Here is a 57,671-nt window from a genome sequence, read left to right as displayed (position 1 = left end):
TGGGTCTGGTAAATGGTATATAAACCTAATAATGTAATATCCCCAATACCTTCTATCGTTTGTTTTCCTGTAGACGGCGTACGACTGTTAAAATGATAGGGAACCAATGCAGACACCTGAAAATTTTTAAACACGGGTATCCTGGCCCAGGCCTGAATGGTATTAAAATTCTCATCGATCCACGGAGAATTATTAAATATTCCCTCACGGCTGGTATAACTTTGATACATATAACGCAGACCTACAAAATTTTGGTTGAGCATAGAACTAAAACCCATACCCCCGCCACTCGCCGAGCAACCACAAGCATCACAAAAATCCTCAAATTCATAAGCTGGGACATACCTACTATAATTTAAGTCTAAACTATCTTTAGCAGTACCCGCGAGTGTAGCCTGGCATATTAAAAGAACAATTATTATATATTTTTTCATTCGTTATGTTTTATAATAGAACAAAGGATTATTTATATATTCCTCGTCTGTTAAGGTTTTAAGAAAGTCTATAATAGCATCTTTTTCTTCCTGGGTCATTGAGATTCCCAATACCCCATTTTGATTAAGTATCGGATCAAGCGTTTCATTCTGCCTTACTCCGTTTGAATAATGATTCAGTACCGACTCCAATGACCCAAAGCGCCCATCATGCATGTAAGGTGCCGTAAGCGCAACATTTCGTAAGCTTGGCACTTTAAATTTATATCTGTCTGTTTCAAAACCGGTCACCACTTCCCTGCCCTTATCATTTAAGTTAGGATTGGGCGGCAATCCATTATTACGAAACGCACTATCGGTGAATAAATCAGTTTTATGGCATGAAGCACACTTTTGCTGAAAAAGCTGCATCCCCAGTAATTCCTGCTGAGAAAGAACACCGCCTTCATTTCGCACATATTTATCGTATCTTGAATTGGCTGAAACCATCATTGTCATAAACTGAGCCAGTGCTTTAAGCACATTACCCGAAGAAACCTGCTGATCTTCAAAAGCCTGCTTAAAGAGCCTTACATACTCCTTGTCCTGTTTCAGTTTAACTACAATCCCCTCAAGCGTTTCATTCATTTCTACCGGATTGTGAATTGGTGCAATTGACAGCATTTCAATACTATTAGAAGCACCATCATAAAAATATTCACTCTGAAAAGCCATATTTTGTACGGCAGGAGCATTACGAATCCCTTCAAGATTATTAATACCATGACTTAGCTGATGTCCGTGATGTGTAAAGGCTGTAGCCTGCTCATGACAAAACGAACAGGAAATGGTATTATCTGCCGAAAGCCTGCCATCGTAAAACAGCTTTCGCCCAAGTTCAAACCCCTTCTGGGTAGGATAATTATAGGATATATCCTGTGCCATTGGTGGAAAATTAGCCGGAACATTCAACTCCAGCTGTTCATTTATTTCCTCATAAAGATCAGCATCATCATTCCCGCACGATAAAAGCAACGGGAATGACAATACTGCTAATAATACATTTTTCATGAGAGTTTATTCATGATGACTACCTACCCCATTGTGCACGTGATCTACCGTAAACATTTTCAATGAATTTGCCGCAATATCAATCAGGTTCTGACCTCCCATAATAGCAGCAGCAGTACCGGCGCCGTTAAGGTTATTTTGCAATAATATTTTAGTATCGCCGTCAAGCAAAACATTTATATCTGTTTTAATATGGATGCTCGGCTGCTCGTTTTCACGAACACGAGCAGTAGTAGGCAAATCAAGCGTTACCTCTCTGTAGTTATCAGTTGCTGTATTACTGCCCTGATGCACCTGGAATGGTTTGGCTTCTGCATCAGCAGTTGAAGTAAATACCCCTTCAAAGTTTATAAAACGGTATCCTGTAGACCACGTCCAGGTAAGGTCGTTAGCCGCAGCAAGATCCCAAAAGCTTTGTTGTGCTGTTTCTCCCTGAAGGTAACGCTGCTGATCTACACCTATACCAAAACGTATCTTTTTATAATCTCCGGCAGCTACCCCTTCAAGATGAACTGTTTGCAACTCATCAGCATGGTTGATAACAAAATAGCTTTCTTCTTTTGGATAAACGTACTCTGTACCATCTTCCCTGATCAGGACAACATTACTAATGATGTAATTAAAACGATTAATGGTTAGCGATTCACCATTAGAATTAGTGTATGTATTACCTATTATAAGAGCATCTCCGGCAACACCGTTATCAAAGAAAAGTTCGGCATCACCGTGTGTACCTTCTACAATTGCAGAATCATCATCGTTATTACATGACACAAAAAGGCTTGCTGCAGCCAATACAGCTGCAAAATATTTTATTTGGAATTTCATTTGGTTTAATTTTTTAAAGTATACGATTAGAAACCCCGAAAGCCATGGCTATCAGGATAATTAAGGATATGCAGGCCACAAAAGCAGCACAACATATTTCAGGACAAATAACTTTAAGAAATAAACACGGGGGGATGAAAAAAAGAAACAGTATTACTATGCGAATACAAGTTGCAATAAACTGTTTCATTTTTAGAATAAGGAATCACTATTACCGGAGAGAAAGCAAATTCAACCGGAGCCTGAAAAAAAAGCACCTCAGCATTTTCCTGGGCCGATTTTCTGTCTGACTCCTGCTTTTGCTCTTCTGCAGCTTTGGCAAGCTCTTTCATAAGATGACACTTACCGTTACAGTGCATTTGAGGTTTTGTCTTGTTCTCACAAAGCTCTTTAGCGATATAATCGTAATTGATGACGTAATCCAAAACCGGCATTACAGGCTTTAGTAACATCATTACAATTACTATTAATATTGCTTTTTTCACGCCGCAAAGATAAATCCCATTTGTTAAATAAAAAGTTTAACAGTTAAAAAAATTAAACCTTTATTCCACTTAAAATGTCTAATGGGTATAACTTTAAAAATTATAATTATGAAAATGTGGATTTTAGCAATGGCAATGACAATGACTGTAGGCGCTAATGCACAACAAAAAAATGACAAACCGGAACCTCTAAAACCGGAACAAAGAGCAGAATTGCAATCTAAAAAAATGACGTTGGCACTAAACCTGAACGAAAAGCAGCAAAAAGATGTTAAGGAGCTTCTTGTTGAACAAGGCAAACAACGTGCAGAATTCAGAAGGCAGCACATGGCGGAAAGACAGGCAGGGAAAAAATTGACAGCAGATGAGCGATTCGCTCTTAAAAACAAAATGCTTGATAACAGAATCGCGATGAATCGCGAAATGAAAAAAATTCTTTCTGAAGATCAATTCACGAAGTTTGAACAACTTAGAAAAGAAAAACATCATGAATTGAGAAAAAATGAAAGAAAACACAAAATTCATAACAGAAGGTAATTTTTTTGTGTAAAGTTTTGTGTTAATAATCAAATTAATTAGATTTGATGTTATATAAACATAAACTTTCTACCAAAAACTTTAAAATTATGAAAAAAATAGTTGCACTTTTCGTTGTGATGCTTGCTTTCGGGCTTAATGCAAATGCACAACAAAAAAAAGCAGTTGCTACCAAGCCTGCTGCTAACCAGGAAGCATTAAGCAAAAAGGCTGCTTTCAGCGAAGCTGCTATTAAAGATGTTAATACGCTTTCTGAGTTTGTAAAACTTAATGCAGATCAAAAAGTAAAACTAAAAGGGCTTTTTGAGCAAAAACACATGGATTTAGCTCAAGACCTAAGCAGTGAGCGTAAAGCTGTTCTTGCAGACTACGTAGAAGCGCAAATGAAATCATACCTTGAGCCGGCTCAGGTTGCTAAAGTTGAAGGTAATGCTCAGTTAATGAACATCCTTACCCACTAAAAGCGGGATTATATTATAAAAAAAGCTTCTGCAATGCAGAAGCTTTTTTTATAGCTATTTGTGTATTTACAAAGTTTGAGCAACCCTGCCAATCGCTGCTATTGTAGCATCTAAATCTTCATAAGTCAATGCATCGGTAATAAACCACGTTTCGTAAGCCGAAGGAGCAATATAAACCCCTTCTTTTAGTAATCCGTGGAAGAATTTTTTAAAGGTTTCATTATCGCCGTTAGCCGCCGATTTAAAATCGGTTACCGGAGTAGCATCAAAATGAACCGATATCATAGAACCTCTTCTGTTTATGGTATAAACAACATTAGCACCATCTAATTGTTTGCGAATTCCCGCTTCAAGATAAGCCGTCTTTTCCTCAAGCCTTTTAAACACATCAGTATCATTGTTCAGTGCTTTAAGCATTTCAAGACCTGCTGCCATTGCTAATGGATTTCCCGACAATGTACCCGCCTGATATACCGGGCCTAGTGGCGCAAGGTAATTCATGATTTCATTACGGGCTGCAAACGCACCAACAGGCAATCCTCCACCTATTACTTTACCAAAAGCAACAATATCGGCTTTAATATTAAAAAGTTCCTGCGCACCACCTTTTGCAAGCCTGAATCCGGTCATAACCTCATCGAATATAAGTAACGTGCCGTTTTCATCGCAAAGCTGCCTTAAACCTTCTAAAAAGCCCTCTGCCGGCGGAACACAGCCCATGTTTCCTGCAACAGGTTCAATGATTATGGCTGCTATCTCATTTTTATTGGCAGCAAAAAGATCTGCAACATTTTTAAGATCGTTGTAAGTAGCAAGCAAAGTATCTTTTGCAGTTCCCTGCGTTACACCCGGACTGTTTGGTGTACCAAAAGTAACAGCACCACTACCTGCCTGGATAAGGAATGAATCCGAATGACCATGATAGCATCCTGCAAATTTGATGATCTTATCGCGTTTTGTACACCCTCTGGCAAGACGTATGGCACTCATACATGCTTCTGTACCTGAGTTTACGAAACGAATTTTATCGATATTAGGCACCATAGATACTGCAAGTGCAGCGATCTCAGTTTCAAGTGCCGTAGGAGTTCCGAAAGACGTCCCTTTTTTAGCCCTTTCAATTACAGCATTCACTACCGGCTCATAGGCGTGTCCTAAAATCATCGGACCCCATGAGTTAATATAATCTATAAGCTTATTGCCATCCTCATCATAAATATAAGGCCCTTTAGCTTCTTTAATAAAAATTGGAGTTCCTCCTACTGCTTTAAAAGCACGTACGGGAGAGTTCACGCCGCCCGGAATAACCTGTTCTGCCTCAGCGAACAGCTGGCTGCTTCTTTGATATAACATATTTATTTAACTTTTAATACCTGACCTATTGATAATGCATTGCTCGACATATCATTAAGCTGCATTAGCTGATCTACAGTAAGATTGTGTTTTTTCGAAATAGAGTAAAGTGTATCTCCTTTTTGAACAGTATAGGTACCATATTTAGGTGCCGTTGACGAAGGTTGTGGTGTACTAGCCACAGGAGATGTAGTTTTTGGCTTTGCTTCATACTTTTTGTTAAGTACTTCTGCATCATATTGTGCAAGTCCATAGTTTTCAATCAGGCCGATAAGCTTTGCAGGATATTTAGGATCAGTTGCATAACCGGCTGCCTTTAAACCGTGTGCCCAGCCTTCATAATCATCTTTATCTAGCTTGAATAATGATGCATACCTGCTTCTTGAAGTAAGAAAAAGGGCATGATCCTCATAAGAACCCGCAGGATCTTTATACTTGCGAAAACATTCCTGTTCAGAATCATCATCATGATATACTTTTTCACCTGTCCAGTCAGTATGGCACTTTATTCCAAAATGATTATTAGCTGAAATACAAAGCGTACCCCTTCCTGCACCAGATTCAAGAATACCCTGCGCTAAAATAATACTTGCCGGAATGCCATGACTGCGCATATTTCCTTTTGCCACTTCTTTAAAATCCTGAATATAAGCCTTTACAACCTCTGAATACACAACAGTTTTTGAAGTAGACTCCAGGGTTTCTGTCTTTTTTGTTGAAGACGAAGCCGTGCCAGTTGTAGTTTTTATTACAGGTTTGGTATTTCTTGCAGTTCTTGTTTTGGCTGTACCGTTTTTGGTAGTCTGCACTCGTGATTTAGACGATCCGCAGCTTAACAAAAAACAACTTAGTACAGTTAAAGCCAGAATTCTTTTTAACATATATCAGGTTTTAATTATAGGTAGTTTCTTTCTTAGTAATTCCTTGTTCATTCCGGCAATTCCCTGCAATCCTCCCGTATGGATAAGTAAAATATCCGAGTTCTCAGGAAAATAACCTTTATGAATTAAATCTATAACGCCAAAAAACAGCTTTCCTGTATAAACAGGATCTAACGGTATGCCGGTTTTATCAAAAAAATCATTTATAAAAACGATAAGCTCCTCTGTCACTTTACCATAGCCTCCAAAATGATACTCCGTTATCAATTGCCAGTTTCTTTGCGGGACAAATTTACAAATATCATCTGACAAACCTTCACCCTTAAGTGCCGGAAAGCCCAGTACTTTCTGTCCGGGAAATGCTGACCGGATTAGTCCCGAAATAGTACCTCCGGTACCTACAGCGCAAGCAACATGCGTAAATCGTTGATCTTCCGGCAACAACATCTCCTCACATCCCTTTACAGCAAGCTCGTTTGTTCCTCCCTCAGGAACAAGATAAAAATCACCAAACTCAGCCTCCAGCCTTTTAATAAACTCAGTCTCAGTCTTAAGGCGATACTCTTCCCTTGTTACAAATTTAAGCTGCATGCCGCATTGCTGTGCAAACTTTAATGTTGGGTTATCCCCAATTTTATTAACCAATTCTTCACCCCTTATCACTCCTACTGTAGCAAAGCCATATTCTTTTCCTGCGGCGGCAGTAGCCGCTATATGATTAGAAAAAGCACCTCCAAATGTTAGTAAAGCCTTCTTTTGGAGTTTCTTTGCTTCGAGTATATTGTATTTGAGTTTTCGGAACTTATTCCCTGAAATATGAGGATGCAGCAAATCTTCCCTTTTTACGGTAAGTGAAATTTTGTCAGGAAAAGATAAGTTTACAGGCTGATTCATGCAAATGGTATGATATATGCAAAATAAGCATAAAATAACAATCCCTCAAAATGCCGTCATAAGGTTCTGACAATTAATCTTGAACTATGACAAGAAATACCGCATTTTAATTATTGAATGTTAAAATTACCTACCTTTACATTAAATAAATTTTCTACAATGAAAATGGATGATGAAAATGAAATTATAAGTCCGCTGGTTGCACGCATTTCCTTCCACAAAGTACTGGAAGCTCTTGAGAAAATAGCCGAATCGGATGTAGACTACCGCTCAGACTATGCAAAGGCACTGTTGAGGCACACCTCCCCTTTTCCGGAGCTACGTGATGGAATTTCGGACCTTTCGCAACTCGAAAAACATAAAGACCTTATAAAAAACCTGCTTGCCGACCTTTTCCCAACAGCACTTCAAAAAAATGAGATAAAGGCCGCGGCAATACCTTTTTTTAATTTTACCTTCAACCGTACTGAACGTTTTGAAGATATTCTTGCCAATGCAGGTGACGATTTTGGCATGGCTATACGTAATTTTGAGCAGCATGAATTTTATGTTTTCTGCTGTTGCCTTGTGTTAAATGGTTATTACGGCCAGCATTTTGATTTCAGCAGGCCTTTGTTTTATGATATTCCCGATCAGGACGGTATCATGAAACATTATCGTATTTTATATAATGCCGATTTTTTAGAGATAATCCCTACTGAAAAGGCCATAGCAATTACTCCCGAGGACATAACACTCCTTATGAATAATTTTGATGACCTCGAGCTCTGGAAACAAAAATTCCCTCCTGAAAGCTGGGTAGTAAAAGGATTTGGTATCATTTCGCTATTTGATGCTACAAGCGAAATTGCTATTTCTAACTTAAAAACAAATTTATTATTAGCCAACAGTAGTCATCATGACAAAGCTGCTATAAAAGAGAGATTTGAGGATATTTTCAGGTCAATCTATCGTATACCTGATTTACACATTGGTTTTACCGAGATAAACATGGAAGACAACATGTTTAAGATCGCGCCTTTTAAACCCCTAAAAAGTTATATATTATCCGGATGTGACGAGATGAGCTGTAATGAAGTTTTCTGTCATGAAACACTTCAGACAATGCTCGACGAAAAAAAGAGCTACATCATATCTGATGTAGAAGCTTATCTCGAAAACAATGCTGTTGATAAAGACTTTGCGGAGCATTTACTGTCGCAAAACATTAAGAGCTGTATTCTTGCTCCCATCATAAAAAATGAAAAGCTATTGGGCTTTTTTGAAGTAGTCTCAGCAAGACCACGTGAACTAAACAGTATAAATGCTGTTAAGCTCGATTATGTACTGCCATTCCTTACCGATACCATTGACCGTAACTATTCTGAACTGCAAAACGAAATTGATGCTATAATCCAGAATGAATATACTGCCATACACCATAGTGTTTACTGGAAATTCAAGGAAGAAGCACTTAAGCATATTGTTAGCCCGGATAAAGAGAACCTGGCGTATAAAGAAATCGTTTTTAAGGAAGTATATCCGCTTTACGGACAAATTGACATAAAAGGATCTTCTACAGCACGAAACGAATCAATAGAAAAAGACCTGATTCGCCAGATTGAAAAACTTTTATCAGTATTCCGTTTTATACACAAACAGGAAAAGCTTCCTCTTATTGAGCAGCATATCTATGAGTTGGAGAACATGGAGAGCGAACTTAAAAACTCGCTAAAAGCCGATACCGAATCTATAGTTCAAAGTTATATTGCTAATGAAATACATCCGGTTCTTCAGCATTTTGACACTACAAACGATGAAGTGCACGAAAAAATAAAGGCTTACTTTGACACACTCGACAGTAAAGTAAAAATGGTTTACGAAAGCCGTAAGGATTTTGACGATACTCTATCGATGATCAACAAACAAATGGCTGAAGTGCTTGACAAGAAACAGTCCGAAGCGCAAGCCTTTTTCCCTCATTATTATGAGCGTTTTAAAACCGATGGCGTAGAGCATAACCTGTACATAGGAGCCTCAATATCACCTAACCAAAACTATAGCCCGCTATACCTAAGTAATCTTAGGTTGTGGCAGTTACAGGCCATGTGTGAAATGGAAAATGAGTATTACAGGATTCGCCCTACCCTGCCTTATGACCTTGACGTAACTTCTTTGATACTGGTATTCAGTTCGCCTATTTCAATACGTTTCAGGATGGACGAAAAACGTTTTGACGTAGACGGCACCTACAATGCCCGCTATGAAGTTGTAAAAAAACGTATTGACAAAGCTTATATAAAAGGTACTACACAGCGTATTACCGAAAAAGGTAAAATTACAATCGTTTATTCGCACCGTCAGGAAGAAATCGAGTATAAAAGATACATACAGTACCTTCAGCATAACAATATGCTCGACAATAAAATTGAGAGTTTTGAAGTAGAAGATCTTCAGGGTGTAACAGGATTAAAAGCACTCCGCGTGGGCATTCTTTACAGCAACAACCTCAACTCAACTGAGATGATGAGCTACGAAAATCTTTTAAAGGAAATATCAAACAAATAAAAAATGCCACTTTATCAGTGGCATTTTTAGTATTACATTGCTTTGAAAGCATATACAAATGCTATTACGGAACTTATTATACCAATCATGAATATGGTATAGGTAATACGCAGTAATTTATATTTTCGGTTCAGGACCAATCCCAAGTAATACAAATCTTTTATCATGGAGTTGTACAGGTAATCCCTGTCTTTCATCATCTCATTCATTGCCCACTCATACTCAGTTATAGGCATTTTATAAAAGTTTCCAAAGAAAAGCAGGTTTACCTTTTTATCTTCGATATCCTTTCGGGTAAAGGTCCCGCTGGTTACCTTGGGCCTTGTTGACATTATCGCAAATATGATAGACACTACACTAAAAAACACCATAATGAATGTTGGTATTATTAAATGGGCATTACTTGCACTATCAAGCTTTGGTATAAGCGTACTAAGCGACACCGAAATAATAATAGCATTTACAGAAAGCAAGATATTGGCTTTACTGTCGGCAATATCACTAAGACGGGTATGATTACTTAAAGTTACACGAAACATGGTATCAATACCCCTCTCCGACTTGCCTTCCTTTTCTTTCTTATCTTTTTCCTTCTTCTCTTTCTTTTCCTTGTCTTTAGAATCGTCTTTCTGCTTCTGTTCTATTTCAGATATTACATTTTGCAGTCTGGCAATATTTGCTTCTTTAAGCGGCTGCAGCTTTTCTTTACCATAATCTGAATAAAAACGGTGCTCATGTATCAGTACATTTCTGTTAATAAGCGCCCATTCCATATCGCTAAATTCTTTGCCCTGTGTTATTTTCCATTCTTCTCTCAACAGTTGTGAAAGATCACAGTAATTAGGGTCCGAAAAATGGGAACAATCTGCATCTCTCATAATCTTTTCATCGCGAGTTTCCGGACTGGTACCCAGCTTAGTTACCTTTATAAGCGACGCTACTTTGGCAACTGCATCGTCTCCGTATCCTTTTTCACGCAAAAACTCTCCGGCTATAACGCCACTACGCTCTTCGTGGTTAACAGGACCGTCGATATAAGCCGAATCATGAAACCAGGCAGCAAGCAGTAGTAATTCGGCATCTTCCTTACTAACACCTTCAGCAGCTGCAATAATCCGTACATTATTAACCACACGCAAAGTATGGTTAAAATTGTGGTATATATAATCAGGAGATAGTTTATCTTTGAATAAACCAAAAACAAAATTTTCGGCTTCTTGAACAATATTCATAAGCAGGAATTTAACACCACCAAATTATGAAATTCTTTTGGCGTAACATAATAGTAAAAGCAAATATAAAACTCTTAGTTTTTCTTTTTATTGCATTAGTATTAAATTCTTGCGCTACACATAAGCCGCAGTACGGAAAAGCAGTTCTTACTCCTGTAAAAGACAGTACCGAAACTACTGCTTCAGAGAGTATGCAAAGCATTTTCCTTGTTGGAGATGCCGGCTATGCTACACATCCTAATTCGCAACAGTTGCTTGCTAAGGTTGCCGAAAGACTTAAGACTTCAGGAAAGAATACCACTTTACTTTACCTTGGCGACAACATATACCCTCTTGGAATGCCACCAAAAAATGCCGGTGAGGAAAGAAAAGAAGCAGAAGCATCTTTAAACAGCCAGATGGCTCTTGCATCAGTTTTTGATGGCAAAACCTACTTTATTCCCGGCAACCACGACTGGTATTATGGTTTAAAAGGCCTTGAAGAAGAAGAAGCTTTCATAAAATTAGGATTGAAAGAAAAAAAGGCCTTCCTTCCCGGCAAGGGATGCGGCATTAATGATGTCAAATTAGGCGATAGCACCCTGCTTATAACCATAGACAGCCAATGGTATATTGAGGACTGGGACAAATACCCCACAATTAATGATGATTGTACCCTTAAAACCCGTGAAGATCTTTTTGAAGAACTTGAAGGACTGCTTAATAAGAATTCAGACAAAACAATACTGTTAGCGATACATCATCCATTATTGAGCAATGGTACGCATGGCGGGCAATTTTCACTTGAAAAAAACTTATTTCCCTTCCAGAGCAAAATCCCATTACCTGTACTGGGCTCTGTTATCAATTTATTGCGCAAAACTTCAGGTGCAAGCACACAGGATCAGCAAAGCCCCATATATGCGACACTTTCAAAAAGGATAAAAACATTAATCCAGGATAAAGACAATGTTATTGTAGTTTCAGGTCATGACCATAACCTGCAATACATTTACTTTGAAAATATCCATCAGATAATAAGCGGTTCCGGATCTAAAGAAGAAGCTGCAAGAGCCATATATGACAATGACTTTTCTTATGGCGGGAACGGTTATGCTGTAGTTGACATTTTAAAAAATGGCAACTCTAAGGTAACCTACTACGGAGTAAAAGACAATGTAGAAACAAAACTATTTGAAACTCCTTTACTTAAAAAACCGGAACCATTTACAACAACATACCCTAACACTTTTCCGGCTACCGTAACAACATCGGTGTATACTCCTGAAATGACCAAAAGAAGCGGCGTATACAGCTTTTTAATGGGTACACATTATCGACAGTATTTCAGCTTACCGATTACAGTTCCTTCAGCATCATTAGATACACTTTACGGAGGACTTACCCCCGGGAGAGCCGGAGGTGGGCATCAGTCGATGTCAGTCAGGCTATTGGATAAAAACGGAAAAGAATATGTAATGCGTGGCGTAAAGAAAAGCGCTACCCGTTTCCTTCAGGCCGTTGCTTTTAAAACACGATACATAGGCGATTCATACGAAGGAACTTATGTAGAAGATTTTCTTTTGGATTTTTACACTACAAATCATCCTTATACGCCTTTTATTATGGATGATCTTGCCGAAGCTGCCGGCATATACCATACTAATCCTGAATTGTATTATATTCCCAAACAAAATGCACTGAAAGAATTCAATATAGAGTATGGCGATCAACTGTACATGGTCGAAGAACGCCCTTCGGATGAACATAAAGACCTTGGAAGTTTTGGTAAACCTGATGCCATTGAAAGTACAGATGATGTATTGCTTAATCTTCAAAAGGACAAAAAATATGTCATCGATGAGCCGACCTATATCAAAGCACGTCTTTTTGATATGCTTACCGGCGATTGGGACAGGCATTCTGACCAATGGCGCTGGTCGAGATTCAATACTAAAGACAGTATTTATTACAGACCCATTCCTCGCGATCGCGATCAGGCATTTGCTAAATATGGCGGAGTTGCCTTAACCCTAATTATGACGGCTCCTCCGTTACGACACATGAGAAGCTTTAAAGAGCGTATTCCTAGCATAAAATGGTTCAATATGGAAGCTTATCCGCAGGATTTGGCATTCATAACAAAATCAGGGGAAAGCGTATGGATAAAAGCAACTCAGGAACTACAAAACGAACTTAACGATGAGGCTATAGAAAAAGCTTTCGCTGGCCTCCCTCAGGAAGTACAGGACGAAACTATTGCTAAAATTAAAGAAACTCTAAAAAAGCGTAGGTCAGATCTTCAAAAATATGCCCTTGAATATCGTGAGGTATTATTAAAAACTGTACTAATTGCCGGTACAGATAAAAAAGAAAGATTCAGCATTACCCGGATGCCACATGGCAACACTCAGGTAAAAATGTATTGCATTAAAAAGGATGGTACCGAAATACTGACGCTGGACAAAACATACAATAAGCGTGAAACAAAAGAAATATGGATCTATGGGTTAGATGATGACGACATTTATGAAGTAACAGGCAAGCCTGAAAAAGCCATATCCATAAGACTGCTGGGCGGACAGAACAATGACACATACAACATTCAAAACGGCAAAAAAGTTAAGGTTTATGACTTTAAAAGTAAACCAAATACTTATACTGTGGACCATAAAACCAGGCTGTTGCTGACCAATGATTACGAAACCAACAGTTACGATTACAAAAAACCTAAGTATAATGTATGGACGCTTTATCCAACGATTGGCTACAACCCCGATGACGGGGTAAAAATGGGGGCTGCCGGAGGTTACACCATCAACAACTTTAACAGAAGGCCATTTTCTCAAAAACATGAGGTAAAAGCAAACTATTATTTTGCAACCAATGGTTTTGAGCTGATATACAAAGGCAAATTCATGAACGTTGCCAGTAAGTGGAACATTGGCCTTGATGCCTTGTACACAAGTCCTAACTTCAGTATCAACTATTTTGGGAATGGAAACGAAACCCTAAACTTTGACGATGATTTGGGAATGGATTATAACAGGGTAAAACTTCAGGTATTCAGAGCTGCCCCTTCTTTGTTCAGAAATGGAAGAAATAACAGCACTGTCGAATTCCAGATACCTTTTGAATCTATTGAAGTAGATGAAACTGCAGGTCGTTTTGTAAACCAGCCGGGTGCTTTAAACGATTATTTATATGAGCATCGTCAGTTTATGGGAGCCACCGCACGCTACAGTTTCTCGAGTTACGACAATAAATCTCTACCGGCACTGGGACTTGAATTCAACCTTTTGGGAGGATGGAAAACAAGTCTTGACCAATTAGAGCGTAATTTCCCCTATCTGGAAAGTTACCTGAATATTGTACATAAAATTTCGCATGACGACGTGTTTATATTTGCCACTTCGTTTAAAACAAAGTTGTTATTCAACAATAATTATGAATTTTATCAGGCAGCCACTCTTGGTGCCGATACAGGTTTAAGAGGTTACAGGCAGCAACGTTTTACCGGAAAACAGGGATATGTACAAAGCAGTGACCTGAGACTAATGCTTGGCCGTTGGAAAAGCGCCTTCCTCCCTATGCAGTACGGTATCTTAGGCGGATTTGATTATGGACGCGTATGGCTGGAAAATGACGACTCTCGTAAGTGGCACAACAGCTACGGTGGCGGTATATGGGTAAATGCAGCAGGAGCCGCTACAGCAAGGGTAACTTACTTTCAGGGGTCAGAAGGCGGACGTGTCGCTTTTGGTTTCTCATTTGGCTTTTAAATGTGATAATTTAAGCTCATAAAGCTTACCTCCTGCATGTTTGTCTTTCTCATCAGCGATGAGCAGGGTATCATTATCTATAAAACAAAGGCCTTCCTTTTGGGAAACAAAACCTAACTCAAACATTTCAGTTTTTCCGTTAGCAAAATTACCCGATTCAAAATCGGTGATAACAACTATCTTATCGCCTGTTAGCAGTATCACCTTATTTCCATCCGGACTTATATCAGCAGCGGTTATGGCGCAGCGGTTAAAGTTTTTACAGGTAGTCATTACTCCCAGCAACTGTGCTTTATGGTTTCCGGGTATATTAGGCACTTTATAAACATAAAAACTCCCATCAAACTTTGCACTTCTGTTCTTGGTAAACAAGTAAAAATTACCTTTGAATTCGAAGAATGCTTCACAATCAAACATCATTTTCGATTTCTTAGGAGGAAACTCCATTTGTTCGGGATATGAAAATGAAACCTTATCTCTAGCTTCAGCTGTCTTTTGACTTAACTGGCTATTATCGATTTTATAAATAGCCAGATCTGTTCTTGTATTATCGTTATTTCCAAAATCACCAATATACAGATTCTCCTGCTCGTCAGAAGCCATTTCCTCCCAATCGATATTCTTAAGATTTGATATGGTTACTGCGCTAAGCGTTTTACCATTTCTATCCAGCTTGTAAAGCTTATTTTTATTTCCGCTATCCTCCAGACTCCATAAAGTTTTTGACTGTGGAAGATATTCCAACGCAGATATTTCTTTAAGGTCGGTTTTTCCTAATTCCTTTAAATGCTGGCCGTTTCCGGAACACGACATTATAAAAACAGATAAAACTGAGGCCAGTACACGAAATGGTTTCATAGTGATGTTTTGTGTAAATGTAAGAAGCATTTGCCCAAAAACAAAAAACCACCACATAAGGTGATGGTTCTTCTACTATTAAAAATCAAAAATTAGAACAATGGCGATTCATACCAAATAGAAGCCGAAATACAAAAGGGCAATTTCTGGCCAGTAGATATTCCTTCGAAAACAAACCTCCATTTATAGCACAGAGGCATACTGCCAGGCAAGACAGAGATTGAGGGCGGTAGCGCAATAACGTTTTGCACGGTTCCTGAAGGCCCAAAAGTAAGCAGGGATCCCGTGTTGCTATTCATGTCGTCGCAATCAGATAATGGCTGTACCTCTACCCTTACTCTGTAGGTTGTGGTTGCCGGAACCGAACCTGAAATAACCGGTGTAAAAACAACCACCGGATTTCCCAATCCATTCGACAAATTCACACTTACCTGAGCTGAAAGATTTGTAAAACATGATCTTGTTGCTAATGTCACCGACTCAGAAACATTTGCTTTTTGAGTAGCCGAATTACCGTACTGCACATCATTTTCTTCCATATCTGCAGAACAGCTTCCTACTCCTATGGCGACCAAAATTATCAGCAAAATCTTTTTCATATTCTCCCTACATTATTTGATATACACAAACATAAATCTGAAGATAAAACTGATAAAACAAAAAAAGATAAAAACGTTCAAAGGTTCTTTTTCTTCGATAAACAACATTATCAAATCACTGTTAATCAAGCGTTAATTATAGAACCCTTAAGATATTATGGCTAAATAACTCCTTAACTTTAATAAGCTTTAAACCGTTTTATAATTTATACATCATGGAAAATCTAAAAAACAAATCTGATAGATCTAAAAAAGAGTTCAACCTGCCTTATGAAGACCCGGCAATTACAAATCCTCAGGAATTGGCATCATTTCCAAAACCTTCACAAATAATGGACGCAAAAGAAGTTGAACACGAAAGTGAAAACCATTTGGTTAATAAAAGAACGCCCGTCAGAGAAGGACGTAATATTATACGAACTGACAACAACCCTGAAAATGACGGATTCATGTAATAAAAAAGCCTTAAAAAGGCTTTTTTTTATTATACAGGCATTTTTATTACCAAAATACTAATGTCCGCAAAAAATATTAATCTAAAAAAGGCTGTTCTTAGCAATATAATTTGTATCTTTAATCTATAAATCAAACGATTATGGCAAATTATTTATCTAACCGCCACGATCTGGGAGACCTTGGCGGAAACCCGAACCTTATGAAAAATTCATACGATAATTTTACTTTTCCGTATGAAGACCCGGCAATCATCAATCCGGACGAACTAGCGTCCTTCCCTAAAACAACATGCCCTTCGCACAATGGTAATTTTCCTCATCACGAAAGCCATTTGGTTAACCGAAGAAATCCTTTGAGGGATGGAAAGAACATCACTATAACAGATAATCATCTTGATTAAGATGGCTATATGATTAATCAACTTTACTTTAAAATGGACTAAGGAGCTTTTAGCTCCTTTCTTTTTGGCTTAAAGACTACAATAAATCACAATTCAATGCAAATGTTATAGTATTCACAATTAGATTTTTGTTAGCAAAATCCCTTTATTATTTTAAATAATTTTAAGGTAGAAACTTACAAAACCCTAAGACATGAAAACAATAACCTTAATAAAACAATTTGCATTTAGTGTGGGAATTGTTGCCGGAATGAATGCTTTTACATCATGTAACAGTTGCGACAGAAAAACGCAGACAACTACTCAAAGCACTACTGTAACTTATGAAGATACCGTTCCAACCAATGAAACAACTACCACAGTTAGTGATGGAACAACTACATCTACTTCTATTAATGCAACAGGATCTGGCAGCGGAAGTACTAAAAAACCAACTAGCACCTCATCAGGCACCACAGGTTCAGGTTCATCAGCAACTACTGCTAAAGACGAGGCCGCTAGACAACAGGCTATTACTGACAGGATTGAAAACAGTGATGTAAATAATGCTGTAGACAAAAACGGAAACCCTTTAAGAAGCAGTGGTGCTGCAGGCAGTGGCTCCGGGACAGGCACAGGAAGTACCGGAAACAATTCAAAAGTTACAACCCGAGAAGCACAGAGAACCAATTAAATCCCAATACAATGAAAGTCGTAAAAGAAGCAATTTATACTTCTATTTTTGGAAGTACTACATTTCATAATCCGGAAATAACTCCCTTTTATGAGATCGAAGGGATAAACAGTGTTGACAGATTATCAACTCAAAGTACATAAAATGATACCCCACACCGACAAGCCTGATAAAAAGCCTTCAAAAAAAGCAAATCAGAACAAGCCTGACACTTCATCTAAGAATGTGCAGAAAAAAGATAATGAAAAATTTAGCCCCGGTGAGCCTGAAGATTATGATGCCGAGAAATTCGCCACCGACTAAATAGAATAATCAAAGACTTGTGACAAATAAAAAAGCATCAGGATAGACCTGATGCTTTTTTATATAGCTCCGAGAAAACTACTATGCTAAGATTTATGGCACTCTACCCTGATTGGTTGTATTTGATGCAGGCAACGTAGTTTGTTTATTATTTGTTCCTCCGGGATCTTCGGTTGTAATTGCTGTTCCGGGCTGTAAAGCACCCTGCGGTTTTGGATAAGCCAGTGTTCTTCCCGGATACGGAGACTCAGCTCCATTAAGGGGATTTGCCAAGGGTATCGGCTCCTGTATTGTGGAAGATGGTGTAGTAATAACCGGCGAATTTGTTTTATAAGCCTTTTCGCGGTTTATCTCCTGTGTTGCGTTTTCTGTAGGCGGTGTTCCCGGAGACGGCATAGCCGTAGGCGGATCAACCTTATTTACCTGTGCTGAGGCAATACCAAAAACCAGCATTAGCGTCAGCATAAAAATTGTTTTTCTCATGATGCGTGTTTTTGCGTTTCTATAAAGTTATAAAACACTTTTTAAGCTAACAGGTTAATTAACCAATGTTTAACCCAAATAAAAACATATTAACTTTAGCTATTGCATTTATAAATACTCTTATCATTTGACAGGATATTATTAGGTTCTGCAGATAATTATTTCGACTTTGCAGAAGAAAAAAACGATTACCAAAATGAAAAAGTACAGCCTTCTGATAGCTGCTCTGCTTATTACTTATATGTCGGCCTTTGCCAATGTATCATTGCCCTCTTTCTTTTCAGACAATATGGTTTTACAGCGTAACAGCGAAGTAAAACTTTGGGGATGGGCAAGCCCATTCGAAGAAATTACCATTAAGCCATCATGGACAGATAAGGAATATAAAGTTACACCCGGAAATGATGCCTATTGGGAAATTTTAGTAAAAACAACTGAAGCGGGCGGTCCTTATACGGTAAACATAAAAGGCTATAATGAATTTTCGCTAAAAAATGTCATGTTAGGCGAAGTGTGGTTCTGCTCCGGACAATCAAACATGGAGTGGACAGCAAGCTCCGGAATAGATAATGCAGAAGCAGAAATTGCAAAAGCTAATTATCCCAACATACGATTTTTTGCAGCTCCTAAGCTTTCTTCACCTTACCCTCAGATGAATGTCCCCGGGGAATGGAAAATATGCACACCAGAAACGATGAAGTACTTTAGTGCTATAGGTTATTTTTTTGCAGAACGCCTTCAAAAAGAACTTAAAAATATACCTATCGGTATAATAAATTCCAGTTGGGGCGGTTCTCCTGCCGAGATATGGATACCTGAAACTTACGTTAACAGCAATCCTGTAATGGCTTCAGCAGCGGCAAAACTATCAGCTATGCCCTGGAGCCCTATTGAATCCGGAAGAACTTACAATACTATGATTCATCCGTTTGTTGGCTACAAGATAGCGGGTGTATTGTGGTATCAGGGAGAATCTAACGTTGGATCTGATGTATACGATACTACGTTGGGAGGACTTATAAAATCTTGGCGCGAAGCATGGAAAGACGACTTCCCTTTTTACTATGTGCAGATAGCATCGTATAAATATGAAGGAGGAAATTATCAGGGAGTGACCATAAGAGATGCGCAACGTAAAGTACTTAACCAGGTTGCAAAAACAGGAATGGTAGTTATAAACGACATCAGTACTACGGAAGATATACATCCACGCAATAAAAAGCCGGTCGCAGAAAGGCTTGCCAATTTGGCCTTAAGTAATACATATAGCTTAAATAAGGGGTTGGTTAATGGACCTCTATTTAAAGACCTGAAAACAGACAAGACTAAAATTATCCTGAATTTTAACTATGCCGATGGATTACACTTTAAGGGAAAGACTTCAACACAATTTGAAATTGCAGGGGAAGATGGTGTTTTTTATGAAGCGCAACCCAAAATAGTAAACAATAGCATTGTATTGACTTCCAAAAAGGTTAAAAAACCTGTACATGCTCGCTATGCTTGGCTAAACAGCGCAGTTGCAGACGTGTTTAACAGCGGAGGATTGCCAATGTCTTCTTTCAAAACCGAATAACATAAGAAAAGGGCTTTTAAGGCCCTTTTCTATTAACTTAACTAACTCAAATTATTTAGCATGAAGCCATATTTCGTGCTTTTTGATTGATGCTAATTATATAATACATAATGTGTGCCAAAACTAATATTTCAATAAAAAATATTTACTTTTTCCAGCTCTCAAGCCTGTAGGCGCTATCCCAAAATAAATACTCTAAACGACTGGCGCTCAAAAAAGCTTCACTCATTAGCTGTTGCTGTTCTAAGGTAGCTTTCTCTGCTGCCAGATCACAAATAGCAATAGCCTTGTCTACGAGCTGGCCAAACTCTTCTCCGGCATAGGTCGCAATCCAGTTCTGATAAGGATTGTTGGTTATACTGGCTATTGAAAGGATATGATCACCAACCTTTTTGTATATCCAGAAACACGGCAATACTGCAGCCATACCTATAGCGTTATCAGCCATGTAAACAGTACTCTGTAAATAATGCACATAATGATGGCATGCCGGCGACATAGCTGCTCTCTCCTGCAAATTATAATCTTTAAAATAAGAATCGTGTAGTGCACGCTCCACTACGATAGCCCCTTCCGAAAAGCGAATAAAATCCAGCATTGTGTCAACATCCTGTGTCTTAGCTGCTATTACGGCCAAAGCCCTGGCGAAATACTCCAGGTAATGCGCATCCTGCTGAAGATAATACTTGAATTTTTCAACATCGAGTGTTCCGGCTGCCAGTTCGGTAATAAAAGGCATATTTATAATATCGTTGTATACAGGCAAAGTTTCTGCCCATATCTTTTCAGACCATTTCATTTTTTATCATTTTTTGAGGGTTATAGGAATGGTTTAAAGGCCCATTCCCTTTACCGATTACTACATCGGCAGCATTAAAAATTGCTCCATGAACATACTCCTGTGCTTTGGCTACAGCATCCCGAATAGTGTCACCAATTGCAAGGTAAGAAGCTATAGCTGATGAAAGGGTACATCCTGAACCATGCATGTTTTTTGTATCTATTTTATCCGAATGATACTCCTGAATCAACCCCGCAGCATTTACCAGCATTGAAGTCAGCTTTTCAGATTGCAGGTGCCCTCCCTTTAAGAGTAAGGCTTTGGGCCTCATCTGCATAATCATCGCCGCAGCTTCCTGCATATCATCAATTCCTGTCACCGGAATTCCTGTCAAAAAAGAAGCTTCATCCATATTAGGCGTAATGACCGCCGACAACGGAAATAATTTCTCTACAATTGCAGAAACAGTATCCTCTTCAATAAGGCGATGGCCGCTAGTAGCGATCATAACCGGATCAAAAACGACAGGAATATCAGGATAAGCCTCCAAAACTTCGGTAATAACATTTACAAGGCCCACACTATGTACCATGCCTATTTTTATAGCATCGGGCCTTATATCTTCAAGTACTGCTAAAAGCTGTTCCCTGACAAATTCAGGCGGCACACTATGTATTGCCCTTACACCACAGGTATTTTGGGCTACCAATGCCGTAACCACGCTCATACCATAGCAGCCCAGTGCCGCAAAAGTTTTAAGGTCGGCCTGTATGCCCGCTCCTCCTGAGGGATCAGTTCCCGCAATAGTCAGTACTGTTGGATATGTATATTTTTTCATAAGGCTCTTTCAATTTGATTTCTTAAAACCTCGGCAGCTTTTAAAGGATCTTTGGCACCACAAATAGCTGAAACCACCGCAATACAGTCAGCACCCGCTTTTATTACATCAAAAGCATTGCTTTCATTCATGTTTCCAATTGCTACAAGAGGTTTATCGGTAAGCTTCCTTATTTGAGTTATTCCTTCCAGTCCCCATTCGGTTACGGTATCCGTTTTAGTCGCGGTAGAAAACACAGGACTTACTCCCAAATAATCGGCAAATGCTATTTCAGCATTTGTAAGTTGTTCCAGATACTCAATCGAATATCCAAGCATAGAGCAATCTGCCCATTGTGTTTTTATCTGAGATGGCGGAATATCGCTATTACCTACGTGAATACCATAGGCACCTGATGCCTTAGCTACAGTAACATTATCGTTTATAATTAATGGAACATTATATCTGTCGAGCATATTTTTAAGCTGAATAGCAGTTTCTGTAAACTCCTGAACCGACAAGTTCTTTTCGCGCAACTGAACCATATCAACACCACCCATAACGGCCTGTTCGGTAACCGTAACAATATCACGCCCCCGGCAAGCCTCCCGGCTTACTACCAGATAAAGCCTGCTAAGGAACTTATTATCCATTATCTTCTTCAGCTTTAAGGTATGTAAAGAATTCCTCCTGATTGATCGTATATAATTTATCCAGAATATTTAACTGTAAACTGCCCGGTCCGGCACTTTCTTTTTGTGCCAACTCTCCCGCTATTCCTAACAATGCCATTGCAGCGGCAGTTCCAGTTAATTTATCATTGCTAACCGCAGCAAATGCACCTGTTAGGGCCGAGGCTGTACAGCCCAAACCTGTAACCAGCTGCATGAGCGGATGACCATTACTGATTAGTATTTTTTTATTTCCGGAAACGATTACATCCGTTGCTCCCGAAACACAAACTACACTGCCATAAGTATTGGATAGCCATTGCGCAGCGCCTGTAGCTTCGGTACTTTGATGCACACTGTCTACACCTTTTGATTTTGCTTCGCCCACTTTGGCCAAAGCCATTATTTCTGAAGCATTTCCACGAATAATAGTAGGCTTATAAGTTAACAAGCTTGCTACGGTTTCATTTCGATAAGCCGTTGCCCCTGCTCCAACAGGATCTAAAACCCAGGGCTTACCCAGCCCATGAGCTTTTTTAGCTGCTTTAAGCATGCTTTCAACCCAATATTCATCAAGGGTTCCGATATTTATAACCGATGCTCCGCAAATAGTTACCATATCTTCTACTTCAGGATGAGCATGAGCCATAATGGGCGATGCACCGGCAGCAAGCAGGGCATTAGCTGTGTTGTTCATTACCACATAATTGGTAAGATTGTGTACTAAAGGAGAATTTTTACGAACAGAAAGGATAGAATTCCAAAGAGACTCTTTCATATTTTTTAAAAAACTGATTAATAAAATATGGCTATAGGTCTCCTATACAGAAGTGAAGGAATAAGAATATTATTCCTGCGCTTTTCCCTACGTCGGTGTTAACCGTATCAGGTTCAAAGGGACTCTCTCAATTCTTTTCAGAATACCCCTAAAGCCAAAGTTCAAATATACTGATTGTATTTATAAAACAAAAAAGACATGTGTTAATACCTGTCTTTCATCACTTATTATTTTGGAAAGGATATTTCAAAATTCATTTCGAACTCCTCGCCTTCATTTATATGCCTTACTCCCGGATGCGAATCCCTTATTCCTTTTACCGAAAGGGTAACCTTGTTGTTAATGATTGGCCTCCATCCTTCTTTAGTTACAGTCTGACTTTTATTGTCTACACGTTCATAAAGTGTATATTTCAGGTAATTATTCTTACCTTCTTTTACGACATCAAAAGCGATAGAAAAAATATCCGACAGCCTTACCATTTTAGACCTGTAAGCATCCATAGTACCTTCTTTTACAACCGGCTCTATGGTTTTATTATGCCTGAACTGCCCTACTGTAAAACTTTTTACTTCTACTTTAAATTTGCTGTAGCCGGGTATTTCTGTTTTTCCTACGCCCTCAGCCATGTAGTTTGGCTCAGACTCAACTTCTTTCTTAGCCTTAGCAATACCATCTTTAGAAAGTGGTAAAGAAATTGTTGCCTGTAACAGATGTTCTGTAGCATTATAGAAATGGGAATCAGGACAACGTGAAAAATTATCTTTTACAAAAGTTTCGAACCCCTTCCACACTTTTACTTCTTTCTGTTCTTTTTTCCCATAGTTTGTATAATAACCTATTTTCTTTATCGCTCCGGCTTCTGTCAGATCGAGAGTCGCAGTAATCTGGTTAGTCTTTGGGGTGTAGATTTTTATAGAGTCAAGGTTTGCAAGCACAAAATCGTATGTACTAACCTGTAACTGCCTCACATCACAATTTTTTCCCTGAGCTGATCCATTAACTGAAAAGAACATAAATAATGATGCCGAAAGCAATAATTGTATTTTCATTGTTGTAGTTGTCTTTTTTATGAATGTAATAACGGGGCTGTAACCGCAATTGTTATGCCGCTTATGTAAAACAGTGCAACAAGCGTTTTCCCTACCAGCCCAGCCTATATTGCCAAATATACAAAAACAAAAAAAGGGCCAAAGCCCTTTTATAAATATTCCTTTCTAAATATTAGAATCTGTTATCACCATCAAGAAGATTACCTAGACCGCCCAATATACTTCCCTCACCTCTTTGCTGTCCGCCTCCCTGAGGTGCCGATGCATAAATCCTTCCGGCCAGCCTGCTGAATGGGAGTGATTGTATGTAAACCACACCAGGTCCCTGAAGTGTTGCATAAAATAAGCCTTCTCCACCAAAAATGGTATTTTTAATACCTCCAATAAATTCAATATCATAATCTACCGTTTGCGAAAAGCCTACTATACATCCTGTATCAACCTTAAGTACTTCGCCCGCCTGCAATTCTTTTCTGGCAAGCGTACCTCCTGCATGTACAAAAGCCAGACCATCGCCTTCCAGTTTCTGCATAATAAAACCTTCGCCACCAAAAAGGCCACGCCCAAGCTTACGTGAAAACTCTATCCCTACCGATACACCTTTTGCAGCACAAAGAAATGCATCTTTCTGGCAGATAAACTTACCGCCAAACTGCGTTAAATCCAGCGGAACGATTTTACCAGGATAAGGCGAAGCAAAACTTACTTTTCTTTTGGCATGATACTGGTTAAGAAAAACTGTCATAAACAGGCTCTCTCCTGTAAGCATTCGTTTTCCTGCAGAAAACAATTTGCCCATTATACTTTCATTCTGATTAGAGCCATCTCCAAAAATAGTTTCCATCTGAACACCACTTTCCATCATCATAAAGCTTCCTGCTTCGGCAACTACAGCCTCCTGAGGATCGAGCTCTATTTCTACATATTGCATTTCTTCACCATAAATATGGTAGTCAATTTCGTGTGCAAGCATTTTATTTACGTTTTAGATTGATTCATTTACAAAGCTATTAGACGAAAAGAACAATTATTCGTTACAAAACAAAAATAAAATCGCTATTGCTGTAACGAAAAACCATTTTTAACTACTAATGATTCAAATCATCAGATCAATCATCAATCACCGAAATTTATTTGAGTTAGTTAGAAAATAGAAAAGCCTTTCCAAACAGAAAGGCTTTTTGTTTTGAAATACTATTCACTATGGTGTTTTATTGAGTTTCCAGTATGATAATATATCAGCAATTAACTTTTTATATCCCGAAAAAGTAACCGGCTTTGCAAAATATCCCTGAACCGATCTCTGATAAGCCTTAGAAATGTAATCTGAGGTATCTGAAGTAGTCAGAAAAAGATAAGGCGAACAACGTTCGCTTAGTTCAGGATCTTTAGTAATAAGGTCACGAAGGGTAAAGCCATCAACCTTTGGCATATTGATATCTGACAGAAGTAAGAAAGGCTCGGTTCCTGTAGACTTAAGATAATTAATTACAACAGAGCTGTCTTCTATAACTACCAGTCGGTTATCATAATTATTTTCGGTCATTACCTGATCAAATGCTTCAATCAGGATTTCCCTGTCGTCAGCATCATCTTCAATGAGTATTATGTCTCCATTTGTTTTCATACTCAAATATATCTAAAAAATAAATATTACATTCATCTCGTCTTAAGTTGTAAGGAATTAGGTAAAATTTTAATACATTTTCAACCAATTTACGACAATAATAACCGTGCGGTTTTACAATTTCATTACATTCGCAGATAAATCGACAAAATGCATCCATAGAAACGCAATAGGCTAAAACCTATATTTTTGCTTATCAATTTACCGGATTAATGAAATTTGAGATACTTTTATACTTCAATAACTAAAGCTCATGAAAAAACTTATTTTTTTATTTTCAATATGTCTTATATCACTTAGCGGATTTGCACAAAAAATTACCTCAAAAGAGCTTGAGGGCAACTGGAAACTTGCAGGGTATAATCAAAATGGCATTACTGTTGATGTAGCTACAGGAGCAATAACTGTATCGCCTGAACTGAAAAACCAGATATCTCCTGAAATGATGTCTCAGATTGATCAAAGTTTTAAACAGCTGCTTGAACCGCTAAGAGCTTCAAATGTTACATTTACAAACAACAATGTGGTTCAGCACATGGCAGGCAAAACAAAAAACGGAACATTTGTTATTAAAGATAAAGATGGGCAGCAGGTAATGACTACGTCATGGAGTGATCAGACCACTTCAGAAACGTCAGTATGGATTAAAGACAAACAGCTATATATATTTAAGTATGAACAAGGCCAAAGTGCCGAATTCGTTTTTAATAAAGTTTAATTTCACAGAAAAAAAGGATTTCTAATTATGAAAAATTTTCTTTTCGCTCTTGTTGCGTTTCTTTTAACAGCACCAATGTGGGCGCAAAAATACACTACCAAAGACATTAAGGGCAACTGGAAACTGGTTACATACAATGTTCATGGTGCCAGCCTGGACGTTATGTCTGGAAAAGCTACACTAACCGAAAAAGATGATAGCCCTCTAATGGCTGCAATGGGACCTAAGCTTATTGCCGATATGGAAAGCTATACCGATAACCTTAGAATGTCTTCACTTGAAATAACTGAAGACACTTTTACGCAGGTAATTTTCGACTTCATGAGAAATGGGACATATAAATTAACCGAGGAAAAAGGGCAACAATTTATTTCGGCTAATTTTGACAATGGTACCAAAGATGAAATTGCCTTTAAATTCATCGATGGAAAGCTTTGTCTTTTCAGTGTAAAAGGCCCAAAACAATACATCTATACAAAACTTTAAAAGCAGAGGATTAATTTTTCAATAAATAAAACAGTTGATGCATTTTGAGATGTTTTTTTCCTATTTTTATGTAAATTAAACTCAAAACCAACTATTTATGAAAAACCTTTTACTCTCTGTTTTTTTATTTATTACCGCTTCGCCTATGTGGTCTCAGGCTGTAGCTGAAGTTTATAGTGAAAAAGACCTTCAGGGCAAATGGAAACTGGTTACTTACCGCGAAAAAAGTGTTAGCCTTGATTTAGCGTCCGGAAAAGCAACTATTGATGAGCCCATTGAAAAGACCATAAAGCATGACGAAGTAGCCGCAATGCTAAGGACAAATCTAGAAAGTGAGGCAGAACATTATCAGGAAGGTTATTTGGATGTATCTGGTAAAAACTTTAAAATGTTTGTACACGAAAACCTGAACAAAGGTACTTTTAGGATTACACGCGATAAAAACATTAATCAGGTAATTGTGGGCACTTTTAAAGACAAAACCAAAACAACTGTACCCGTTAAGTTTAAAGACGGCCGATTGATTATAGAACAGCCTTACACAAATCGAATTTTTACTTTCGAGAGAATAGGAGAATAAAAAAATGCCCGTTGAAAATCAACGGGCATTTTTAGTATTATTCAGCAGATGCTACTATTTTCACAGCACTTCTGTATAAGTATGTTCCGTATATGTGTCGGCGGGCAAAACGTGCAGGAGATTCGGCATTGATCATTTTTATATATACATTTTTGGGTACACCAAAATACTCATAGCTGCTGCCGTCTAAAAAATGAATATATAAAACTTGGTTATCCATATAAAACTCATGGATTCCCGAAGCAGTAGTCGTTTTAGTATATTCTGAAAAGTTTTTCTCAGCAGTTTCAGGAGCTACGCTCACTAAAAAATGATACGCCTCAATAATTTCCTTACTTTTTTCTTCTGCAGCATTACGCTCTTCATCAGTTGTACAGGTGTCCGGATGGCAATCCTTCATACTGTTCCTGTAAATGGTTTTCAGTTCTTTTAGCGTGGCTGTTTTTGTTACGTCAAGTAGCTTTCTGTACTCAACAATTTTTTTCATGTTCATATATCCTGATAATATGCGCCTTAGTTAGCGGGCGCAAAAGTAGTCATTTAGAATGACTTAGCAAGAATCGATTTGAAAATATCTGAAATTTAATATTTTACACCCGATAAAAAACAAAAAAGCTCCACATTTCTGTGAAGCTTTTATCGTTGTGGCAATTTATTATATTTAAGATTTCCATCCTAACTATAATAATATTTGAAAATAGTATATATTCGTTTAAATTCTTGTATGTTAAAAGTTTTTTTCAAATGAAATACGATTTACTATTTACAGAAATATATCAAACTCCTTGTCCTGAGTGTAAAGCAATTTCATTTCCGATTACTAATGAAAATTTATCCAATTACTTTCATGGAATAAAAATGAAATGTCCAAATTGTGAGACAAACCTTGATTGGTGGTCTCTGCTTTTAAGGCATTTTGAATGGGACGTTCCTTCGTATACTTACGCCATAGCTGGTGGTTTTACTACAAGTTTAAGAATTTTCATGAAACCATCTGAAACTTTTATTCTAGATTTAGAACAAATTGGAATTCCTAAAGAATCGAAAATTTTACAAACAAGCTATACTCCAAATGGAACTGGACTATTCCCTCTAGAACTCCATGGAAATACTCCTCCCCGACATTTTATCCCAAACATTATAAATTTGTATGGCCGCCCATTTGGGGAGCCCGCAGAAGAAACACCTGTTGCAGTAAAAATCAATTGGACGGGAAAATCAGACGATGATCAGATTTGGGAAAATATTATTAATGCCGTTGAGTCTTTTACAGCTAGAGACTACAATAAATGCGTAATTCCATCAAATGTTACAGTAGAGTCCACGTTAAGTAATATAATGACTAAGTATTTTTCAGCCTTTGCTGCTAAAGATAAAGTTGAAGATTTTTTGAGCAGTGGAGCAACCTATAGTTATCAATTGAATATCTTACTTCCATTAATTGCTCATTACAATAATTTCCCAAAAATACCCGACAACATAAGAGGAAATTTAAACACTTTAAGAAGCTACAGAAATTCTCTTGCACATACTGGAAAAACAAAAAAACAAATCGATAAGAAGATTGCTTCAGAGTTGATCTGTTCAGCTTCATTTGCATTATCATATTTAAATCTACTTGACGAAAAAATGAACTCTAATTCAAAGTTACCCTGACTTTCCCAACTTTCCAAAAAACACAAATTATAAATGAACAAAAAAAGCTCCACATTTCTGTGAAGCTTTACTTAGTAGCGGGAACAGGACTCGAACCTGTGACCTTCGGGTTATGAGCCCGACGAGCTGCCTACTGCTCTATCCCGCGATGTTCGGTGCAAATATACAACATTTTATTGATTTAAACCTACTATATCCGAATTTAGTCATTATAAATCTACAAGACCATCTATTTCAAAGGGATAGATACCATAATTTTGTATCATTTTATAATTTGCTACAAGCTTAAAGCTTACCATGTCGCTTCCACAATACCTCATATTTCTTAATAAAGTAGTCGAATATAAAATCTCATGAAAGAAAAAATATTTTTATAAATCTGATTTGAATATTCTGCAAAAAAAATAGTGCTTTAAGCAAGAAAACTACTGCATATGATTATCACACATAACAGAAACTAATTTAAATGACTGGTTTTTAATATTTTATTTAGTTTTTAAGGATTAACTTTGAGTATAACATTAAAAAATACATATATGAAAAATATTACTTTATCAGTGTTTTCAGTACTATGTTTTACATGTGTTTTTGGACAAGCCAGAAAAGAATTAAATTTTGGCCTTATAGGTGTTAATTACGAAATACCTGTCCATAGAGATATTACTATTGCTCCGGGTGTTGGAACCAGTCTGGATCTTGACTGGCTAAACTTAGGAGTAAAAGGTAATTATTATTTTGACAATCTCTTTGGGATTACAAGCGCTGCATGGGATGTATATGCCGGACCTAATGTGGGATATACTATTGACATGAGGGATAACAAAGGCCATGATGACAGCGACCTCAACTTTGGACTTCAGGTTGGAGGAAGGTGGTTTTGGAATGAGAAATGGGGAGTATATGCCGAACTTTCCGGTGGTAATGTTTCCGGTTTTTCCCCGGGAATTGGACTAACTGTGAAGCTTTAGCAATTACGATATCGAACCATAAAGCCTGATGAATATAAATTTCTCAGGCTTTAATTTTTTCCCCAACCTGTGTCCGCCGTGGCGCATAAGAGCCCACGAGATACCATAAACGAAAAAAGAGAACCATTTCTGATTCTCTTTTACTTAGTAGTTCGCCACAGCGAAGACTCGATCCTGTGTCCGCCGCGGCGGATATGAGCCCACGAGATGCCATAAACGAAAAAAAGAGAACCATTGCTGATTCTCTTTTACTTAGTAGCGGGAACAGGACTCGAACCTGTGACCTTCGGGTTATGAGCCCGACGAGCTGCCTACTGCTCTATCCCGCGATGTTTCGAGTGCAAAAGTACTACGATTTATTAGAATTGCAAGTAAAAAAGATAAAAATCTTTTATTTCCTGCTTTATTTCTACTATTCCCCTGATATGACTACCTTTGTAACTTAATTATTTTTTTATGTCACACAAAGCAGGCTTTGTAAATATCATAGGTAACCCTAACGTAGGTAAATCTACCCTTATGAACGCTTTTGTTGGGGAGCGCCTTTCAATTATTACTTCTAAGGCACAAACCACACGCCACCGTATACTTGGAATTGTAAACGGTGAGGATTTTCAGGTTGTGTTATCAGACACCCCCGGTATCATTAAACCTGCCTATGAACTTCAGGCTAACATGATGGATTTTGTAAAATCTGCTTTTGAAGATGCCGATGTTCTTATTTACATGGTAGAAACAGGTGAAAAAGAACTTAAGGACGAAGCTTTCTTTAAAAAAATAGTTAATGCTAAAATTCCGGTTTTACTATTACTGAATAAAATAGATAAATCATCTCAGGAACAACTTGAAGAACAGGTAGCGCTTTGGAAAGAAAAAGTACCTAATGCTGAACTGTATCCAATATCTGCGCTTGAAAACTTTAACGTAAAAGAGGTTTTTGACCGCATACTTGAGCTATTACCTGAATCTCCTCCATACTATCCTAAAGATGCTCTTACCGATAAACCGGAACGCTTCTTTGTGAATGAGACCATTCGCGAAAAAATCCTTTTACATTACGACAAAGAGATTCCGTATGCCGTAGAGATAGAGACTGAGCAGTTTATTGAAGATGATGACATCATCCGAATCAGTGCCCTGATAATGGTGGAACGTGAAACACAAAAAGGAATTATCATTGGTCATAAAGGTGCTGCTCTTAAAAAAGTGGGAATTGAAGCCAGAACTGATCTTGAAAAGTTCTTCGGAAAGAAAATACACCTGCAAATGTTCGTGAAAGTGAACAAAAACTGGAGAAGCAATTCTTACCAGTTGCGCAGGTTTGGATATGACCAGAAATAGTTTACAGTGGTCAGTTTACAGTTTACAGTCGCCAATGACTTTAGACTTTTAAACTTTATGCCTTTATAAACTTATAATACGTACTTTTGCAAAAAATTTAAAAACAGTAATGAATAATATAGTAGCTATAGTAGGAAGGCCAAATGTAGGTAAGTCTACTTTTTTTAACCGACTGATACAGCGAAGAGAAGCTATCGTAGACTCTGTTAGCGGTGTAACCCGTGACAGGAACTACGGTAAAAGCGAATGGAACGGAAAAGAATTTTCTGTAATCGACACAGGTGGTTACATTAAAGGTTCTGAAGATATTTTCGAAGCTGAGATTCGCCGTCAGGTAGAACTTGCCATAGATGAGTCTGACGTTATCGTGTTTGTGGTTGATGTTGAGGAAGGGATAACTCCTATGGATGAAGAGGTAGCCAAGCTACTTAGAAAAGTTACTAAGCCTGTACTTCTTGCTGTAAACAAGGTTGATAATGCCATGCGTGAAAAAGACGCCGTTGAGTTCTACAACCTTGGACTTGGTGACTATTATACGATCGCAGGTATGAACGGATCGGGTACAGGAGAGCTTCTAGATGCTCTTGTAGACCTTCTACCGGAAGCGGAAGCGCCGGATGAAAACGCCGAAGCACTTCCCCGCTTTGCTGTAGTTGGACGTCCTAATGCCGGTAAATCATCATTCATCAATGCACTAATTGGTGAAGACCGTTATATCGTTACTGACATTGCCGGTACTACCCGCGATGCTATTGATACTAAATACAACCGTTTCGGATTTGAATTCAACCTTGTTGATACCGCAGGTATACGCCGTAAAGCCAAGGTTAAGGAAGATCTTGAATTTTACTCGGTAATGCGTTCGGTAAGGGCTATTGAACACAGTGATATCTGTATACTTGTAATTGATGCTACCCGTGGTTTTGAAGGTCAGGATCAGAGTATCTTCTGGCTTGCTGAAAAGAACCGCAAAGGAGTTGTTATTCTTGTAAACAAATGGGATCTTGTTGAAAAAGACACCATGACTACGCGTGATTATGAGCGCAAAATACGTGAAGAACTTCAGCCGTTTACCGATGTGCCTATCCTTTTCGTATCGGCACTTACAAAACAACGTTTATTAAAAGCTCTTGAGACTGCCGTTGAGGTATTTGAAAACAGAAAACAGCGTATCGCTACTTCTAAACTTAACGAAACTATGCTGCCTATTATTGAGAACATGCCACCTCCTGCACTTAAAGGTAAGTATGTAAAAATTAAGTTCTGCATGCAGCTACCTACACCAACTCCTCAGTTTGTGTTCTTCTGTAACCTGCCTCAGTATGTAAAAGAACCTTACAAACGTTTCCTTGAAAATAAAATGCGTGAAATATACAATCTTTCGGGCGTACCGATTGACATCTATTTCCGTCAGAAATAATTTTTACCCCCGATTTTTCGGGGGTATTTTTTTTACATAAACTCAATTAGTCATTTTTAACATTACTTTTTAGCAGGTTTCTTGCTTTTAAGATACTAATATGGTTAATTAGCTGTTTTTAAGGAATAACCTTACTAACAGCATATTATGCCCAGAATATTTACCCTGCTACTACTCTTATGTTCTTATTTAGGTTTGAGTCAAACCATATCCGTGAAAGGAAAAATCACTGATTCACAGGACTTTCCTTTAGAATCGGCAACAATTTATCTGTCATCGGTTAAAGATTCATCCGTTATTGACTATACCATATCAGGAAAGACAGGCTTATGGGAAATAAAAACGAAAAAGATTACCAGCCCGGTATTCCTGAAAGTTTCTTATGTTGGCCTCCAAAACTATAAAGAACAATTTCAGTCTTTGGAACAGGATAGTGATTTTGGAACCATAAAATTAGCCGACCAGTCAACCGAACTGAATGAGGTAGTAATACAAAGCGAAGTGCCTCCTATCCGTATTAAAAAAGATACGTTGGAGTTTAATGCGGCATCGTTTAAGGTACGACCTGACGCCAATGTAGAAACTCTCTTGAAGCAACTCCCGGGTGTAGACATTGATGCCGATGGTAAGATAACCGTGAACGGTAAGGAAGTAAACCAGATACTGGTAAACGGAAAGCCTTTTTTTGATTCTAACGGACAAATCGCCATTAAAAACCTACCTGCAGAAATTATTGAAAAAGTACAGGTAAGTGACACCAAAACCAAGAAAGAAGAACTTGCAGGACAAAAAGCCAGCGGAGATAATTCCAGCATAAACCTTACCATTAAAAAGGACAAAAATAAAGGCTTTTTTGGTAAAGTAATGGGAGGCTACGGTACTGACGACCGTTATGAAAGCAACCTCATCGTAAACTATTTTAAAAACAAAATGAAAGTTAGCCTCCTGGCAGCCTCAAACAACATTAACTCATCTGGCTTTACATTCAATGAAGTATTTGACAGCATGGGTAGCGGACGTAATGCTTCAGGATTGCTCAATACCGGCAGTGGAAAGGGTATTACCAGAACCGACCTTGTAGGATTCAATTATGCAGATGAATGGTTTAAAGGATTTGATTCAGGCTTGAGCTATAACTATACAGGTACAAATACCGAAAACAACAACCGAACGACTTCAACAAATTATCTTCCTGTTAGCAAGGATGAAGATAATCCTGACACTGAAATAGACAAGAGCTATACAACACAATCGGTTTCTAAAACCGAAAACGAGAGGTATTCAAATATTTTCAACAGTGACTTTAAGTACAAAATAGACTCTACGTCTACCCTGCATTTTGCTCCAAGATTTAATGTTACCAATTCAAGATCAAATAGTGAATCACAAAGATTTTCTGACCGTATTGCCGATGGAAAACGCATGAACGAAAGCAACTCTTTCAGTAACAGCGAGACCAATTCAAATTCATTTAGCAACCAGTTTACCTACAATAAGCAGTTTACCTCCCGAAAAGGAAGAGGAATAAGTGCTGAATTTGGAAACTCCAATACAAAAAATGATGACAAGAGCTTAAATCATTCGAGCACTTTAAAATATAGATATCCGGGAACAGAAACAATCGTTGAGACTGATGATAGGAACCAGATAATTAACACCAACTCTTATTCAGACTCTTATAATGCACTTTTAGAATATACCGAACCTATTACCGACTCTCTTGAGCTTAATCTTAGTACTGAATACAATTTTACCCGCTCGGTTGACGATCGAAATACTTACGATTATGATACAGATACCGGTAATTACTCAACTTATAATGATGCTTTATCAAACTACCTAACCTCAACAACTTCTACTTTTTCACCTAGGGCAGGTGTTCGTTTTGATTTAGGCAAACTCTTTGTAAATGCCGGTGCAGGAACCAATGTTGCGTCTTTTAATAATTATGCATCTTACATGGGGCAAAATTACAGGCTCAATAAAGATTACCTTTTACCATTGGCCGACATGAACCTGAGATATTCGTTTACAAAAAGCAAATCGATGAATTTCAATTACAACTACTCTGTAAGTTTCCCTCAGTCTTCGCAAATATTACCGGTAACCGACCTCAGTAACCCATTAAACACTACCGTTGGTAATCCCGATCTGAACCCAAACAAATCGCACAGATTAAGAGCCGGATATCGTAACTTTAATATGGTCTCAAAAAGTGGTTTCAATTTATGGCTAAGCTCTACATTTTATGAGAGCCAGGTTTCTCAATACACTATTACCGACAATAGTGGTAAAAACACTACTACTTATAAAAATATTTCGGGAACCATGAGCAGCTCACTTAGCGTTAACTGGAATAAGACCATAAAAAGCGACGCACATACCTATCGCTTAAGTCTTTCCGGATCTACAGGGTATAGCATTGACAAAGGGTTTTTAAATGAACAATTATACGACAGTAAATCCATCCGATTAAGCCCTTCTGTAAATTTCAATTATGAGTATGGTGAGCTGCTCGTTATAAATCCTTCGTACACGTACACTTACAATGAATATAATTATACCAATTACAGAATCAGTTCCAGCTCAAATTATGTACATCGCTTAAATCTGCAAACTACCAGCTACTGGCCTAAACATGTAGTGTTTGGCAACGACTTTGGATATACTTATAATTCTAACATTGCTAATGGTTACAAAAAGGACTTTTACTTATGGAATACCAGTATTGGTTATAATTTCCTGAACGACGACCTTTTATTTAAAGTAAAGGTATACGATGTATTAAACCAAAACCTTGGAACTTCGCGCACTATAGGCCCTACAAGTATTGTTGATCAGGAAAACACCGTACTAAAACGTTATGTGATGTTCTCACTTACCTACAAACTTGAAAAATTTGGAGGTATAAAAGGTAACAACGTACCAAGAGGAAGACGATTTGAAATGAGAAGAATGGATTAAATTCTAAATTTTAACATCACTATTCATACTAAAGTATTTACTTAGCTGTTTTATAAGGATAACCTTACTAACCAGCTAATCGTTCATGCAAAAATTACTAACACTGTTGCTCTTTTTTACTACTATACTCGTATCAGGGCAAAACATCACCCTTAAGGGAAAAATTACAGATGACCAAAATTTTCCACTTGAATCTGCAACTGTATATCTTACTGCTGTAAAAGATTCTTCAATAGTAAACTACACCATTACAGATAAAAATGGTAATTGGGAACTTAAAACTCGAAAACTCAGCAATCCTGTATTCTTAAAAGTATCGTATGTAGGGCTTGCCGATTACAAAGAAGAGATACAAAGCATTGAGCAGGATAGAGACTTTGGCGCACTTAAGCTTGCAGACAGATCAACAGAACTGAATGAACTCGTAATCGAGAACGAAATCCCTCCTATCCGTGTAAAAAAAGACACCCTGGAATTTAATGCTGCTTCTTTTAAAGTACGCCCCGATGCCAACGTAAAAACGTTGCTCGAACAATTGCCCGGCGTAACAGTTGACGATGAGGGAAAAATAAAGGTAAACGGAAAAGAAGTTAACCAGATACTCGTTAATGGCAAACCTTTTTTTGATAAAGACGGTAAAATTGCTTTAGAGAACTTACCGGCTGAAATCATCAATAAAGTTCAGGTAACCGATACCAAAACAAAGGAAGAAGAATATACAGGAAAAGATGCCGAAGGTAACAATGCCAGTATAAACCTGACCATAGACGAAGACAAGAACAAAGGATTCTTCAGTCGTTTTGTAGGTGGATACGGAAGCGACAAACGTTATGAAGCCAATGCTTTGGTAAACTATTTTAAAGGAAACAGAAAGATAAGTTTACTTGCCTCTTCCAACAATATTAACACCACCGGTTTCAGCATGAATGAAGTGTTTGACAGCATGAGCGGCGGACGTGGCAACAACAGCATTTACATGAGTGGAGATGGCAGTTTCGGGATAAACGGAATGCATTTTGGCGGAGGAAATGGTATTACCCGCACTAATATTTTCGGCATCACCTATGGTGATCAGTGGTTTAAAGGTTTCGACCCTAATATCAATTATTTTTATACCGGTGCCGACACAGAAAACAGAAGCAAAACAAGATCGGAAACCTTTTTGCCAACAGAAGATAACGGCACACCAAATACATCTTCAAACAAAAGTCTTATAAGTGAATCAGAATCAAGAACGGATACCTTTAAATACGCCCATAACTTTAGCTCAGAATTTGAATTTAAGGTAGATTCGACTACTACTTTATACTTTGCTCCAAAATTTGTAAAAGCAAGCGAAAGGACAAACAGCGAATCGAGAAGCAATACAAAAAACCAGGATGGAAAACTACTTAACGAAAGCAGTGGTGCCAACAGTAATAACAATGACAATAACGGTTTTGAAACTGAGCTTACAGCAACAAAAATGCTAAACAAAAAAGGCAGATCGATCAGTCTTGAGTTAAGTACTGAAAACAATACAGAAGACCGTTCACAGTATACCAATTCTTCAACTTTCTTTTATGAAGACACCAATGATGACGGTATAGATGAAACCCGGGCCGATATAAGAAATCAACTAGTTACCAACGGAAACAAAAAAGACTATTACGACGCACGCATTAATTTCACCGAACCCATTACCGATTCCCTTCGTATTAAAGTTGGTACCCAGTTCAGGGATGAAACTAGTGTTCAAAACCGTAAGGGGTTTAATTTTAATGATGGCACCAACAGCTTTTCAGACATATCAGATGAGCTTACAAATTATACAAGAGGCAATACAACCAAAATAACGCCTTATGCAGGTTTTAACCTAGTTAAGAAGAAATACAGCTTTGGAGCTTCTTTAGGTACATCGGTAATTAATTTCAGGAATTTCGGTTCTTATATGGGTACTGATTATACTGTAAACCGCAATTACATGCTGCCTTATGCAAATGCCAATGCTCATTTAAAATTAGGCAAATCCCAGTCGGTATATGTCAACTACAACTATAATGCAAATATGCCATTGGCATCTCAGATATTACCTATTACCGACCTGAGCAGTCCTATGTATACGACCACAGGAAACGAAAACCTGAACCCTAATGTCGCGCACTCTGTGTACCTTAGTTTTTACGATTATGACTGGGCTACTAATAGCGGCTACTCATTTTATGGCGGTGCGACCTACAACGAGAACGAAGTAATAACTTTTACCGATGTAGACGCAAGTGCTAAACGAACCGTTCTGTACGGCAATATGAACGGAACCTATGACGCCTGGCTGGGTGGAAACTGGAATAAACAAATAAAAACGGAAGGTGCCAGCAAATACAAGGTTAACATTAGTATGTACAGCTCGATGCGATTTGACAAAGGTATAACCAACAACCTTGAATATGAAGCCACTTCATATTCTATTGGACCAAAAGTAGGTTTTAGCTATGATTACGGCGAATTACTGAATATAAGCCCTATATACAGCTTTACATACAACGAATCGCATTATACCAACTACGCTACCGATTTCCAGTCGAACTTTGTTCACAAAGCAGGACTGCAAACCACAAGCTACTGGCCAAAGCATATTGTATGGGGTAATGACTTTACCTATACCTACAATTCTAATTTAGGAGATGGATTTAAAAAAGATTTCTTTTTGTGGAATACCAGTCTTGGGTATAATTTCTTAAGCAACAAACTAATGTTTAAGGTTAAGGTATATGATATCCTGAATCAAAACCAGGGGACTTCCCGATACATATCGCCTACTGCGGTAACCGATATGCAAAACACAGTGCTTAAACGCTATGTAATGTTCTCATTAAGCCTTAAGCTTGATAAATTCGGAACTAAGAAAAAAGACGACGACGGAGACAATCGTTTCTGGTTCTTCTAAATAAAAAAGGCTGCAATTGCAGCCTTTCTTGTTATTTTTACCAGCTCCCTCCGGCACCGCCGCCACTGAAGCCGCCACCGCCAAAGCCACCGCCAAAGCCACCGCCGGAACTTCCACCGAAGCCTCCAAATCCGCCACGTGAACCTCCTCCTCGGCCAAGGCTGCTTAAAATAAGAATATCTGTAAGTGTCGATCCAAAATCACCACCTCCATTATTTCCTCCACGACCACCGCCCCTTCTGGAAAGGATAATTATAATAATAATGAAGATTATAATAAAAATAAAGATTCCGCCGCCTCCACCATCGCCTTTGCCTTTTTTAAGGTTTTTACGTTCTTCTTTATATTTTCCTTTTAAGAGTTGAAAAATAGCATCTGAACCTTTATCAAGTCCATTATAATAACTGCCTGCTTTAAATTCAGGTATTATTACATCACGGGTCATTTGTCCCACTATTCCGGCACTAAGCCTGTCTTCAACACCATATCCCGGAGATATCCATATCTGATGTTCCTTTTCTGCAAGAAGGATTAAAACACCGTTATCTTTATCAGCCTGTCCTATTCCCCATTCATGGGCCCATTTTGGGGTAAGTAATCCGATACTTTCACCTTTAATAGTTTCAACTGTAATTACAACAATTTGCGTAGAAGTAGAATCTGAATAACTTATAAGCTTTTGTTCAAGTGCTGTCTTTTCAGAAGCACTTAAAATTCCGGCATAATCATAAACACTGGTTTGTAAATCAGGTTTGGGAGGAATATCAAACTGTGCAAAACCTATTGCTGGCAACAGAAATGAAATCAGCAGAAGCAAAAGGCTCAATTGTTTTATTTTTTTCATTTTATCCTTTAGATATAGTATCAGGCAATTCGTTTTTGTCGTCATCAGCATAAGGAAAATAGGTTTTTAGCCTTTCGCCTGCCCTAAGTATCCCTGCAACAAGTCCATCTTTAAAACGTTTCTCCTTAAAATGATTAATAATCACATCTTTTGTACAGTCCCAAAAATCATTTTCAACAGCTTTATCAATACCCTCGTCACCAATAATGGCAAAACTGCGGTCATCAATACCAACATAAAACAATACGCCGTTTCGCATTGCGGTATTATGCATCTCTAATTGATAAAAAACCTCCTGAGCTCTTTCGAGAGGAGGTTTTTCACTATGATTTTCGATATGCACCCTAATTTCTCCCGAAGTATTCTTTTCGGCCTGCTGTATAGCTGCAACTATTACCTCTTCATCAGCAGAAGTCAGGAAATCATTGTTTGTGGGCATAACGTTTTGATTAGAATTTAACTTCTACCGGTTTGTCAGCACCTTCTACCGATTTAAAGTATGGTTTTTCTTTATATTCGCCTAAGAACATAGAGTTAGGAAACCTAAGTACATAATTGTTATAATCCTGTACACTCTCATTGTAACGCGTACGCACGGTTTGAATCGTATTCTCAGTCGAAGCCAGCTCATCCTGAAGTTTAAGGAAATTTTGGTTTGCTTTCAGTTCAGGGTATTTTTCTACAGTAACATTACCTATTAACTTGTTAACTGATCCCATAAGATTAGCTTGCGCTCTACTGAATGCCTCAAGTTGTTCAGGAGTTGCATCGGCAGCATTTACCTGCACTGATGTAGCTTTACTTCTTGCTTCTATAACTTCTACCAGAGTGCTTTTTTCAAAGTTAGCAGCCCCTTTTACTGTTTCAACCAGATTACCAATAAGGTCATTTCTACGTTGGTATGCGGTTTCAACATTACCCCATGCACTTCCTACTGCCTGGCTTTTTCCTAAAGCCCCATTCTTAATACCCATTGCCCAAAAAAAGCCAATTATTACTATTGCTGCAATAATTACTACGGGGATAATCCATTTTTTCATGTTTGTTGGTTTTTAAAGTTCGTTTTTAAGGTTTATCAAATTTGTTTTAATTGATTCTAATTTACTGATAATTTCAAATTTATCGAGTGTTTTTTTCTGTCCTTCCTTAAGATGCACTTTTGCACCTTCTAATGTAAAGCCACGCTCTTTTACCAAATGGTAAATCAGCTGCAGGTTCTTTACATCTTCAGGAGTAAACATACGGTTGCCTTTCGCGTTTTTCTTAGGTTTAAGAATATCAAATTCCTTATCCCAAAAACGGATGAGCGATGCATTAACATTGAATGCTTTGGCGAGTTCGCCTATACTGTAATATCTTTTTTCAGGCAGTTCTAAATGCATTAGTCAAGCGATTGGTTTTCCTGGTTAGCTAATTTAGAAATTAAAATGTATTCTTTAGCAGAAATATTTCCATAATAGAAGTTAAGCGGGTTTACCACCTCACCGTTTTTATGCACTTCATAATGAAGGTGCGGAGCCTCACTACGTCCGGTGCTACCCACATAGCCTATAACATCTCCCCTTTTTACCTTCTGCCCGGCTTTCGCTTTAAAACGGCTCATGTGTCCATACAGGGTTTCGTAACCAAATCCATGACGAATAACAACACGATTACCATAACCCGAAAGCCTGTTATCTGCCGCTACTACCACACCATCACCTGTAGCATAGATGGGAGTTCCTGTCCTTGCAGAGAAATCCATACCGGCATGAAACTTACGTATCTTGGTAAAAGGGTCGCTACGGTATCCAAAACCCGATGCCATCTGGCGGAGATCTTCGTTCTTTACAGGCTGTATTGCGGGAATAGAAGCCAACAGTTTTTCTTTATCCTTTGCCAGCTTTGCAATTTCATCAAGTGACTTAGACTGTATTACCAGCTCTTTGGAAATGATATCAAGACGTTTGGTGGTTCCTATCACAAGTTCTGAATTATCAAAACCTTCAAGATCCTTATAGCGGTTAACCCCTCCGAATCCGGCCTTACGTTGCTCATCCGGAATGGCAGAAGCATTAAAATAAGCACGATAAAGATTGTTGTCGCGATCTTCAACTTCTTCAAGTACCTCATCAATCTGATCCATTTTATGATTCAGTATCTCATAACGGATTTTCATGTTTTCGATCTCACGGGCCTGAAGTTTATCTTTCGGAGTTTCAAAGTATGGGGTATTAAGCAACACTACAAAACAAAGGAATCCAAACAGGGCTGCAGAGAACAAAAACAGCAGGACTACGCCTATTTTTTTTCCCCTTACAGGTTTTATGATACGGTATGCTAAGTTTTCTGCGTCGTAATAATATTTTACCTTCGCCATGTCTTAAATTATTCTATTTTTGCACCTTAGGTAAAATACCTGCCGCGACTATAAGTGATAAACGAACAAATGTAGTAAATGTTACAGTTTTAGCACTAATTTTAAGGCAGCACCTGCTAATAAACATTAAATAAATTTCTGTCCGTATATGAAATCCCAGGATATAAGAAAACAATTCTTAGAATTCTTTAAGGAGAAAGGCCACCTTATTGTGCCTTCGGCTCCTATTGTTACCAAAGATGATCCAACGCTTATGTTTAATAATTCGGGTATGGCGCAGTTCAAGGAGTTTTTCCTTGGCAATGGCACCCCGAAAAGCAAACGTATAGCCGATACCCAAAAATGTCTTCGCGTTTCGGGTAAGCATAACGACCTGGAGGATGTAGGTTTTGATACTTACCACCATACCATGTTTGAAATGCTTGGTAACTGGAGCTTTGGCGACTATTTTAAAAGAGAAGCCATTAACTGGGCTTGGGAACTTTTAACAGAAGTATACAAAATACCAAAAGACATCCTTTATGTGAGTGTGTTCGAAGGAAGTCCTGAAGAGAATGTTCCGTTCGATCAGGAAGCTTATGACATCTGGAAAGAGCTTATTGACGAGGATAGAATCATTCTTGGAAACAAGAAAGACAACTTCTGGGAGATGGGCGACCAGGGTCCGTGTGGGCCATGTTCTGAAATTCACGTTGACATCCGTTCAGCAGAAGAGAAAGCGTTGGTTTCAGGAAAATCATTGGTAAACAATGACCACCCACAGGTTGTAGAGATATGGAACAACGTATTTATGGAATTTAACCGTAAAGCCGATGGTTCTCTTGAAAAACTACCTGCTCAGCACGTTGACACGGGTATGGGCTTTGAGCGTCTTTGCATGGTGTTACAGAATGTAACATCAAACTACGACACAGACGTTTTCACGCCGCTTATCTCTAAAATTGAAGAGCTTACAGGTGCCAAATACACAATAAAGGCAGCTAACGATGCCGAAGAAAAAGTAAATATCGCTATCCGTGTAATTGCCGACCACGTTCGTGCAGTAGCTTTTGCTATCGCTGACGGGCAGCTTCCATCTAACGGTGGTGCAGGGTATGTTATACGCAGGATATTAAGAAGAGCTATCCGTTACGGATTTACCTTCCTTAATAAAAAAGAGCCATTCATTAACGAGCTTGTAGCTGTACTTGCTGCTCAAATGGGTGAATTCTTCCCTGAAATCAAATCGCAGCAGTCATTGGTAACCAATGTTATCCGTGAAGAAGAAGCTTCGTTCCTTAGAACACTGGATCAGGGACTTCAACTATTGGAAAATGTAGTTGCTCAGACAGAAGGCAAAGAAGTATCAGGTGCTAAAGCATTTGAATTGTATGATACTTTTGGTTTCCCTGAAGACCTTACAGCACTAATCCTTAAAGAAAAAGGACTTTCTTACGACAAAGCAGGTTTTGATGCCGAGCTTAAGAAACAAAAAGACCGTTCGCGTGCTGCCTCTGAGGTTGCTACCGACGACTGGGTTCTGCTTGCTGAAGGTAACATCGAAACTTTTGTTGGTTACGACCAAACGGAAAACGAAGTAAAAATTACACGTTACCGTAAAGTAGACTCTAAAAAAGACGGTATTCTTTACCAAATCGTTCTTGACAATACTCCTTTCTACCCTGAAGGCGGTGGACAGGTAGGTGACAAAGGAGCTTTAGTCTCCCTTAATGAAACTATCGAAATACTTGACACTAAAAAAGAGAATAACCTTATACTTCATATCGCTAAAAAGCTTCCTGAAAACGTAAATGGTTCTTTTACCGCTAAAGTAAACGAGAAGCTACGCAGTGATTCTGCAAGCAACCACTCGGCTACCCACTTATTGCACCAGGCACTAAGGGCTATCCTTGGAACGCATGTGGAACAAAAAGGATCACTGGTAAGCCCTAACTACCTGCGTTTTGACTTCTCCCACTTCTCTAAAGTGACAGATGAAGAACTAAAACAGGTTGAGGATTTTGTAAACGCAAGAATCCAGGAGCATCTTCCACTGATTGAGCGCAGAAGCATTCCGTTTAAACAGGCGGTTGAAGAAGGTGCTATGGCATTATTCGGTGAGAAGTATGGTGATAATGTACGTGCCATCAAATTTGGCGAAAGCATGGAGCTTTGTGGTGGTATCCACGTTAGGAACACTGCCGATATATGGTACTTTAAAATAGTAAGTGAAAGCGCTGTTGCTGCCGGTATACGCAGGATCGAAGCTATAACAAACGAAGCGGTAAAAGCCTATTTTGCTACTCAGGAAAAAGATCTTGAAGACATCAATGTTGCTCTTAAGAATCCTCAGGACACGTTAAAAGCTGTGGTATCACTTCAGGAAGAAAACACAAAACTTAAAAAACAGCTTGAGGCATTGCTTCGCGATAAGGCTAAAAACCTTAAAGGCGAACTTGCTACTGAGCTTAAAGAGATAAACGGAGTTCAGTTCCTTGCAAAACAGGTTGATCTTGACCCTACCGGGGCTAAAGATCTTGCATACGAACTTGGAACATTAGGCACTAACCTTTTCCTTGTATTGGCAACTGCCGAAGAAGGAAAACCAATGCTTACCTGCTACATCTCTAAAGAGCTTGTAGCTGAAAAAAGCCTTAATGCCGGACAGGTAGTACGCGAACTGGGTAAGTTCATCCAGGGAGGCGGAGGCGGACAGCCGTTCTTTGCAACCGCAGGTGGTAAGAATGTTGCCGGAATAGCCGAAGCTTTAACAGCTGCCGAAGGTTTTATAAAATAAGAACCAATAAAATTAATTTAATAGCCGTAATACTTTATGTGTTAAATACACGTTGAATATTACGGCTCTTTTATTTAGAACATTAAATTCACATACCAATTATTAAAAACCAAATCTTAAAAAATGAAAAAAATTCTTGCAATGGCAGCTATTGCCTTATTTATGGTGTCATGTACTGATGATGATTCTAACAGCACTCAGACAGGGAACAAACTAATAAAAGTTACAGAAACAGATTCTGACGGCGACTTTGTTAGCACCCTTACTTATGACGGCAACAAACTAATCGAGATAAACAGCAATGATGGTGAAAAAAGCGTGATTACTTATACAGGAGATCTTATAACCGAATGGAAATCATATGATGCCGACAATCAATTGATCTACAAAGATACTTACGAATACAATTCTCAAAACCAACTGGTAACATATACTGAATTCGCTTATGATGACGAATTTGGAGACGATGTATACAAAACTACATACGTACATAATTCTAACGGAACAATATCATTCACTGAATATTACAGCGATAATATTGACAACCCGGATAGTTTCACTCAGGATGCAACAGGAACTATTACTGAAACCACTCTTACTACAGTTTATGGCACTGGGGAGGACACCGAAGTTTATACCTATACGTTTGATGGAAAAAACAATCCGCTAAAAGGCATCACCGGTATGGACAAAATTGCTTTTGCCAATACTATGGGAACTACAAAATTCTATAATGAAAATGTAGTATCACAATCCTATTCGTATAATGGAGGTGCTTCTGTTGTGGAAAGCACAACTGTATACACCTACAATGCAGCTAATTATCCATTAACGCAGACAGAAACACAAGTAAACGGTGGTTACACAAGTACTACTGTATACACCTACGAATAATCCTTTCTAAAGTTATATAATTAAGAACCCAAACACATAGTGTTTGGGTTTTTCTTATTTAATGGTATTACGTATTTTTAAACCCAACCTTGACAGGCATTTTATAATTACTACATTTACAACCAATTTTAACCAATTATTTATTACACAATGAGAAAAGTTTTTGCTCTGGCTGCCACTGCTTTATTTATTTTCACTTCATGTTCAAGTGATGATAACACAAATGTTACAACACCTCAAGACAATACCCTTTTAAAAAAAACAACGTATATTACTGAAGGAGAAGCAACAATTACATATAATTACACTTATAATGACAATAAAATCATAAGTATAAATGGATCAAATGGCAGAAATACTATTTACACTTATACGGGAGATCTAATCACCAAAAGTATTACTACAGAAGGAACATTAACTATTCAAAATAATATAGAATACGATAACAATAATAGAAAAGTTTCTCAAATTCATCTAATCAGCCAGACAGAATTAAATTATGAAAGCGGCTCAAAAACCCTTTATACTTATAATGAGAATGGGACTATAACAATGACCATATATATAGGTGACTTAGAATCTCAAACGACATTTGACAGCACATATACTATCACTCAAAGCGAAGAAAGTCTTATCCAATTTGATGGCGACTTAGGATCATATTCAAACGTATTTGATAATAAAAAAAATCCTATGAAAAATGTAACTGGATATAATGAATTCATGAAACCTGAATCTTCATCTAAAAACAATTTATTATTTGGTTACAAAAAGAATGACACAAGTGATTACATATTTACATATACTTACGCCCTTAGTAATTACCCTATTACATCAACTCAAAAAATTTTAACTAATGGGGTATACAAGACATATTATTTAGAATACTTCTACGAATAATCCTTACTAAGGTTATATAATTAAACCCAAACACTAAGTGTTTGGGTTTTCTTTTTTAAGTTTACATTCAAAATTAAAGTAATGCAATTCAGTACGCCTATACCTATCGTAAAAAGCAATCACCCTATTGATTACAATTCTAAAATAGTCTCTTTGGGCTCGTGCTTTGCCGTTAATATTGGGCAGAAATTCGATTACTTTAAATATAGGAATACAACAAATCCATTCGGGATATTGTTTCATCCATTAGCTCTGGAAAAATTCATCGGTTATGCGCTACAGCAAAAGCAATTTACTGAATCCGATATCTTTCAGCTTAATGATCTCTGGCATTGCTTTGATGCACATTCTGACCTAAGCCATCCCGATAAAGAAGTATTACTAAATAATCTTAACCAAGCCTGCTCTTTGGCTTACTCCGAATTAAAAGAAGCTACACACCTGATCATAACATTAGGCACTGCATGGGTATACCGTAATAATACATCAGGTAATCTCGTTGCGAATTGCCATAAGGTTCCGCAAAAAGAATTTACTAAAGAATTGCTCTCTCCGGAAACTATCAGACAAAGCCTCGAAAGTATCATTGCAAGGGCAACAGAAGTTAACCCTAAATTGAATTTCATATTTACTGTTTCCCCGGTACGCCACATTAAAGACGGCTTTACCGAAAACCAGTGGAGCAAAGCAAACCTGATTTCTGCACTTCATCAAACGATAAACAACAAACAGCAAACGATAAACTACTTCCCGTCTTACGAAATAATGATGGACGAGCTACGCGATTATCGCTTCTATGCCAAAGACATGATACATCCATCGGCAATTGCCGTAGATTATATCTGGGAACGCTTCACAGAGGCTTATATCGCCTCTGAAGCGCAACAAACCATGAAATTGGCAGACAACATTCAAAAAGGTTTATCGCACCGCCCTTTTAATCCGGAAACGGAACAGCATCAGGCATTTTTGCAAAAACTGGATGAGAAGATAAAAACATTACAAAAACAACATTCGCATATTACATTTTAAAATTATCTTCAGTCTTTTTAAGTCAATCCTAACATAGAAACGTTACATTTCTCCTTATCTTTAAAATAAAAAATGGTTCGTAAAATACTCGCTGGTATTCTTGCAGTTATACTGATATTTCTGGCCTTTAAATATTGTGAATTTAAAAAGGATAATGCATCTGAGATAGAAGAAACTGCTCTTATACAGGAACAACTCCGCAATGTAAGAAAGCTGGTGGTTACCGAAGGACATTACTCAGAGGTATTAACTTTCAAAGACCAGCAGAAATACTTCTTAATTCCATTTGAAAAGAAAGCTTTGGTTGTAGTCAATGCAGATGTAACCGTAAGTTATGATCTTAGCAAGATTGAATATGATATTAATGAAGCTAACAAAACCATTACCATTAAAAACATCCCGAAAGAAGAAATAAAGATCAGCCCCGATCTGAAGTTTTACGACATTCAGGAAAGCACCTTCAATGAATTCTCTCACGAAGATTATAATAAGATCAATAAACAGGTAAAAGAAAGCCTGCGAAAGAAGATTGAGAAGTCTACATTAAAATCCAATGCGCAAAACAGGTTGATAAGTGAGCTTTCTAAAATACTTATCCTAACCAATACTATGGGATGGAAACTACAGTATAATGGTGAAGCAGTAAACGAGCAGACTATAGATGTATTATTATAAAAAAAGAGCGCTTTCGCGCTCTTTAGATAATTAAGAAACTTTCTCTTTTTCAAATATAAGTTCTAATCCGCCATCAATAAGATGTGCCACTTCAGGGCGTTTCTTCTTAACAGCATCCAGGTGCAGCATTATATCCTGCAATAATTCCTGATTATTATTTTTATGGGCCAACTCGGCAATTTCTACCGAAAGCAACCAATCGTTTCCATGTCTTTCTTTTAAAGAAGCAAAAATGTTGCCAAAGTTTCCATTTGAGTCTTTTCCTTCGCGAATGTTTCTAATGCTCAGGTATAAACCTTCAAGGTCTTCTCGTTCAGCAGATTTTTTAGCTTTAATGGTTTTGCTTGATGGAACGTGCGTTACCAAATCAAAACTGTTTACATCGGCAGGGCCTGAAAATGCAGAAACCACTTTTTTACCTACCGCCATATCATAGATACCCCATTCAGGCTGGAACAGCACTGTATCCCCATGAGTAACCGTACAGTCTTTAAAGCTGATGATAATGATCTTGCCCTGAATATTCCTTGTACCAGTGATGATTTCCCCACTTACAGTAATATCACCCTCAAATTCAAGAGTAACTCGTTTGCCTTCATAAATATCGTATGCCATCAAGTCGCGCGGACTCATATCTTCCACCGAAAGATTGATACCTTTCAGTTTCCCTACCGGGCTACCAAAACCTTCAGCATGGTATGATGTACCATGACCTACAAGCTCTTTCTCTCTATATGATAATGCCGTTTTACCGGTTGACTGTATATAAACAGGTTTACCTTCGTTTTCGATTACGTTTGTAAATACACCTGAAATCTGAATTCCGGTACTAAGTTCAATTGTACCCAGTGCTTTTGATTTTATCAGTTTCTGTACGCCGCTAAGACCTCCCGTACGCAGTGCCATTTTATTGGCAAACTCTTCCAGTACAAGGCTCAGGTAAGCAAAATCCGGTGTTACATAAAGCTGTGGCTGTGGTTTGGTAATATCAAATCCCTGATAAGCTGCCTCTATTGTGTAGGGTACTTTTTTTACATTATCGGTCATACACCATGCACTCTCACCAATGGATGAAAGCAATCCTGCTCCATATATCTTAGGATCTTCAACAGTTCCTATAAGTCCGTATTCAACAGTCCACCAGTGCAGGTTACGAATAAGTGCCATCTCTGAAGGTTCAACAACTGCATTCTGCAATTCGTCTACCTTTTTTTCAATAGCATCGATTTCCTCCTGTGGTGTACCTTCAGCTTCTTTTAAGATTGACAGCAAACGGATAGCTTCATATATCTCATAATCATGAGCCGAAGAGATTGCTTTACAACCTATCTCTCCAAAACGTCTTAAATATTCAGCATATTCAGGATTCGCAATAATAGGTGCATGTCCTGCCCCTTCGTGAATGATATCCGGAGCGGGAGTATATTCTATATGTTCCAGCTGTCTGATATCCGAAGCAATTACAAGTACGTTGTATGCCTGAAATTCCATGAATGCATTCGGCGGAATAAAGCCATCAACTGCCACTGCAGCCCAGCCTATCTCCTGCAATATCCTGTTCATGCCATACATACTTGGGATATTATCAATTTCGATACCCGTCTTTTTAAGCCCTTCAAGATATGAACTATGCGCTACCTTACTAAGGTAATCTACATTCTTACGCATAACATAGCGCCATACAGCCTGATTTATAGGCGTATAATCATTATAATCCTGAGGTTTAATAAACTGCTTCAGATGTTTTGGAAGCCTGTCTATAAGCGGGTTTGTTTCAATAGGTGCATTCATAATGTGCTGAACAATATTTACAGGGTAAAATTACGAATTTCTCACTTAACATTATTAAATCGTAAAATATATATTTTAATTACTCTAATTTTCAAAGTGATGTTAAAAATTAGTCAGAATTTAAAAAGCAAAGCCACGGCAGAAGCCGTGGCAAACAGAAACAAAGTAATAATTGAAATAACAATTGATTAAAACAGTAAATACATAACGTGCTTTAACAATGTTTTATTATATATTTTCTTAAAAATTTCATAAATAAAAAATCCGGGCTAAAAACCCGGATTCTATTGTCTTATTTCGTTTTCTTCTGCGGAGGATATTGCTTCATGATCTCGGCAACAAACTCATTGATTCTTGCCTGTTTCTTTTCACGGTCAAGGGTCAGCACTCCTGTACCTACACCCTGCCAAATCAGTTCTTTCTTATTAGTGTCGACCAGATCAATAAAAAGTGTTCCTTCGGTAGACTCCGTTACTGTGGTATAGTTTCCTCCCCAGTATCCGGGGCCTCCCCAGCCCCAGCCATAACCCCAACCCCAGCCAAAGCCGGCTCCGTAACCCCATTGGTTTACGTTAACCTCTTTGTTTGCTTTGGTAAAAAAGTTAACCAGTACGGCAGGATTATCACTTTTTGTAAATCCTTTCTTCTGGAACTCGGCATCAATGGCATTTATTATCCTCTTTTTGTCAAGATCGGATATTTCAGCCTTTTCTATAGCCTTATCTAAAAAGCCATAGGTCTTATACTGTGTAAAATCAGTAGCATCATCATAATCAGAATTTACCGATATAGAACTGCACGAAGCCGCAATGGCCGTTATAAACAGTAACGAGAGCAATTTTACAGTCTTCATAATTTTAAAAGTTAATGGTTCATAGCAATTAAAAACAATGCGCCGATAATTAACTTTCGCCATTATCTAGCCCAGTAAAGCGTCGTCAACTATATTTGGCAATGTTACCTTTAGCAGCGGCTGAACTTCCATAGCTCTTTTTATAGCAAAAACAGCTTCTTCATTTCTTGCCCAGCTTCGGCGTGCGATCCCGTTATTTACATCCCAGAAAAGCATTGATTCTAAACGTCTTGACGCCTCCGGAGAACCATCAAGAACCATACCAAATCCGCCATTTATAACCTCTCCCCAGCCTACACCACCACCATTGTGAATGCTCACCCAGGTTGCCCCGCGGAAACTGTCTCCAATAACGTTATGGATGGCCATATCGGCTGTAAAGCGTGAACCGTCATAAATATTAGATGTTTCACGGTACGGAGAATCTGTACCCGATACATCATGATGATCGCGACCTAAAACTACAGGGCCTATTTCACCTTTAGCAATGGCTTTATTGAATGCTTCGGCAATGTTTATCCTACCCTGCGCATCGGCATATAATATACGTGCCTGAGAACCAACCACAAGTTTATTCTCCTGCGCACCGTGTATCCATTTAATGTTGTCCTGCATTTGCTGTTTGATTTCGTCCGGAGCCGTTTTAGCCATTTCTTCCAATACAGAAGCAGCAATAGCGTCCGTTTTGGCTAAATCCTCCGGTTTACCTGAAGCACATACCCAACGGAATGGCCCGAATCCGTAATCAAAACACATTGGTCCCATAATATCCTGAACATAACTTGGGTATTTAAAGTCGATACCATTAGCTGCCATAATATCTGCTCCGGCACGCGATGCCTCAAGAAGGAAAGCATTTCCGTAGTCAAAGAAATACGTTCCTTTTGCCGTATGTTTATTGATAGCAGCAGCCTGACGACGTAATGACTCCTGTACTTTTTCTTTGAACAGCTCAGGATTTTCGGCCATCATAGCATTTGACTCTTCTAACGAAAGACCAACAGGATAATAACCTCCCGCCCACGGATTGTGCAGCGATGTCTGGTCACTACCCAAGTCTATGTAAATATTATGCTTATCAAATGCTTCCCATACTTCTACCACATTACCTTGGTAAGCTATGGAAACCACTTCTTTATTGGCTTTTGCCAATTCAACTCTCTTTATAAGTGCGTCAACGTCGGTTATCACTTCATCCACCCATCCCTGAGAATGACGTGTATGTACCGCTTTAGGATTTACCTCGGCACAAATAGTAATGCAACCGGCAATATTACCTGCTTTAGGCTGAGCACCACTCATTCCTCCAAGACCTGAAGTAACAAACACTTTACCCTCAAGGCCTTCTCCGTTCTTAGATATTTTTCTACCACCATTAAGAACTGTGATGGTTGTACCATGCACAATTCCCTGAGGACCTATGTACATATAGCTACCCGCAGTCATCTGGCCGTATTGGGTAACACCAAGAGCATTGAATTTCTCCCAATCATCCGGTTTAGAATAGTTAGGAATCATCATACCATTAGTTACCACTACCCTTGGCGCTTCCTTATGCGAAGGAAACAACCCCATTGGGTGGCCTGAATACATAACCAGCGTTTGCTCATCTGTCATTTCGCTCAGGTATTTCATGGTAAGCCTGTACTGAGCCCAGTTTGAGAATACAGCCCCGTTACCACCATAGGTAATAAGTTCGTGCGGGTGCTGTGCCACGGCATAATCCAGATTATTCTGTATCATCAGCATAATAGCTTTTGCCTGGGTTGATTTTCCCGGATACTCATCAATAGGCCTGGCATACATTTTATAATCAGGGCGAAGACGGTACATATAAATACGTCCGTATTTTTCAAGCTCTTCCGTAAATTCTTTAATCAATTCTGCATGATGTTTCGGCTCAAAATAACGAAGCGCATTGCGAAGTGCCAGTTTTTTTTCCTCTGCAGTTAGAATCTCTTTACGTTTCGGAGCATGATTGATGTCCGTTTCATAGGGCTTAACAGCCGGTAAAACCGAAGGTATTCCTTCCTGAATTTGTTCCTGAAATGTCATATTTTATAGTGTTCAGTGTTCAGTTTCCAGTGTTCAGTTTTGCATAGATGCCAACTGATCACTGACCACTGCTTACTTTTTAAATGTTCCTGTTTTCTTATCGTAACCGTATGGGCAATGGCGGCATCCGCTTTTACAGCAGTAACCGCGCTTTAAATGAAACCTTTCGGTAAACACTTTGTACCCCTCGGGTGAAAGATAATAATCTTCGCCTTCGGTTAATTTATTTTCAGAATTTTGCCCTGTCATACGCGCAAATTTATGAACTTTACATTTAATGATACTAATCACATCTAAATATTTAATCCCGAAAGGATATGCCGGCATGGCTTTATTTCCATTTATCATTTTACACGATAAAAGGATGAAAGAAAATCACAGGCTTATCAATCACGAACGTATTCACCTGCGCCAACAGGCAGAAATGCTTATAATTCCCTTTTACATCTGGTATGTATGCGAATATATAATACGCCTGATCAGTTGTAAGGACAAAAAAGAAGCTTACCGTAATATTTGTTTTGAAAAAGAGGCATACAGTAATGAATCAGATAATAACTACCTGAAAAACAGACATTTTTGGAATTTCATAAAATTCTTAGGCTGAAAAAAGTAATTATTCAATTTTTAGATATCCGTTCACAAAAAAACATAAATTTGTTATACCAAACACTAAAACAAAACAATTATGCAAATCAATTTTCTGGCTATTCTTGTAGCCGCATTAGCAACATTACCTGTTGGTTTCATCTGGTATAACCCAAAAGTATTCGGAACAATCTGGATGAATGAAACCGGAATGACTGAAGAGAAAGCAAAAGGCGCTAACATGTTTAAAATTTTTGGCCTTACTATCCTGTTTTCATTTATGATCGCCTTTATTCTTGAATTTCTCGTTATCCACCAGTTTGGAGCATCAGGAATGGTTGGGGGGCCTGCCGCAGCTGATATCAAACCATCGTACCATGCTTTCATGGTTGACTATGGCACGGCTTACAGAACCTTCAAACATGGTGCACTTCACGGATTCATGACCGGGCTTTTCTTTGCTTTACCTATAGTAGGCATCAATGCACTTTTTGAAAGAAAGAGCTGGAAATATATCCTTATTAACGGTGGCTATTTTATTGTTTGCCTTACCATAATGGGTGGTATCATCTGTGCATGGGAAAACTAAATAATATACAATGAATCTCCTTCGGGAGATTTGTTGTTTTACACCCCTAGTGACCGGACTTCAGAACAAAGTAAGCAGGACTTGTAACAAAACAAGATACCGCTCGTCATCTCTATATTTGCTGTAAGCTTGTAAAGCAGTACCAACATTATCTCATTGAAACCAGACTTATCATTTCGTATATATTCAACTTCGGCTTCACTTCCCGAAGACTGGGATACTATTTCCAAAAACAACATATTTCTTTCTGTTGCCTATATGTCCATTCTTGAAAAAGCAGCTCCTGAAAACATGGATTGCCATTTTATAGGACTTTTTAGGAATGATAAACTTTGTGGTATTGCATTAGCTCAGCATATCGACCTCAGTAAGGTAAATACATTTGTAGAAGATAAAAAAAGCTTTTGCTTTAAAGATTATGTTTTTGGTCTGTTCACATCCCATACGCTTGTAGTAGGCAATAATATGCTTACGGGACAAAATGCTTTTTTACTCACCGACGAAATAGCCACATCAGAGGCTTTAAAATTACTTCGAAAAACCATAAAAGAATTAATCCATATCTATAAAAAGAAAAGGATACGACTAAATATGCTTGCGGTAAAAGATTTTAACGCTCATGAATTACCTGACTTTAAAACTGCCGGATTTAAAGGATATTATCAGTTTTGCACACAGCCTAACATGATATTTGACATCAAACCGGAGTGGCTGTCTATTGATGATTATCTATCTGATTTAAACACCAAATACCGCACACAATATAACCGTGCCCGAAAGAAAGCAGAGGGAATTGAAAAAAGAAAACTTACTGCGCAGGATATAAAAGAACAGGAACAAAGAATTCATGATCTGTACATGACTGTTGCCCGGAATGCATCCTTTAATACCTTTCATCTACCCGAAGATCATTTTACAATTTTCAAACAGCAACTAAAGGACAACTTCTTATTTTACGGCTATTTCATCAATAATGAGCTTGTTGGCTTTAGTACACTTATCAGAAACGGCTGCGATATGGACACCTATTTTTTAGGTTATGACGACAAAGTTCAAAAAGAAAAAATGCTGTACCTGAATATGCTTTACGACATGGTTAGTTATGCCATAAAAAAGCAATTCAAACATGTAATATTCGCCAGATCAGCAATGGAAATAAAAAGCTCTGTCGGTGCAAGAGCAGAGCAGGTGTTTGGCATTATCAAACACACCAATCCTATCATTAATCTTTTCATGCCGAGGCTATTCCCTTATTTTGACCCAAAAATAACCTGGAAAGAGCGAAACCCTTTTAAATAATCAGGGAACAGCAACACGCATCTGACGGTGTAACACTTCTATCTCCAGACGCTCCTCTTCTCCGCAATACTCGCCATCAATCTGAAAACTAACTGCCCTGTTGGTCGTGATAAGGGCATTATCAGTAGAAATAATTTCAACATCCTCATCAGCATCAACCGGCATATTACCGGTAAGTATTTTTCCTATCAGAAATATATTAAGGCTCTTGAGAATAACAATCTCAAATTTACCGTCATCCATAATACCTACGGGATTAATGGTTACGCCTGTCCCATACTTTTGCGTGTTAGCTATTACCACCATTCGTGCCTCAGTAGTCAGAGTCACACCATTTGCATGAATCGTAACTTCAAAAGGATCATCAAGTTCGGTTAGCGTATTAAGCGCCTGCAAGCCATAGCCTAATTTCCCTCTTAAAGAACTATTTTCATAATTACGTATAAGTTCTGCATTGGCTCCAATATCGCTCAAATGCAGGCTCTTTTTTCCATTAATGGAAACCATATCCATTTCCATAACAGAATCACCAAAAGCGATATCAAGATTCTCTTTTATATCTACGGAAAGCTTAAGATCTACAGACAGACCATTGGCCGATCCGGCAGGCAATACACCAATCACAACATCATGTTTTTCTACGGCTTCAGCAACTATCTTTATGGTTCCGTCACCACCGGCCACTAATATACGTTCCGGTTTATGTTCTTCATATAGCTGATGGATTGCCTTTTCATCATCATTACCGGTAGTTTCAAACATAACCAGCTCAACACCTCTTTCCTTTAAATAGTGAGTTGCTGTATCTATTAATTCGGTTTTATCGTTGCCTCCTGAAATAGGATTAACAACCATTAAACATTTCTTTAAGGAAGCCATCTTAGTTTTTTTACTAAATTTAGATAAATTGAAATAGTGAAACTCTTATCAAATTTATAAATTTTAATGAAGCCCATACTAAAACTATACCGAGGTTATGCCAACGAAGAAGAACTAATTGTTTTTGGTCATGTTGTAAGAACATCGGCACCGGGAAATTATGAATTTGAAAAGAAACGTTTTAAAAATGCAAAATCAGTACTACAGGTATTTCGCATAAAAACCATACCTAATGCTGATGTTTATCTGGAACATAACGGAATCAAAATACATACCAAAGCTTTAGACGACGGTTATTTTAAATTCTGCATCCCTCTAAAAGAAAAAGAGAGAGCAGGACATGGATGGATGGACTACCAAGTGAGCACATTTCATGAAGGAAAAGAAATTATCGAAAAAGGTAGCTTTATAAGACCTCACGAAGGCAACTTAGGTTTTATATCTGATATTGACGATACTTTTCTTGTTTCCCATACCCGTAACGTACTCAAAAAAATATACATATTACTATTCAGAAATGTAAATGACCGTAAGATTTTTCAGGATGTCGTACCACATTACCAGGCCTTGAGTACAGCAGGCAGAAATAACAAAGATGAGCAAAATGCCTTCTTCTATGTATCGAGCAGTGAATGGAATCTTTATAGGTTTATTGTAAAGTTTACCGAAAAACATGACCTGCCAAGAGCCGTAATGCTTTTAAAAGACATTAAAACCAGCCTTATGGATTTTTTTGTCACAGGGCGCGGAAATCACGGGCATAAGTTTGGCAAGATAAAGCACATCCTCGAATTTTACCCTCACCTGCAATACACCCTTTTGGGTGACGACTCTCAGCACGATCCATTTTTATATGAAGATGTATGCAAAATATTCCCTTTAACCGTCAAGGCTGTTTACATACGCCAAACAGGATCAGCTAAAAAAGAAAAAGCAGTTAGAGCCGTTAAAAATATGGAATCTATGGGTGTTGCTGTCTGTTATTTCAAGGAAAGCAAAGAAGCTATAGAGCATTCAAAACGAATAGGGTTAATATCTTAAAATTAAGTTATTTATAGATTTATCTATTTTCAAAAACTGTAATTTTAACAAATAAACCAGGTAACACTTAAGATCATGAAAAAATTAATTCTTATGTCAGGTCTTGCCATACTCCTTATGGCATCCTGCAAAAAGAAAGAAGAACCAGTTCCACCGGTTACACCGCCACCTGTTGAAGATCCTGCTCCACCAGCTACTCCGGAACCTCAGACACAAACAACCACAACTACAAATGTGACTGTTCAGAAGACTGAAGAAAATCCGGACGGAACCTCAGTTAGTGTGAGTAATGACGGATTCAGTGTAAAGAATAAAAATGGCGAGGCGACAAACAACGTAACCATTTCCAAAAAAAAAGCTGAAGTAGAAATTAAAACGCCATAAAAAAAATCCCGCAAATGCGGGATTTTTTTATGCGTTGTCTCGTCCTGAAAAAAGTTGACTAATAAATGTCAATATTATGAAAAATCAGGATTTAAAGGGGACCGGTTTATCCCCGA

The 57,671-nt window shown here is 38.1% G+C and carries 58 protein-coding genes, 2 tRNA genes and 1 riboswitch (1 of these 61 running past the window's edge); of the genes, 29 read left to right on the top strand and 31 right to left on the bottom strand.

Annotated features, from left to right (window positions below):
• From ACFSR3_RS13545 to ACFSR3_RS13530, 4 genes are all read right to left on the bottom strand, one after another.
• Positions 1-434, bottom strand: partial view of a transporter gene (locus tag ACFSR3_RS13545; RefSeq protein WP_379821693.1) — the 5' portion only. 523 nt of this gene lie to the left of the window's left edge; 434 of the gene's 957 nt are visible here — the first part of the coding sequence; its start codon is at positions 432-434; the stop codon falls past the left edge of the window.
• A gap of 3 nt (positions 435-437) precedes the next feature.
• Entirely contained in the window at positions 438-1,484 is a 1,047-nt protein-coding gene (locus ACFSR3_RS13540; RefSeq protein ID WP_379821692.1) for a cytochrome-c peroxidase, read from the bottom strand.
• 6 nt (positions 1,485-1,490) lie between these two features.
• Complete coding sequence (locus ACFSR3_RS13535) at positions 1,491-2,312, bottom strand: MbnP family protein (protein WP_379821691.1); 822 nt, start codon at positions 2,310-2,312, stop codon at positions 1,491-1,493.
• Positions 2,313-2,425: 113 nt separating this feature from the next.
• A complete protein-coding gene (locus tag ACFSR3_RS13530) occupies positions 2,426-2,797 on the bottom strand; it encodes a hypothetical protein (RefSeq protein ID WP_379821690.1) in 372 nt (123 codons plus the stop codon).
• Between the two features lie 81 nt (positions 2,798-2,878).
• Between ACFSR3_RS13530 and ACFSR3_RS13525 the strand changes: the two genes are divergently transcribed.
• Both ACFSR3_RS13525 and ACFSR3_RS13520 read left to right on the top strand, forming a co-directional pair.
• Positions 2,879-3,334 (top strand): hypothetical protein, encoded by a 456-nt coding sequence (locus tag ACFSR3_RS13525; RefSeq protein ID WP_379821689.1) that lies wholly within the window; start codon positions 2,879-2,881, stop codon positions 3,332-3,334.
• 89 nt (positions 3,335-3,423) lie between these two features.
• A complete protein-coding gene (locus ACFSR3_RS13520) occupies positions 3,424-3,795 on the top strand; it encodes a hypothetical protein (RefSeq protein WP_379821686.1) in 372 nt (123 codons plus the stop codon).
• Between the two features lie 66 nt (positions 3,796-3,861).
• Here ACFSR3_RS13520 and hemL read toward each other — a convergent pair whose 3' ends face one another.
• Genes hemL through ACFSR3_RS13505 form a run of 3 tightly spaced genes read right to left on the bottom strand, consistent with a single transcriptional unit; the run spans position 3,862 to position 6,923 of the window.
• On the bottom strand, positions 3,862-5,148 hold the full coding sequence (gene hemL, locus ACFSR3_RS13515; protein WP_379821685.1) for a glutamate-1-semialdehyde 2,1-aminomutase: 1,287 nt from the start codon (positions 5,146-5,148) through the stop codon (positions 3,862-3,864).
• 2 nt (positions 5,149-5,150) lie between these two features.
• Positions 5,151-6,029 (bottom strand): glucosaminidase domain-containing protein, encoded by an 879-nt coding sequence (locus ACFSR3_RS13510; protein WP_379821684.1) that lies wholly within the window; start codon positions 6,027-6,029, stop codon positions 5,151-5,153.
• A gap of 3 nt (positions 6,030-6,032) precedes the next feature.
• Positions 6,033-6,923, bottom strand: coding sequence for a 1-aminocyclopropane-1-carboxylate deaminase/D-cysteine desulfhydrase (locus ACFSR3_RS13505; RefSeq protein WP_379821682.1), 891 nt, complete (start codon positions 6,921-6,923; stop codon positions 6,033-6,035).
• Between the two features lie 159 nt (positions 6,924-7,082).
• Here ACFSR3_RS13505 and ACFSR3_RS13500 point away from each other — a divergent pair, with 159 nt between their 5' ends.
• Complete coding sequence (locus tag ACFSR3_RS13500; protein ID WP_379821680.1) at positions 7,083-9,470, top strand: GAF domain-containing protein; 2,388 nt, start codon at positions 7,083-7,085, stop codon at positions 9,468-9,470.
• A 32-nt stretch (positions 9,471-9,502) separates the two neighbouring features.
• Here the strand turns inward: ACFSR3_RS13500 and ACFSR3_RS13495 are convergent, their stop codons facing one another.
• A complete protein-coding gene (locus tag ACFSR3_RS13495) occupies positions 9,503-10,702 on the bottom strand; it encodes a Pycsar system effector family protein (RefSeq protein WP_379821678.1) in 1,200 nt (399 codons plus the stop codon).
• Between the two features lie 26 nt (positions 10,703-10,728).
• On the opposite strand from ACFSR3_RS13495, the gene ACFSR3_RS13490 reads away from it, so the two are divergent.
• Positions 10,729-14,463, top strand: coding sequence for a metallophosphoesterase (locus tag ACFSR3_RS13490; RefSeq protein WP_379821675.1), 3,735 nt, complete (start codon positions 10,729-10,731; stop codon positions 14,461-14,463).
• Here the strand turns inward: ACFSR3_RS13490 and ACFSR3_RS13485 are convergent.
• A complete protein-coding gene (locus ACFSR3_RS13485) occupies positions 14,449-15,321 on the bottom strand; it encodes a hypothetical protein (RefSeq protein ID WP_379821674.1) in 873 nt (290 codons plus the stop codon). The genes ACFSR3_RS13490 and ACFSR3_RS13485 overlap by 15 nt on opposite strands.
• A 92-nt stretch (positions 15,322-15,413) precedes the next feature.
• A complete protein-coding gene (locus ACFSR3_RS13480; protein WP_379821672.1) occupies positions 15,414-15,920 on the bottom strand; it encodes a hypothetical protein in 507 nt (168 codons plus the stop codon).
• Between the two features lie 215 nt (positions 15,921-16,135).
• On the opposite strand from ACFSR3_RS13480, the gene ACFSR3_RS13475 reads away from it, so the two are divergent.
• The 5 genes from ACFSR3_RS13475 (at position 16,136) to ACFSR3_RS13455 (ending at position 17,752) form a co-directional block, all read left to right on the top strand.
• Complete coding sequence (locus tag ACFSR3_RS13475) at positions 16,136-16,375, top strand: hypothetical protein (protein WP_114756539.1); 240 nt, start codon at positions 16,136-16,138, stop codon at positions 16,373-16,375.
• Between the two features lie 140 nt (positions 16,376-16,515).
• Positions 16,516-16,776: a hypothetical protein gene (locus ACFSR3_RS13470; protein WP_379821671.1), complete on the top strand. Its 261-nt coding sequence runs from the start codon at positions 16,516-16,518 to the stop codon at positions 16,774-16,776.
• 193 nt (positions 16,777-16,969) lie between these two features.
• Positions 16,970-17,449, top strand: a complete 480-nt coding sequence (locus tag ACFSR3_RS13465; RefSeq protein WP_379821669.1) for a hypothetical protein — start codon at positions 16,970-16,972, stop codon at positions 17,447-17,449.
• Positions 17,450-17,460: 11 nt separating this feature from the next.
• Positions 17,461-17,592, top strand: coding sequence for a hypothetical protein (locus ACFSR3_RS13460; RefSeq protein ID WP_379821667.1), 132 nt, complete (start codon positions 17,461-17,463; stop codon positions 17,590-17,592).
• A gap of 1 nt (position 17,593) precedes the next feature.
• On the top strand, positions 17,594-17,752 hold the full coding sequence (locus tag ACFSR3_RS13455; RefSeq protein WP_379821665.1) for a hypothetical protein: 159 nt from the start codon (positions 17,594-17,596) through the stop codon (positions 17,750-17,752).
• Between the two features lie 93 nt (positions 17,753-17,845).
• On the opposite strand, the gene ACFSR3_RS13450 is transcribed toward ACFSR3_RS13455, so the two are convergent.
• Entirely contained in the window at positions 17,846-18,235 is a 390-nt protein-coding gene (locus ACFSR3_RS13450) for a hypothetical protein (RefSeq protein WP_379821663.1), read from the bottom strand.
• Between the two features lie 196 nt (positions 18,236-18,431).
• On the opposite strand from ACFSR3_RS13450, the gene ACFSR3_RS13445 reads away from it, so the two are divergent.
• The gene (locus ACFSR3_RS13445; protein ID WP_379821661.1) at positions 18,432-19,811 is read left to right on the top strand and encodes a sialate O-acetylesterase; all 1,380 of its coding nucleotides are present in this window, start codon (positions 18,432-18,434) and stop codon (positions 19,809-19,811) included.
• Between the two features lie 145 nt (positions 19,812-19,956).
• On the opposite strand, the gene tenA is transcribed toward ACFSR3_RS13445, so the two are convergent.
• The 7 genes from tenA to ACFSR3_RS13410 form a co-directional block, all read right to left on the bottom strand.
• Positions 19,957-20,610, bottom strand: a complete 654-nt coding sequence (tenA, locus tag ACFSR3_RS13440; RefSeq protein WP_379821659.1) for a thiaminase II — start codon at positions 20,608-20,610, stop codon at positions 19,957-19,959.
• On the bottom strand, positions 20,597-21,430 hold the full coding sequence (gene thiD / locus ACFSR3_RS13435; protein WP_379821658.1) for a bifunctional hydroxymethylpyrimidine kinase/phosphomethylpyrimidine kinase: 834 nt from the start codon (positions 21,428-21,430) through the stop codon (positions 20,597-20,599). Before thiD ends, tenA begins: the two co-directional genes overlap by 14 nt.
• Positions 21,427-22,062, bottom strand: a complete 636-nt coding sequence (gene thiE, locus ACFSR3_RS13430; RefSeq protein WP_379821656.1) for a thiamine phosphate synthase — start codon at positions 22,060-22,062, stop codon at positions 21,427-21,429. The genes thiD and thiE overlap by 4 nt, the downstream gene beginning before the upstream one ends.
• Positions 22,055-22,858 (bottom strand): hydroxyethylthiazole kinase, encoded by an 804-nt coding sequence (thiM, locus tag ACFSR3_RS13425; RefSeq protein WP_379821654.1) that lies wholly within the window; start codon positions 22,856-22,858, stop codon positions 22,055-22,057. The genes thiE and thiM overlap by 8 nt, the downstream gene beginning before the upstream one ends.
• Positions 22,859-22,925: 67 nt before the next feature.
• A riboswitch (TPP riboswitch) is annotated at positions 22,926-23,018 on the bottom strand.
• 67 nt (positions 23,019-23,085) lie between these two features.
• The gene (locus ACFSR3_RS13420) at positions 23,086-23,910 is read right to left on the bottom strand and encodes a hypothetical protein (RefSeq protein WP_379821652.1); all 825 of its coding nucleotides are present in this window, start codon (positions 23,908-23,910) and stop codon (positions 23,086-23,088) included.
• A gap of 172 nt (positions 23,911-24,082) precedes the next feature.
• Positions 24,083-24,883 (bottom strand): TIGR00266 family protein, encoded by an 801-nt coding sequence (locus ACFSR3_RS13415; RefSeq protein WP_379821650.1) that lies wholly within the window; start codon positions 24,881-24,883, stop codon positions 24,083-24,085.
• Between the two features lie 228 nt (positions 24,884-25,111).
• Positions 25,112-25,537, bottom strand: coding sequence for a response regulator (locus ACFSR3_RS13410; RefSeq protein WP_379821649.1), 426 nt, complete (start codon positions 25,535-25,537; stop codon positions 25,112-25,114).
• A 253-nt stretch (positions 25,538-25,790) separates the two neighbouring features.
• On the opposite strand from ACFSR3_RS13410, the gene ACFSR3_RS13405 reads away from it, so the two are divergent.
• The 3 genes from ACFSR3_RS13405 to ACFSR3_RS13395 all read left to right on the top strand — a co-directional run bounded on the left by ACFSR3_RS13405 (position 25,791) and on the right by ACFSR3_RS13395 (position 27,321).
• Positions 25,791-26,255 carry a hypothetical protein gene (locus ACFSR3_RS13405; RefSeq protein WP_114756525.1) on the top strand — a complete coding sequence of 155 codons (465 nt, stop codon included), beginning with the start codon at positions 25,791-25,793 and terminating at the stop codon, positions 26,253-26,255.
• Between the two features lie 27 nt (positions 26,256-26,282).
• Positions 26,283-26,741 carry a hypothetical protein gene (locus tag ACFSR3_RS13400; protein WP_379821646.1) on the top strand — a complete coding sequence of 153 codons (459 nt, stop codon included), beginning with the start codon at positions 26,283-26,285 and terminating at the stop codon, positions 26,739-26,741.
• A 97-nt stretch (positions 26,742-26,838) separates the two neighbouring features.
• Positions 26,839-27,321 carry a hypothetical protein gene (locus ACFSR3_RS13395; protein WP_379821645.1) on the top strand — a complete coding sequence of 161 codons (483 nt, stop codon included), beginning with the start codon at positions 26,839-26,841 and terminating at the stop codon, positions 27,319-27,321.
• 37 nt (positions 27,322-27,358) lie between these two features.
• On the opposite strand, the gene ACFSR3_RS13390 is transcribed toward ACFSR3_RS13395, so the two are convergent.
• On the bottom strand, positions 27,359-27,808 hold the full coding sequence (locus ACFSR3_RS13390) for a KTSC domain-containing protein (RefSeq protein ID WP_114756604.1): 450 nt from the start codon (positions 27,806-27,808) through the stop codon (positions 27,359-27,361).
• A 257-nt stretch (positions 27,809-28,065) separates the two neighbouring features.
• Between ACFSR3_RS13390 and ACFSR3_RS13385 the strand changes: the two genes are divergently transcribed.
• A complete protein-coding gene (locus ACFSR3_RS13385) occupies positions 28,066-28,977 on the top strand; it encodes a hypothetical protein (protein ID WP_379821644.1) in 912 nt (303 codons plus the stop codon).
• 75 nt (positions 28,978-29,052) lie between these two features.
• Here ACFSR3_RS13385 and ACFSR3_RS13380 read toward each other — a convergent pair.
• Positions 29,053-29,125: transfer RNA gene (locus ACFSR3_RS13380), tRNA-Met, on the bottom strand.
• A 388-nt stretch (positions 29,126-29,513) separates the two neighbouring features.
• Between ACFSR3_RS13380 and ACFSR3_RS13375 the strand changes: the two genes are divergently transcribed.
• Positions 29,514-29,945, top strand: a complete 432-nt coding sequence (locus ACFSR3_RS13375) for a hypothetical protein (protein WP_379821641.1) — start codon at positions 29,514-29,516, stop codon at positions 29,943-29,945.
• Positions 29,946-30,201: 256 nt separating this feature from the next.
• Here ACFSR3_RS13375 and ACFSR3_RS13370 read toward each other — a convergent pair.
• Positions 30,202-30,274, bottom strand: a tRNA-Met gene (locus tag ACFSR3_RS13370).
• 127 nt (positions 30,275-30,401) lie between these two features.
• Here ACFSR3_RS13370 and era point away from each other — a divergent pair.
• From era to ACFSR3_RS13350, 4 genes are all read left to right on the top strand, one after another.
• Positions 30,402-31,286, top strand: a complete 885-nt coding sequence (gene era, locus ACFSR3_RS13365; RefSeq protein WP_379821640.1) for a GTPase Era — start codon at positions 30,402-30,404, stop codon at positions 31,284-31,286.
• A 109-nt stretch (positions 31,287-31,395) separates the two neighbouring features.
• On the top strand, positions 31,396-32,706 hold the full coding sequence (der, locus tag ACFSR3_RS13360) for a ribosome biogenesis GTPase Der (protein ID WP_114756520.1): 1,311 nt from the start codon (positions 31,396-31,398) through the stop codon (positions 32,704-32,706).
• 213 nt (positions 32,707-32,919) lie between these two features.
• Positions 32,920-35,670: an outer membrane beta-barrel protein gene (locus ACFSR3_RS13355; protein WP_379821638.1), complete on the top strand. Its 2,751-nt coding sequence runs from the start codon at positions 32,920-32,922 to the stop codon at positions 35,668-35,670.
• Positions 35,671-35,755: 85 nt separating this feature from the next.
• Complete coding sequence (locus tag ACFSR3_RS13350; protein WP_379821636.1) at positions 35,756-38,596, top strand: outer membrane beta-barrel protein; 2,841 nt, start codon at positions 35,756-35,758, stop codon at positions 38,594-38,596.
• Between the two features lie 37 nt (positions 38,597-38,633).
• Here the strand turns inward: ACFSR3_RS13350 and ACFSR3_RS13345 are convergent, their stop codons facing one another.
• From ACFSR3_RS13345 to ACFSR3_RS13325, 5 genes are read right to left on the bottom strand one after another with little or no spacing between them, the layout of a single operon-like run.
• Positions 38,634-39,440: a TPM domain-containing protein gene (locus ACFSR3_RS13345; RefSeq protein ID WP_379821634.1), complete on the bottom strand. Its 807-nt coding sequence runs from the start codon at positions 39,438-39,440 to the stop codon at positions 38,634-38,636.
• A 1-nt stretch (position 39,441) separates the two neighbouring features.
• Entirely contained in the window at positions 39,442-39,879 is a 438-nt protein-coding gene (locus ACFSR3_RS13340; RefSeq protein WP_379821631.1) for a TPM domain-containing protein, read from the bottom strand.
• Positions 39,880-39,889: 10 nt separating this feature from the next.
• Entirely contained in the window at positions 39,890-40,480 is a 591-nt protein-coding gene (locus tag ACFSR3_RS13335) for a LemA family protein (RefSeq protein ID WP_379821630.1), read from the bottom strand.
• A 12-nt stretch (positions 40,481-40,492) separates the two neighbouring features.
• A complete protein-coding gene (locus ACFSR3_RS13330) occupies positions 40,493-40,822 on the bottom strand; it encodes a MerR family transcriptional regulator (protein WP_114756514.1) in 330 nt (109 codons plus the stop codon).
• Positions 40,822-41,799, bottom strand: a complete 978-nt coding sequence (locus ACFSR3_RS13325; protein WP_114756513.1) for a M23 family metallopeptidase — start codon at positions 41,797-41,799, stop codon at positions 40,822-40,824. Before ACFSR3_RS13325 ends, ACFSR3_RS13330 begins: the two co-directional genes overlap by 1 nt.
• Positions 41,800-41,947: 148 nt before the next feature.
• On the opposite strand from ACFSR3_RS13325, the gene alaS reads away from it, so the two are divergent.
• The 5 genes from alaS to ACFSR3_RS13300 all read left to right on the top strand — a co-directional run bounded on the left by alaS (position 41,948) and on the right by ACFSR3_RS13300 (position 48,076).
• On the top strand, positions 41,948-44,575 hold the full coding sequence (gene alaS / locus ACFSR3_RS13320) for an alanine--tRNA ligase (protein ID WP_379821629.1): 2,628 nt from the start codon (positions 41,948-41,950) through the stop codon (positions 44,573-44,575).
• A 123-nt stretch (positions 44,576-44,698) separates the two neighbouring features.
• Positions 44,699-45,469, top strand: a complete 771-nt coding sequence (locus ACFSR3_RS13315; protein ID WP_379821628.1) for a hypothetical protein — start codon at positions 44,699-44,701, stop codon at positions 45,467-45,469.
• A 150-nt stretch (positions 45,470-45,619) separates the two neighbouring features.
• The gene (locus ACFSR3_RS13310) at positions 45,620-46,369 is read left to right on the top strand and encodes a hypothetical protein (RefSeq protein ID WP_379821626.1); all 750 of its coding nucleotides are present in this window, start codon (positions 45,620-45,622) and stop codon (positions 46,367-46,369) included.
• Between the two features lie 81 nt (positions 46,370-46,450).
• Positions 46,451-47,401 carry a GSCFA domain-containing protein gene (locus ACFSR3_RS13305; protein ID WP_379821625.1) on the top strand — a complete coding sequence of 317 codons (951 nt, stop codon included), beginning with the start codon at positions 46,451-46,453 and terminating at the stop codon, positions 47,399-47,401.
• Positions 47,402-47,473: 72 nt separating this feature from the next.
• On the top strand, positions 47,474-48,076 hold the full coding sequence (locus ACFSR3_RS13300; protein ID WP_379821624.1) for a DUF4230 domain-containing protein: 603 nt from the start codon (positions 47,474-47,476) through the stop codon (positions 48,074-48,076).
• 30 nt (positions 48,077-48,106) lie between these two features.
• On the opposite strand, the gene ACFSR3_RS13295 is transcribed toward ACFSR3_RS13300, so the two are convergent.
• The 4 genes from ACFSR3_RS13295 to ACFSR3_RS13280 all read right to left on the bottom strand — a co-directional run bounded on the left by ACFSR3_RS13295 (position 48,107) and on the right by ACFSR3_RS13280 (position 53,024).
• Positions 48,107-49,867, bottom strand: coding sequence for an aromatic amino acid hydroxylase (locus ACFSR3_RS13295; RefSeq protein WP_379821622.1), 1,761 nt, complete (start codon positions 49,865-49,867; stop codon positions 48,107-48,109).
• A gap of 292 nt (positions 49,868-50,159) precedes the next feature.
• A complete protein-coding gene (locus tag ACFSR3_RS13290) occupies positions 50,160-50,720 on the bottom strand; it encodes a DUF4136 domain-containing protein (RefSeq protein ID WP_379821621.1) in 561 nt (186 codons plus the stop codon).
• A gap of 66 nt (positions 50,721-50,786) precedes the next feature.
• Positions 50,787-52,775: a urocanate hydratase gene (locus tag ACFSR3_RS13285; protein WP_379821620.1), complete on the bottom strand. Its 1,989-nt coding sequence runs from the start codon at positions 52,773-52,775 to the stop codon at positions 50,787-50,789.
• A gap of 72 nt (positions 52,776-52,847) precedes the next feature.
• Complete coding sequence (locus tag ACFSR3_RS13280) at positions 52,848-53,024, bottom strand: DUF5522 domain-containing protein (protein ID WP_158537839.1); 177 nt, start codon at positions 53,022-53,024, stop codon at positions 52,848-52,850.
• Between the two features lie 28 nt (positions 53,025-53,052).
• Here ACFSR3_RS13280 and ACFSR3_RS13275 point away from each other — a divergent pair, with 28 nt between their 5' ends.
• From ACFSR3_RS13275 to ACFSR3_RS13265, 3 genes are all read left to right on the top strand, one after another.
• On the top strand, positions 53,053-53,382 hold the full coding sequence (locus ACFSR3_RS13275) for a hypothetical protein (protein WP_379821619.1): 330 nt from the start codon (positions 53,053-53,055) through the stop codon (positions 53,380-53,382).
• Between the two features lie 81 nt (positions 53,383-53,463).
• On the top strand, positions 53,464-53,952 hold the full coding sequence (locus ACFSR3_RS13270; protein ID WP_379821617.1) for a DUF1761 domain-containing protein: 489 nt from the start codon (positions 53,464-53,466) through the stop codon (positions 53,950-53,952).
• Between the two features lie 156 nt (positions 53,953-54,108).
• Positions 54,109-55,251, top strand: coding sequence for a peptidogalycan biosysnthesis protein (locus tag ACFSR3_RS13265; protein WP_379821615.1), 1,143 nt, complete (start codon positions 54,109-54,111; stop codon positions 55,249-55,251).
• On the opposite strand, the gene ACFSR3_RS13260 is transcribed toward ACFSR3_RS13265, so the two are convergent.
• Positions 55,252-56,106 carry a diacylglycerol/lipid kinase family protein gene (locus ACFSR3_RS13260; protein ID WP_379821614.1) on the bottom strand — a complete coding sequence of 285 codons (855 nt, stop codon included), beginning with the start codon at positions 56,104-56,106 and terminating at the stop codon, positions 55,252-55,254. It abuts the gene before it with no gap.
• Between the two features lie 90 nt (positions 56,107-56,196).
• Between ACFSR3_RS13260 and ACFSR3_RS13255 the strand changes: the two genes are divergently transcribed.
• Both ACFSR3_RS13255 and ACFSR3_RS13250 read left to right on the top strand, forming a co-directional pair.
• Positions 56,197-57,171, top strand: coding sequence for an App1 family protein (locus ACFSR3_RS13255; protein ID WP_379821612.1), 975 nt, complete (start codon positions 56,197-56,199; stop codon positions 57,169-57,171).
• A gap of 75 nt (positions 57,172-57,246) precedes the next feature.
• The gene (locus tag ACFSR3_RS13250; protein WP_379821611.1) at positions 57,247-57,555 is read left to right on the top strand and encodes a hypothetical protein; all 309 of its coding nucleotides are present in this window, start codon (positions 57,247-57,249) and stop codon (positions 57,553-57,555) included.
• Positions 57,556-57,671: the final 116 nt, after the last annotated feature.

Origin of the sequence: Flavobacterium suzhouense (assembly GCF_042684765.1) — a bacterium.
Lineage (GTDB): Bacteria > Bacteroidota > Bacteroidia > Flavobacteriales > Flavobacteriaceae > Flavobacterium > Flavobacterium suzhouense.
Note: the sequence above shows the minus strand (reverse complement) of the source record. Positions and strands in the feature narration are given on the sequence as shown.

Excerpts from the sequence above, each read along its gene's own strand:
- ACFSR3_RS13540 (WP_379821692.1), bottom strand. The coding sequence starts at position 1,484 with ATGAAAAATGTATTATTAGCAGTATTGTCATTCCCGTTGCTTTTATCG.
- ACFSR3_RS13535 (WP_379821691.1), bottom strand. The coding sequence starts at position 2,312 with ATGAAATTCCAAATAAAATATTTTGCAGCTGTATTGGCTGCAGCAAGC.
- ACFSR3_RS13525 (WP_379821689.1), top strand. The coding sequence starts at position 2,879 with ATGGGTATAACTTTAAAAATTATAATTATGAAAATGTGGATTTTAGCA.
- ACFSR3_RS13520 (WP_379821686.1), top strand. The coding sequence starts at position 3,424 with ATGAAAAAAATAGTTGCACTTTTCGTTGTGATGCTTGCTTTCGGGCTT.
- hemL (WP_379821685.1), bottom strand. The coding sequence starts at position 5,148 with ATGTTATATCAAAGAAGCAGCCAGCTGTTCGCTGAGGCAGAACAGGTT.
- ACFSR3_RS13510 (WP_379821684.1), bottom strand. The coding sequence starts at position 6,029 with ATGTTAAAAAGAATTCTGGCTTTAACTGTACTAAGTTGTTTTTTGTTA.
- ACFSR3_RS13505 (WP_379821682.1), bottom strand. The coding sequence starts at position 6,923 with ATGAATCAGCCTGTAAACTTATCTTTTCCTGACAAAATTTCACTTACC.
- ACFSR3_RS13500 (WP_379821680.1), top strand. The coding sequence starts at position 7,083 with ATGAAAATGGATGATGAAAATGAAATTATAAGTCCGCTGGTTGCACGC.
- ACFSR3_RS13495 (WP_379821678.1), bottom strand. The coding sequence starts at position 10,702 with ATGAATATTGTTCAAGAAGCCGAAAATTTTGTTTTTGGTTTATTCAAA.
- ACFSR3_RS13490 (WP_379821675.1), top strand. The coding sequence starts at position 10,729 with ATGAAATTCTTTTGGCGTAACATAATAGTAAAAGCAAATATAAAACTC.
- ACFSR3_RS13485 (WP_379821674.1), bottom strand. The coding sequence starts at position 15,321 with ATGAAACCATTTCGTGTACTGGCCTCAGTTTTATCTGTTTTTATAATG.
- ACFSR3_RS13480 (WP_379821672.1), bottom strand. The coding sequence starts at position 15,920 with ATGAAAAAGATTTTGCTGATAATTTTGGTCGCCATAGGAGTAGGAAGC.
- ACFSR3_RS13475 (WP_114756539.1), top strand. The coding sequence starts at position 16,136 with ATGGAAAATCTAAAAAACAAATCTGATAGATCTAAAAAAGAGTTCAAC.
- ACFSR3_RS13470 (WP_379821671.1), top strand. The coding sequence starts at position 16,516 with ATGGCAAATTATTTATCTAACCGCCACGATCTGGGAGACCTTGGCGGA.
- ACFSR3_RS13465 (WP_379821669.1), top strand. The coding sequence starts at position 16,970 with ATGAAAACAATAACCTTAATAAAACAATTTGCATTTAGTGTGGGAATT.
- ACFSR3_RS13460 (WP_379821667.1), top strand. The coding sequence starts at position 17,461 with ATGAAAGTCGTAAAAGAAGCAATTTATACTTCTATTTTTGGAAGTACT.
- ACFSR3_RS13455 (WP_379821665.1), top strand. The coding sequence starts at position 17,594 with ATGATACCCCACACCGACAAGCCTGATAAAAAGCCTTCAAAAAAAGCA.
- ACFSR3_RS13450 (WP_379821663.1), bottom strand. The coding sequence starts at position 18,235 with ATGAGAAAAACAATTTTTATGCTGACGCTAATGCTGGTTTTTGGTATT.
- ACFSR3_RS13445 (WP_379821661.1), top strand. The coding sequence starts at position 18,432 with ATGAAAAAGTACAGCCTTCTGATAGCTGCTCTGCTTATTACTTATATG.
- tenA (WP_379821659.1), bottom strand. The coding sequence starts at position 20,610 with ATGAAATGGTCTGAAAAGATATGGGCAGAAACTTTGCCTGTATACAAC.
- thiD (WP_379821658.1), bottom strand. The coding sequence starts at position 21,430 with ATGAAAAAATATACATATCCAACAGTACTGACTATTGCGGGAACTGAT.
- thiE (WP_379821656.1), bottom strand. The coding sequence starts at position 22,062 with ATGGATAATAAGTTCCTTAGCAGGCTTTATCTGGTAGTAAGCCGGGAG.
- thiM (WP_379821654.1), bottom strand. The coding sequence starts at position 22,858 with ATGAAAGAGTCTCTTTGGAATTCTATCCTTTCTGTTCGTAAAAATTCT.
- ACFSR3_RS13420 (WP_379821652.1), bottom strand. The coding sequence starts at position 23,910 with ATGAAAATACAATTATTGCTTTCGGCATCATTATTTATGTTCTTTTCA.
- ACFSR3_RS13415 (WP_379821650.1), bottom strand. The coding sequence starts at position 24,883 with ATGCTTGCACACGAAATTGACTACCATATTTATGGTGAAGAAATGCAA.
- ACFSR3_RS13410 (WP_379821649.1), bottom strand. The coding sequence starts at position 25,537 with ATGAAAACAAATGGAGACATAATACTCATTGAAGATGATGCTGACGAC.
- ACFSR3_RS13405 (WP_114756525.1), top strand. The coding sequence starts at position 25,791 with ATGAAAAAACTTATTTTTTTATTTTCAATATGTCTTATATCACTTAGC.
- ACFSR3_RS13400 (WP_379821646.1), top strand. The coding sequence starts at position 26,283 with ATGAAAAATTTTCTTTTCGCTCTTGTTGCGTTTCTTTTAACAGCACCA.
- ACFSR3_RS13395 (WP_379821645.1), top strand. The coding sequence starts at position 26,839 with ATGAAAAACCTTTTACTCTCTGTTTTTTTATTTATTACCGCTTCGCCT.
- ACFSR3_RS13390 (WP_114756604.1), bottom strand. The coding sequence starts at position 27,808 with ATGAAAAAAATTGTTGAGTACAGAAAGCTACTTGACGTAACAAAAACA.
- ACFSR3_RS13385 (WP_379821644.1), top strand. The coding sequence starts at position 28,066 with ATGAAATACGATTTACTATTTACAGAAATATATCAAACTCCTTGTCCT.
- ACFSR3_RS13375 (WP_379821641.1), top strand. The coding sequence starts at position 29,514 with ATGAAAAATATTACTTTATCAGTGTTTTCAGTACTATGTTTTACATGT.
- era (WP_379821640.1), top strand. The coding sequence starts at position 30,402 with ATGTCACACAAAGCAGGCTTTGTAAATATCATAGGTAACCCTAACGTA.
- der (WP_114756520.1), top strand. The coding sequence starts at position 31,396 with ATGAATAATATAGTAGCTATAGTAGGAAGGCCAAATGTAGGTAAGTCT.
- ACFSR3_RS13350 (WP_379821636.1), top strand. The coding sequence starts at position 35,756 with ATGCAAAAATTACTAACACTGTTGCTCTTTTTTACTACTATACTCGTA.
- ACFSR3_RS13345 (WP_379821634.1), bottom strand. The coding sequence starts at position 39,440 with ATGAAAAAAATAAAACAATTGAGCCTTTTGCTTCTGCTGATTTCATTT.
- ACFSR3_RS13340 (WP_379821631.1), bottom strand. The coding sequence starts at position 39,879 with ATGCCCACAAACAATGATTTCCTGACTTCTGCTGATGAAGAGGTAATA.
- ACFSR3_RS13335 (WP_379821630.1), bottom strand. The coding sequence starts at position 40,480 with ATGAAAAAATGGATTATCCCCGTAGTAATTATTGCAGCAATAGTAATA.
- ACFSR3_RS13330 (WP_114756514.1), bottom strand. The coding sequence starts at position 40,822 with ATGCATTTAGAACTGCCTGAAAAAAGATATTACAGTATAGGCGAACTC.
- ACFSR3_RS13325 (WP_114756513.1), bottom strand. The coding sequence starts at position 41,799 with ATGGCGAAGGTAAAATATTATTACGACGCAGAAAACTTAGCATACCGT.
- alaS (WP_379821629.1), top strand. The coding sequence starts at position 41,948 with ATGAAATCCCAGGATATAAGAAAACAATTCTTAGAATTCTTTAAGGAG.
- ACFSR3_RS13315 (WP_379821628.1), top strand. The coding sequence starts at position 44,699 with ATGAAAAAAATTCTTGCAATGGCAGCTATTGCCTTATTTATGGTGTCA.
- ACFSR3_RS13310 (WP_379821626.1), top strand. The coding sequence starts at position 45,620 with ATGAGAAAAGTTTTTGCTCTGGCTGCCACTGCTTTATTTATTTTCACT.
- ACFSR3_RS13305 (WP_379821625.1), top strand. The coding sequence starts at position 46,451 with ATGCAATTCAGTACGCCTATACCTATCGTAAAAAGCAATCACCCTATT.
- ACFSR3_RS13300 (WP_379821624.1), top strand. The coding sequence starts at position 47,474 with ATGGTTCGTAAAATACTCGCTGGTATTCTTGCAGTTATACTGATATTT.
- ACFSR3_RS13295 (WP_379821622.1), bottom strand. The coding sequence starts at position 49,867 with ATGAATGCACCTATTGAAACAAACCCGCTTATAGACAGGCTTCCAAAA.
- ACFSR3_RS13290 (WP_379821621.1), bottom strand. The coding sequence starts at position 50,720 with ATGAAGACTGTAAAATTGCTCTCGTTACTGTTTATAACGGCCATTGCG.
- ACFSR3_RS13285 (WP_379821620.1), bottom strand. The coding sequence starts at position 52,775 with ATGACATTTCAGGAACAAATTCAGGAAGGAATACCTTCGGTTTTACCG.
- ACFSR3_RS13280 (WP_158537839.1), bottom strand. The coding sequence starts at position 53,024 with ATGACAGGGCAAAATTCTGAAAATAAATTAACCGAAGGCGAAGATTAT.
- ACFSR3_RS13275 (WP_379821619.1), top strand. The coding sequence starts at position 53,053 with ATGATACTAATCACATCTAAATATTTAATCCCGAAAGGATATGCCGGC.
- ACFSR3_RS13270 (WP_379821617.1), top strand. The coding sequence starts at position 53,464 with ATGCAAATCAATTTTCTGGCTATTCTTGTAGCCGCATTAGCAACATTA.
- ACFSR3_RS13260 (WP_379821614.1), bottom strand. The coding sequence starts at position 56,106 with ATGGTTGTTAATCCTATTTCAGGAGGCAACGATAAAACCGAATTAATA.
- ACFSR3_RS13255 (WP_379821612.1), top strand. The coding sequence starts at position 56,197 with ATGAAGCCCATACTAAAACTATACCGAGGTTATGCCAACGAAGAAGAA.
- ACFSR3_RS13250 (WP_379821611.1), top strand. The coding sequence starts at position 57,247 with ATGAAAAAATTAATTCTTATGTCAGGTCTTGCCATACTCCTTATGGCA.